Genomic DNA, 57,671 nt, shown 5'->3' on the forward strand with positions numbered 1-57,671 from the left:
CGGGGAAAGGTTCACATGGCTCAGTTCTCAGTGGAAATTATCCGCCGGCCCGGCTCACTTCTGGGTGGAAATCAACACCATCGGCGTTGCATAGCCGCATACTCCACTGCAAATCGCTCCTTCGCTTCCGCAGGTTCTCGAGTTCGAAGCGATTTGGATATCTCGGCACGACCGACGGTAGCCAGCAGATCGGCTGGAACGCGCACGCGAACGTAGTAGATTCCGCTCTTCTTGTCTTTGACGGGACGGGGCATGATTAGGGTCACTGTGTAGGACTCCTGTGTAGGAGTCCGCAAGCGGAATACGCTGATTTGACGTAAATATTTGTGAATGCTGGGAAAGTCATGGTGCTGCCGGAGAGATTTGAACTCTCGACCTCTCCCTTACCAAGGGAGTGCTCTACCCCTGAGCTACGGCAGCGGGGTGAGCGGGTGATTAGACTCAAACGAAACGGCGCGCAAGGGCATCTGGACGGTTTTTTTTGCCTCCTGTAGAGAAAGGCCATGGCAGAAGAAAAATCCCCCCCAAAGGCGAAACGCAGGGCCGAAAGCCGTGAGGACCGGCTGAAGGCGGCGCTCAAGGCGAATCTGGCGCGGCGCAAGGCGCAGGCGCGGGCCCGGTCATCGGGGGAGGAAGAAAAGGCAGCGGACACGGACTAGGCCGGGATCGCTGGGTGGCCTGGGACAGGGCGCGGGATGCTGCGAGGTGGGCCGAAACAGGTGGGACACAGGGCGGCAGGGTCTATCATCGGAACCGATGATATGAACATGTGTTGGACGGGCTCGAATCCTCGGGTGCGAGAATCGAACGGATCAGGGACGAATGGTGGACGCAAGTTTTGAAGATGGCAGGGAGGCCCCGCTGAACCTGGGGGCAGAGGATTCCGACGATCTCAAGATCATTTCGTCGCTGGTGCAGGATGCCGTGCTGCCAGTCACCGAGATGACCTGGCGGGCCGCGGACCGGCGGTTTGCCCTGTTGCTGAACCGGTTCCGGTGGGAGGATCGCGACAAGGCCGAGCGGCGCGGGCGCGGTTATGAGCGGGTGCAGTCGCTTTTGGTGTTCGACAATGTTCTGGGCGTGGCGAGCCAAGGTATCGACCGCACTGACAAGGACTTGATCCTGTCGCTGTTGTCGGTCTCCTTCGAGCCTGGTGACGATTGTACCGGCGAGGTCTTGTTGACCGTTGCCGGGGACGGGGCGATCCGGCTGTCGGTCGAGGCGCTGGACGTGACATTGAAGGACGTCACGCGGCCTTATCTGGCCCCGTCGCGCCACGCGCCGCAGCATTCGGAATGATCCAGAACAAGCGCGGGATATCCCAGGCGTTTTCCCCGGCGCGAACGGAGGACATCCTGCGGCGGGCGACACCGTTTGACGTGTTCGACATGTCGCAGGTGCTGGTCCGGTCAATCTCGGACCTGTGCGGCGCCGATCATGGCGGCGACAAGGAGGCCATCGCGCGGTGGTGCGCCAACAAGACACCCGGGGCGTTGCGCGACCAGATGACGGCGGAGGGATCGGAGTTCTGGATTTTGATCCGGGCCGGTCAGACGGCCGCTGTCGGCGCGCTGTCGGATCTCGACCCCGCAGGCGGGACCGGGCGCATCACCCTGAACTATGTCGATCCAGGCTTTCGCGGCACCGGGGCAAGTACGGCAATGCTTGCCGGACTGGAGGACAGGCTGCGCGCGCTGGGGGCCACCGATGGGGTGCTGACCAGCACGGCAACCGCGCGCGAGTTCTATGACAGGCGCGGCTGGCAACCGGCGGGACCGGCCCGACGCGGCAGGTGGATCCTGGGATACCCAATGCGCAAATCGCTGCACCCCTGACGGAAAGGGTTGAGAAGCACCGCCGCCATCGGTATCCCGCTGGCTCAACTGCCCGAGGAACCGCCAATGCCGCAAATTCTTGACACCACCGACCCGGATTTCGACGCGGCCTTTGCCGCGCTTTTGTCGGCAAAGCGCGAAGACAGCCCGGATGTGGACAATGTCGTGGCCGGGATCATCGCCGATGTGCGGACACGCGGCGATGCGGCGGTGATCGAGCTGACCGAGAAGTTCGACCGGATCGCCCTGACGCCCGAGACCCTGCGTTTTTCCCCCGTCGAGATTGCCGAAGCCATAGCGCGGGTCGCGCCGGAAGATCGCGCGGCGCTGGAGCTGGCTGCGGCGCGCATCCACGCCTATCACGCGCGCCAGTTGCCCCGGGACGAGGAATGGACCGATGAGGCGGGTGCGACACTTGGCTGGCGCTGGTCTGCGGTCTCGGCGGCCGGGCTTTATGTGCCGGGCGGACTGGCCTCTTATCCGTCCTCGGTTCTGATGAACGCGATTCCGGCGAAGGTGGCCGGGGTTGGGCGCCTCGCCATCGCGGTGCCCACGCCTGACGGGCAGGTCAATCCGCTGGTTCTGTTGGCGGCGCATCTGTCCGGGGTGGACGAGATCTATCGCGTGGGCGGCGCGCAGGCGATTGCGGCCTTTGCTTATGGCACCCGGACCATTGCGCCGGTGGACAAGATCACCGGGCCCGGCAATGCCTTTGTCGCGGCAGCGAAACGGCGGGTATTCGGCAAGGTCGGGATCGACATGATCGCGGGCCCGTCCGAGATTCTGGTGATTGCCGACAGGGAAAACGATCCCGACTGGATCGCGCTGGACCTGCTGAGCCAGGCCGAACACGATGAAAGCGCCCAGTCGATCCTGATAACCGATGACGCGGGCTTTGGCCGTGCGGTTGTGGCCGCCGTCGAAAACCGGCTGGAAACGCTGGAACGGCGCGCCATCGCCGGGGTAAGCTGGCGCGATTTTGGCGCGGTGATCACGGTGCGCGATCTGGACGAGGCGGCGGCGCTGTCGAACCGGATCGCACCGGAGCATCTGGAGCTCTGCGTTGCCGATCCCGAGGCTCTGTCGCTGAAAACTGTGCATGCGGGGGCGATTTTCCTGGGTCAGTATACGCCCGAGGCCATCGGCGATTATGTCGGCGGGCCGAACCACGTGCTGCCCACCGCGCGCTCGGCACGGTTCTCGTCTGGCCTGAATGTGATGGATTTCCTCAAGCGCACGACCCTGTCCAAGATGACGCCCGAGGCGCTGCGCGCCATCGGTCCGGCGGCGGCGCGGCTGGCCCGGTCCGAGAGCCTGGAGGCGCATTGCCTGTCGGTTCTGGCGCGGCTGGATCGCCTGAACGGCTAGGCCCCGAGTTCCCGCGCGAAGGGAAAGAACCAGTCTGACAGGCGGTCGAACATCTCGCGCACGGTCGCCGCACGCGGGTCGAATTCGGAGAGGAAGGCGCAGAGCGTTCCAAGCTCGCCGCATTGATCCGCCGCTTCGACCAGGTTCGAGGATTGGCGCCCGGTATAGCCATGCACCGCCTCGGGGCGCAATTCGCGCGGCCAGTGGCGGGCGCGCTCCGAGAGCGCCTGGGCAAGGCGGACGGTGATTTCGCCCTCCTGGTCGTCAAGAATGTGGCGCAAGGGTGGATAAAGATCCGGATTAAGCCCCCGAAACATGCGAAAGGCGGTATCCGAGTGCGGGAGCCGTTCGCTTTGCAGCAGGCGGACGATGTCCTCGTCTTCGCCGAACTGCCGGTAGAGGGCGGCGATTTCTGACAGACCCACTGCACCTTGCGCCCAGAACTTTTCGATCCGGCTGGCCAGGTCGGGCACGGATTCGAAGAGCGCGGCAAACTCCTCTTCCGCGCCGATCCGGCCCGCCGCCAGGGCCAGGGCGCGCGGTGATCGGGGGGCGGCAGCCGGTCCGCTGCCGTGTGACGGGGCTGGCGCCACGTCGCGGCCCAGCCAGCCGTCGAGATCGCTTTCGGACAAGCGGTAGGAATCGACATAGGATCTGAAGCCCGCAGTGCGCAGCGCGCTGAAATCAGCCCCGTAGCCTGACCCGCTGGTGAAGGACCAAATGGTATCAACCAGCGACATGTACCCGTGCTTGGACCCCCCGAGGCTCTGAACGGCGATCCCCAGATCGGCAGTGTCGCTACTTGTGCCCGCAACCAGCAGGCATTGCCACAGCGACTGCCGCCAGAACCCGCGTGTCAGCGCCTCGGTCGTGTCGGCCTCGGCTTCGTCCTGGGTCTGGTCGCCCAGGGCCTTGATATATTGCGCGCCCAGGTTGGCCACCTCATCGAACCGGGCTGCGGCAAAGGCGCGCTGGATGTCGCGCGACAGGCGCGAGGCCGAAAGCCATTCGGAGCCTTCGGGGCGGTAGCGGTCCTGTTGCGGTTCGATGTCTGGGGCGCGTTTCCTGCTGGCCGCGCTGACAGTGCTGAACTCTTCTTCCGCAGCACTCAGCCCATGTTGGACAGCGGCGGTGAATTCCTGCGATTCCGCCTTTTCCCTAAGGTCTTCTGGTACATGAGCGGCCTCTTCGCGTGTCAGCACGCGGTCGAGATGGATCTTGACCCGTGCTCGCCAGGCGGGCGGCAGCGTCTCCAGATCCTCGCCCAGGGACAGGTCCAGCGCGCGGGCGGTGGCCGCGTCGAAGGCGGGAGGGTCTTCGGACGCGACAAAAGCCGCGTAATGCAGCGCCTGCACCACGCGCAACTCTTCGTCCAGCGCCGCCCAACGCGCCATGGGTTCCGCCCCGGCCTCGCGCGGCGGTCCGTTCAGGAAATAGTCGCGCGCGGCAGTGCAGACCGCCAGCGCATCCCGCCGCAACGCGGTTTTGCGGTCGCGATCTTCGGGTGTGTCATTGGCGCGCGGCCCGGCAAAGAGACCGGCAACCATCATGCGCCGGACATCGGCCCGGTGGCGCAAGGTAAAGGGCGGCTCGTCTTCATCGACCAGCCAGTATTCATCTCTCAGCTTTTGGCCCAGCCTTGCGGCCTCTTCCTCGCTGGGCAGCGATCCGTCGGGTAAACCCAGGCAGGGCCCTGCCAGCACAAAGCGGATCAGATCATCGTTGATCTGCCTGAGGACAAGGCCCGGATGGGCCAGCTTTTGCATCTCGGGGTCGTTGATGCGTTCCAGGATCCGTTCGTACAGGAATCGGTGGGCAAACTCCGAGCGGAACCCCTCGTCCTGCTTGAGGCTGTCGACAAGCCCGTCGATATCGCCCTTATGGCCGCGCGCATATTGCACAAAGATCCGCAGGGCCAGCGGGTGACCATCGAGCAATTCGCTGACCTGAAGGCGCAGGATCGGGTTGGTCAATACCGCCGGCTGTTTCTTGGTGGCGAGCGAATTGTCTTCTTGTTCCAAGAGCTGTGCGCCAGCTTCGAGAGAGAGGCCGCGCAACTCGATGCGCCGGGACGCGGGGCCGAACCGATGGTCCAGCTCGTCACCCGACAGGGGTGCGGCACGGCCGGACAGGACGGTGCGCAAGCCGGTCAGATGGTTGCGCAGCCAAAGCTCGACATTCAGGATCTGGGTCACCACCTGACCGCCCTGACGGTCGACCGCCTCGAAACTGTCCAGCGCCAGGGCGATGGGGTACTCGCGCAACTTGGCCGCCCAGTCCCCCTGGAACCACTCGGGAAACATGGTTTCCAGCGCGGCAGCCTGGCTGATGTGATCGCGCAGCTCGCCAAATGTATCGGTGGTCAGCAGGCGGCCGCGCAGGTCGCGTAATGTCTTGGACATCGCCTCGGCCTCGTCAGCGGGTTCGATGGCCCGGCGTACGCCCGCGGCCAACTGGCTGAGGATTTCGCGCGCGATCTGAATCGGCGAGCCGGATTTCAGTTGCGGACGGTCGAAATCGAGAATGACGGTGATCGGCGCGTCCTGTCGCGTTTGCCAATCCTGCAACAACCGGGCCAACAGCGCCGATTTGCCGATGCCGCCTGTCCCTGTCAGCAGCACCGGCCGGGTATCCACGGTCTTGCCGCGCAGAAAGTTCGACAGGCGCCTACGGACATTGCGATAGCCGAAGTGGCGGGTGGGCTGGCCGCTGGCCAGATCCCGGCGTTTCTGAATGTCCTGGATCTGCCGTTTCACCTCGGTTTCGAGCCGGTCCATGACGGACTTGTCCAGCACCGGCACAACCCGCACGAACTGGACCGCGTCGAGCAGGGCGGCATTCTGGCGCAGGTGTTCCAGCAAGCTCTCGTCATCGTCGGTGGCACGCGGGCGGGGAATCGCGACATCGTGGCCGGACAGCAGGCGATGCAGCGCCTGACCAAAGAGGTCGTCATGCCAGGGTGTCGGTGCGTGGTCGAGAACCTGGCCGAGCTGGGTCTGGGTCAGGAACTGCCGCAGGGTCGAGCGGCGCTGGTCGGGGCTGAGGATCCAGCCATAGCGGCGCGGCGCCCCCGGGGCCGAGCTGGTCACTTCGGCAATGTCGCGCGAGAGGTGTCCCAGAAATTCGCGCCGCGTTTCCGACCACCGTTGCAGACCGATAGCCCGGCAGAGATCGTCGGGGTCGAAACAGCCGCTGACCGCTGCCACCTCTCTTGCCAGGTCAACAAGCGCTCTTTGCATCAGGTGTCCTCCGGCGCTTCGGTGCCAAGGCTGCCAAACAGGCTGTCGGCGGCACCGGCAACGTAATCCGTCACGAATTGCGACAAACGCTCAAGCGGCGCCTCGGTGCCCGCATATGCCCCGGCGATATCGGCCAGGAATTTCAACCCGTCCTCGTCCAGCGCGGCGTCGCGGGCGCCGCGCTCGTTCAGCCATTCGCGAAAGATGACGGAAGGGTTTTCCAGCGACTTCGCATTGATCGCGGAATGCGCCACCAGCGCCGGGTCGAGCCCGTTGATCTGGACATCCTCACGCAGCCCGACCAGCACCAGCCTGAGGTTCTGCTGTTGCCCGATCTGGTCATAGAGCGTTCCCAGAAACTCGCGCCCCGAAGCATCGGACAGATCGTGCTTGTCCAGATCGTCGAGAACGATCCACACGGTCTTGTCACTCAGCCGCGCGCTGACCTGCTGCATGAACTTGGACACCAGCCGCCGGACATAGGCCGGTGTGGTGGTATCGAGCGCCTTTGGCAGGATCTCTGCCGGATTGGGCGCGAAGGTTGCCAGCGTATCGCAGGCCAGCCGATAGGCATCGACCTGGATGTCACCGGCCCGGAACAGGATGTAGTGGTTTTCGGGCGCGGCGAAGAAATGTTGCAGGATGGAAAACGAGAAACTTTTGCCCGGGCGGGTGATCGGCGTGTCAAAAGGGTTCACGTGGATCCTAAGCACCCGCTTGCTGCCATCCCACAGGTCGCGCAGCACCCGGAAGTATTCCTGCCGGCCAAAGACCGGCTGACCGCGGCCGATGCAACCGGCAATCAGATTAAGATCGGTCGTGCTGGTCAGCTGTGTCAGGGCGTTCTTTTTCTTCAGGTCCTCAGAGACCGCTTTCAGCGTGACCGCGACGTTCATCGTGGGGTTCTGGTGGAAAGGTTCCGAAGGATCGGCGCCTGCCTCGGCACCCAGATAGTGCAGTCCGATCGGGGTGCCGCCCTGGTTCAGCACCAGACCGCCCGACGACCCCTTGGCGGTTGTCGCCAAGTGAAAGATGCGGCTTTTCATCGGGAAGGTGTGAACCGCCCTACCCCCGGTCAGGGTTTGCCCCTCGGACCCGGGGTGATGCATGATCCAGACGCCATCTGGTTCGGCCTCTTCCACCTTGTCCAGCGCGAACCATCCCCGTTGCAGGCCCGGCGCCCCGTCCAGACGGATGATCGCATAGTCCAGCGTATCCTCGACCTGGCCCAGCCAGGCCAGGCGTTTGCCGGGGTTGTCCCACCAATAGTCGTCCCCCCTGATCCAGTCTGCCAGGCCGCTCTGCGCCACCTTCCAACCGGTTTTCGCGGCGGAATAGCGGGGCTGGTCGGCATCGCGCAAACCGGTCGTCGCCGAGAAGTCGAACCGGACCGAGATCAGCTCTGGCTGATCGAACACCTCCCAGACGTCCTTGACCACGTGGAAGTTCGTCAGGACCGTCGACGGGCCGACCAGAAACCCGGTGCCGTTGACCTTCTTGCCCTTGGCGTTGACCGTGTCGATCCGGCAGAGGCGGCGGCGACCGAGGATGATCGCGGGCTGAAGATGCCCGGGATCGGTCCAAAACCCGTTTTCCGGCACAAAGGCTTGCAGTTCGTCGCTGGTCTCGCCGCGCTGCAACTCGGTGTTTTCATGATCGCGGCCCAGGGCGGTGGCCATGGCTTGCGCCAGCCTGCGGCGGTACTGTTCGCGGGTCTCTGTCGTCTCGGCCTCGAAGAGGCCGGCGGCAACCGCACCGGCGAAACAGTCGGCAACCGGTTGCGGCCCGCCAAGCGCCGCCAAAGCCAGGCACAAAGCCGCGCCGTCATCGGCCGGGTCAAGACCGCTGCCCTGCCCGGTCACGACCATGGCATGGGCAAAGTTCTGCGGCGCGCCGGGCAGGCGCCGCGCCCTGAGCCAGTTGTCGTACCATGCCCGCAACTGGGGCCTGGCAAATCGCAAACCTGAAACGACACCGTGGATGGAAGCGATCAGGCGCTCCTCGGTCCACTCTTCGTTCATCATTCGTCGGTCCCGCCTATCAAATCGGTCAAAAACGCACCGTCCCCCATATTGAGCACGGTCTGGATATCATGCGCCAGATTGGTTTCGAGCGATTGCCCGCCAAAATGCAGGCCGCAGAGCTGACCGGGGCTGTGCAGCGACACGATGGCAGACCCCGAATTGCCGGGCAGCGTGGTTGCATCATGGCTGAAGGCCCAGCCGCGCGGGTCGGTGGCCAGCGCTCCCGGACGCGCCTCGATCATGCCGGGGCTGATGTATTTGACCCCGTATTTGTCGCCATAGAGCTCGCCCAGCCGCGCCCAGAAGGCAAGATAGTTGTCCTTGTCCTGTCGCGGATCGGGCCCACGGACGCTGCGCGGTTCGGCCGGGTATCCGGCGACCAGAATCTTGGTCAGGTCGGTATCGGTGGTCGAGATCAGGCCCCGGTCAATCGGGTCTGGCGGCGGGGCGCGGCCATTGTCGGGGTCGATGCGCAAAAGAGCCATGTCGAGGCGGGACATGTTGACCGTGCGCCCGATGCGCGCGGCGCCTGCGGTCGCCACTTCCGTCAGGGTGAACCGGGTGTCGTCGTCCTGCGCCTCAGGGTCGAAGATGATCGAGACCGGGAACCGCAGATGGAACGGGCGCGAGCCGTCGGTGGAGGGGATCGGTTCGGCAAAGGCGTCGATGACGTGGCGGTTGGTCATCACCAGACCGTCGGACAGAAGGAAGCCGGTGCCGACATGCACCCATGTCCCTTGGGCGTTGCGCGCATCTATCCGGCCCACCGCGCGCACCAGCGGCTGCCAGCGGCTGACCGCCGTCAGCAGGTCGGCTTTCCAGGTGCCCAACATCGGGTCGAACAGTTCGGACCCGTCCGCCTGAACCCGGATCGCGGGACGGCCGGTGAGTTGCACCAGCGCCTCCAGCGCATATCCGACCTCGCCCGCCGACATATGAACTTCGCGGTCCGGGTCGAGATGCGACTGGACGGCCTGCCTGATCCGGTCGGCCGCCTCGGCCTGCATCGTGGTGTCGACCAGATCCGGCGCAGCCTCGGCCTTGAGCTGGAAAAGCTCGGTCACGGTTTCCATCACCGCATCCAGCCCCTCGCCGCGCAGCCGTTCGACCGAGGCCTCATAGCTGATGTCAGAGGCGCTTTCAGTTGTACCGGAGCGGCCAACGGCGAGCCGACGCACGGCCCGGTCCAGTGGTGCGGGTGGGGCGACGGGGGCCAGCACGAGGCCCGGCGCGCCAATGGGCGCGCGATCGCCGAGCAGGGCCGCCAGCGCGGGCGACGGTTGCTCGCGCATCGCGTTTTCCAGGGTTATCGACGCCTCGGGCTCTGCCCGCAGCCGCCAGTCGAAGGCGACGAAATCGGCCTCGGCCTGAAGCCCCCCGGCGTCCAGATCGGGCCCAAAGAGACTGAGTGCTGGGCCCGCGGCCTCGGGCACCGGGCCGGTCACGATATCCTGCGGGTCGAGTGCCAAGAGCGCCTCGGCATCGACGATGCCCGCCCCCATCAGGTCGGTGTCCCAGCCCACGGGGCACCGCGAGGTCTGGCGCAGCGCCGCGCGAAACAGCTCTTGCAGCGGCAGGCCCCTGCGATGCGCCTCTTGCCGCAACGGGGCCCAGCCGAACCGCTCCAGCCACAGCGCCGCAACGCCCGCCGTCAGGGCGACGGCAAAGGAGGTGCCCTGTCCGCCCGTGTTCACATCGGCCAGGTCCATCTCGCCCGGGCGGCGGCGCGCGACATGCAGGTTTTCGGCCGGGGCCGAGATGTCGACCTCGGGGCCCCGGCACGAGCCGCGCCAGCGGTTGCCCGCGTGGTCGACCCCAGCGACCGCGATCACGTTGCGATCGAACGCCGGGTAGGTGACGAAGCGCACGCAGTTCCCGGCGGCGGCCAGCACGATCAGGTCGGCAGAGACGGCGCGCGCCACGGCACGCCGCATCACGCGGGGGCCAAAGGCGCTACCGAGGCTCATGGTCACCACGCGGCAGCCTTGATCACGCGCCCGGTCGAGCGCCCGCGCGACTGGCACCCAAGCGCCGACGACCACCGCGTTATTGGTGCGGAACGGGATCAGTGTCGCCCCCGGCGCACTGCCTGTCACATGATGGCTCCGCCGGCTGGTCACCAGCGAGGCGGTCCCGGTGCCGTGACCGGGCGAGCCCATCTGCGGCGACAGCGGATCGGTCGGGTCGGGGGTGCCGTCGACAAAGTTGTATCCGCGCGCCTTGTCCACGCCCTGATCCAGCTCGCGATGGGCGGCCACGCCGGTATCCGGCTGGCCAATCCTCTGCCCCGCGCCGGAGACCCCGAACCGGGTCATCGCCCGGTCGGCCTTGATCAGTTTCAGCGCCCAATCCGGGTCGGGCAGCGGCGCGGTATGGGCGCGGCACAAGTCCCAGACCACGTCACCGACGTTCTCGATGGGGGGTGCGACGCTTTCGACATCCGTGAAGGGCGGCGAGATGTCAGGCGTAACCGACACCAGGCCAAGCGCGTCGCGGAGTTCACCCGCCTGGGCAAACAGATAGCCCGGCGACTGCTCGATCGGCACCCCGGGAAATTGCAGCACAAGCAGGTCGTCATCCGCCTCGGTCGCGCGGAAGAGATCGAAACCATCGCCGCCAAGCAACGCGGCAATCCCGGCGCGCGCATCCTCGGGCGATACCGGCCCCGGATACTCCAGAGTGAACGACAGGATGTCTGTTGGCAGATTGTCACGGCCAGTAGGTACCGCCACCCGGCTGGCGGCCTTGAGCAGGTCCAACATCACGAAACCCTCCAATCGAAGATCAGAAAATGTGCTTTGAAATATCGTCCGAGCCTATCACCAAATGCCTTGAAAATGAAGGTCTGTCTTCGCCTGTGGCGGGCAAATCCGGTCGCTCAGAATACCATGCCTTGCAAATTTCTTTCCCTTCCTGCGGGTTTCAGGCCCCGTTTTTCCACCCACGGGGACTTGGCAACTGACCAAGTTCATTATATTCCTCAAGGACTTGATCCCTTGTCGCTATCTTTTTGACACATCAACGGAATGGGATATCGAACCGTGCGACCATCAAACAGAAAGCCCGCAATCCCGGTCGAAACGGTTCTTGCCAAAGTGTCCCTGCTGGCCGGGCTCGACCCGCAGGACCTGCGGCGGTTCGCCAACGACCTCGATCCGATGACGGTGAATACCGGGCAGACCGTGGTCGAGCAGGGCGAAACCTCGACCGAGATGTATGTCGTGTATTCCGGCCGCCTGGTCGGCCTGCTGCTGTCCCCCAATGGCAAGGAAGTGGCCTTTACCGAGATTACCGCTGGCCGCTATTTCGGAGAACTGGCCGCGCTGGACAATCGCCCCAGGTCGCTGACGATTTCAGCGGCCGAACCCACGATGCTGGGTCGGATGTCGGCGGACAAGTTGCTGACCTGGATGGCCGAGGTGCCTCGGCTGGCACGCAACCTTGCCATCGATCTGGCCGAGCGGAACCGGGCCTTGACCGAGCGGGTGTTCGGGCTGGTGGTGCATGATGTCGACAAACGCGTCCGCGCCTTTCTGCTGCAACAGGCACAGCTGGAACATCAGCTTAAACCCGGCGGCGTGCTGGACCCATGCCCGACCCATGACGTGATCGCGAACTATATCGGCGCCACGCGCGAGGCGGTCAGCCGGGTCATGGCGCGGCTGGCGGCCACCGGCGTGATTGAAACCGGCCGCCGCCGGTTGGAGATTAGCGATATCGACCGTCTTTTCGAAGGGTTATGAGCCGCCCCATCTGTCCTGAAGACGCAGACAGATCGGCAACATCCAACGCTCGCCTGCGCGAATGTCCCGTTCCAGCCTGCTCAGATCCGCTGTCGGCGCGGACAGGCCGGCGGCCTCTTCCGCCATGGCGTGGATGGTGCGGAATGTGGGGTTGAGAAACAGGAAACCCTGGTTGGTCAGAACCGCCAGAGCCTGTTGGAAATCTTCCTGGCCTTGTTCGACATTGCCCTCGGATATCCGGCCGATCCCCGTCAGCATGCGGGCGTAGACGACCCAGAAGCCCAGATCCTTTTCCTGGGCCAGTCGCGCCAGCCAGGCCGAGAAGTCGCGGAATGCAAGCCAGTCGCCGGACACCGCCGAAGGGAATGCAGCTCCAAACGTCAGGGTATGGCACAGGGTGTGAGTCATTTCCGTCTGGAGAGCCGCCGCGATAGCCCGGTCGATGGCCTGGCGCGTCGTCTCGTTCGGCGCGGTGAACGCGTCGATGGCCGCGACGCAACACAGGACCGTTGCATGATTGTCCGTCGCCCCGAACAGCCGCATCGGTTCGGCATGCTGCACCGGGTCGTAGGCGTTGAGAAAACGTTCAAGATGAACTCGGGCGGATTCGAACTCGCCCCGGAACATCAGGCTGGACCCCAGCATCCGGTCGAGGACCAGCGCATGCAGGCCGCTGGGGTCGGCCTCGGCGATCTCGGCCAGGCCCGAGGCGAATTCGTAACTTGCGTCGATATCGCCCTGCACGCTGTAATCTATCCAGCGAAAGAACATGGCCGAAAACACCCGCTGGCTGCCGCCGGTGCGCTCGATCAGGGCGTTGATCCGGCCCAGAACATCCTCTCCCGCAGCGCGATAACCTTTGGCGCCGATCAGGGCGGGATACATGGCCAGCAGGGTGTCCGCCTCGAAATGGTCGATCCAGTCGCCTTCGGCCTGTTCCATGCGCGGCAACAGCGACAGCGCATGACGGAACAGCGCCACCGCTTCGGCATCCGCCGATTGTGCTGCGGCGTTGCGCCCGGCCTCGGCCCACAACTCGGCCGCGGCGCGCAACCGGCCAGCCCGTTCCAGCTGATCGGCGAGCAGCGTCGGCTCGACCGTCAGGCCACGGTCGCGCTGGCGGCCAAGGGCGTCGGCGATCGCGGCATGTATCCGCTCGCGGTCGCGAGTCAGGATAATGTCATAGGCACAGTCCTGAAGGATCTGGTGACGCAGGATCAGGCGCTTGTCAGGGCTGCTGTCGCGGGACAGGTGAAGCTCGGCCAGGCCGGAGGCCACCAGTTCGTCAAGCGCGTCTTCGAAACGCCCCGGACCGGGCCACAGGTCCCGCAAGAGCGCCACCGAGGCTTCGCGCCCGATGCTGGCGATCAGCCTCAGCAAGGGGCGCGCGGTGACAAGCCTGCGAATACGGGCGTGCAGGCTCTGTTGCAGGCTGGAAGGGACGGACAGGTCCGGCAGGTTATCGGTGGCAGAACTGTCGGCCGCCGTCAGGCGCGCGCGCATTTCCAGCGCCAGTTCCTCGGCAAACACCGGCACGCCCTCGGCGCGGGCGACCAGAGGTGCGACCAGCGCCTCGCCGCCATCGGCCCCGGCCAGTACGCTGCGGACGATGCTGTTGGTGTGTTCCGGCGACAGCAGTCCCAGCGAGATCGGAACCGCGCCATCAATCCTCATCAACCGCTGGTCCGGCAGGGCATTGCGGGCCGACGCAATCAGCAAGAGGCCCGGCGGCCGCAACGAGGCCAGCGCCAGCAGAACTTCGAGCGTCGAGGGATCGGCCCATTGCAGATCGTCAATCCACAGCACATGCGAACCGGAAACCGAGGTACCGAAATACTCGGCCATAGCGCCTATCACCCGGGTGCGGCGATGGCGGCGCTCGGCCCGGGTTGCGGTCGGGATCCCGTCCAGCTCGGCGCAGAGCGACGCGGCGGCGGGGTTGTTTTCCTGTGTCAGCAATAGCCGGAACGCCTCGAACGGCTTGTCGCGCCCATGCGCCGGGCAGGTCACATGGCGCACCTGATACCCTTCGTGCCGCAGGTTCGCCAGGAACTCGCTGACCAGGCGCGACTTCCCGATCCCGTGTTCGCCTGCCACCGTGACCAGGTTGAATGCGCCCATTCCAACGGCATTCCAACAGGCCGACAGCCTTGCCAGCTCGGCCCGACGGTTAACAAAGGGAACCCGCTCGGGCTGCGACAGCAGGGCGGCATTGACACCGGGAGACCGCTCCGGACCCACTTCATAAAGCGGCGCGGGCTCTTCGATCCCTTTTAGATGGCGCAGACCGAGAAAGCGCAGGTTGAAATGCTGCTTTACCAGCGCCGCCGTTGTATCGGCGATGACAACCTTGCCCGGTTGCGCCTCGGCCTGGAGACGGGCGGCGGTGTTCACCACGGCGCCGTAGGCGCGGCCGCCGCGCTCGTACTGGCTGAGTTGGCGGTCACCGACGACCACGGGGCCCGAGGCGACCCCGACACGGACCTGAAGCATATGGCCATTGGGCGCCGACAATTGACCGACACGGGCGACCGCATCGCGCGCGGCAAAGACGCCGCGCAGGGCGGCGTCCTCCATCGCCTCGGGATAGCCGAAATAGATCAGAACCCCATCGCCGTGGTATTGCGCCACATGCCCGCCGTACCGGTCAACGGCTGTGTCGACCGCGTTATAGAACCCGGCCAGCAAGTCGGTAAACCGCTCTTCTCCCAATTCGTGGGCCAGACCGGTCGAGCCGACGAGGTCGCAGAACACCACCGTCAGGTATATCCGCTCACCCTCGTCGCCCGCATGTGCGGCGCTGGTGGTCTGCCTGGCCTTCTGCTCGGCGATCCGGGCCAGGATCTTGCGCCGATGGCCAAGCGATTTCACGCCCAGGTCGGCCAGATCTTGGTCCGAGAGATGTTCCAGCACCTCGAAGTCTATGTCGGCGCTCTCGAACTGGTCGGCGTACGAGCCAAGCCCCATCTGATCCAGGAAGGAGGCAACAGAGCCGATATCCCGGTAACCGTCATTCATGCCTGGTTACCCGGCGGCCGCCTGAATCGGGTCCTCGAACCCCTTGAACCCGGGGGGAAACCCGGGGCCGGGCGGGTGCCATTCAAGCGGCGCAATGCTTTGCGGGAACCGCAGCAGGTCGATGGGATCGTATTTGCCCTTGATCAGCCGCAACAACCAATACTTGTCGCCCCAATATTGTTCGGCAAAACCCGGATTTTCCGGGCTTGGGTAATTCTGATAGCTTTGGCCGGTCCAATGCGGGGCAAAAACCTGCTCCCATCCCTTGATGAACTGCATCATCTGCTCTTCCTCCTGCTCGGTCAGCCAGAAGACATCGAAGAACAGATCACAATACACATCCCGGTGAAAGAACGCATTTCCCGAAATCGGCATGCGTGCAATGGCGCCGCCATAGATCTCCATGGCCGCGATGGTGTAGGGGCTGGGCGAGGATCGGAAGTAGTCCAGCAACTGTTTCCAGCCATCGGCAGAGACCGGTTTGGCGACATAACGGCTGATCTTCGCCTCGGGCGGCGGCATCGGCGTCATATCCGCGGGGAATTCGGGCACCTCGTAGGGTTCGCTCAGCAGGATGCGATTGAGATCGATATAGGGCTGCGGATCGTAGAGCGCTTGCAGGGTCGCGCCCGGCAGGGCCAGCACGGGGTTCAGTACCTCTTGCAGGTCTTCCCGGCTGCCGCGGTAGACGCCGCGCATCAACAGCACGGGTTCCTTGGCCTGACCGGTCGGGCCCTCGAACGCCCAGATCATCTGGTAGCCCAGCGTATCGGGCGCGCCGGTGCGCATGAAGTTCTCTTGCAACCAGGCCAGAGATTGCGCGGCCTTGGCGGTGCCCTCGTCGGTCTGCATGGACCAACGCACGGAAAACCCAGAGAATTTCGAACCGCGATAGAGGCGATACTTGACTGCCAGCAGAATACCGAAATTGCTGCCGGTGCCCCCCCGGACCGCCCAGAACAGATCCGGGTTCAGTTCGGCATTGGCATGCACGATGCGCCCGTCAGTCAGCATCACACGGATCTCTTCGACCTGGTCGCAGTTCATCCCAAAGATGCGCGCGGTAAACCCATAGCCACCGCCCTGCATATAGCCACCGACGCAGACATCCGGGCAGGCCCCTCCGGGGGTGTGAAGGTCATAGGTCTGAAGCTTGGCGTTGAACTTGCCGAAATTCGTACCGGGGCCGACCCAGGCGCGCAGCGCCTCGGGGGTGATACAGACATCGTTCATCCGGCTGACGTCGATCAGAAAGCCGTTTTGCGATGAAAAACCTGCCGTGCTGTGGCCGCCCGACCGGACCACAACCGCCATCGACAGGGCCCGCGCCACGCGCAGGCATTCGGCGACATCCGCTTCGACCTCGCAATACACGATGACCTCTGGAAAGGCCGAGAACCTGGGGTTCGACAGCATGCGGTCGGCGTTGTATTCGGGGTCTCCCGGCAGAACGACCGTTCCCAGAATGTTTTTTTGCAGCTCTTCCGCGTATTTCGGAGGGAGACCTTGTGCGGATCCTTCGGTTTCTCTTTTGGCTGCCCACAATTCCGATCTTTTGCGCAAACGTTGCGCGCGACTATCATACCAAAGCACGTTTTTTTCCTATCACTTGAATCTGTGGCTCATCCTATGAGTGCAGCAAAGTGATTGGCAATTTCCTTTTTGCGCGCCGGGCAAGATTTCTCGGTCTCGCCCTTGGGGCAGGTCAGATCTTGTCGCGCAGGCTGAACCACAGCATGGCCAGAACCAGCAGGGGTGTCCGCAAGGCAGGGCCGCCGGGGAACGCGGGCGTCGGCACGCTTGCCATGACGTCAAAGCGTTCGGCCTGACCGGCAATCGTTTCGGCCGCGATTTGACCCGACAAGGTCGCCATAGCGACCCCATGGCCAGAGAATCCCGACAGGCTGAGGATATTGCCCGCTAGCCGTTCATAATGTGGCATCCGGTTCATCGTGATGCCCAGCGTTCCGCCCCAGGCATGGTCGATCCGGATATCGGCCAGTTGCGGAAAGATCTCCAGCATCGGCTTGCGCACCTTGGAGGCTATATCCCTGGGGAAGCGATAGCTGTAGCTTTCAGTACCGCCGAACAGCAGGCGGTGGTCATCAGAGAACCGGAAATAGTTGACCACGAACTTGCTGTCGGCCACCGCGACATTGCCCCGGATCAGGCTTTCCTGTCGCTCCGGCGTCATCGGTTCGGTTGCGACAACATAGTTGTTGATCGGCATGACGCGCGCGGCGACCCGGTCGTCGAGACGCCCGAGATAGCCGTTGCAGCCCATGACAACGAAACGCGCCGTGATCTCGGCCTTGGCGGTCTTGACCTTGGCCGGGTCGGTTTCGGTGAGCGACAGAACCTTGGAGCCCTCATAGATCCGCACACCGGCGGCCACCGCCATCCGCGCCAGGCCAAGGGCAAATTCCAGCGGGTCGATGTGACCCGCATCCTCGTAGATGCAGCCGCCGAAATAGGCGTCCGAGGCCACCAGATCACGCATCTCTTCCCGATCCAGCGCGCGGATGTTGGTGTAGCCGTAGGTTTCCCGCAAATGGCGGACGTGGTCGTGGCTGTGGCGCACGAAGCGTTCCCGGTGATCGGCATGAATGATGCCGGGATGGAAATCGGCATGCACCAGATCCGAGCCCGACAGGTCCCGCACCAGATCGACCGACTGCCGCGCGATCTGCCACAGGGCGCGGGCGTGATCCGGGCCGACCATCTTTTCCAGCTCTTCCTGCTCGACCCGCTGCCCCTGCCCCACCTGACCGCCGTTGCGGCCCGATGCGCCAAAACCCACCCGCTGCGCCTCGAGCAGGATCACATCATAGCCCCGCTGCGCCAGATGCAAGGCCGCCGACAGCCCGGTGAACCCGCCGCCGATCACGCAGACATCGCAGTCAAGCGTTCCTTGCGCCTCGGCGAAGGGCTCCAGATGCTTGGCATGGGCGGCATAATACGAGGGCGGGTAGTGCCCCGAACGATCGTTTACGGTCAGCAGATCCATCGGCAGAGTCCTGTTCTTTTGCGGACAGACATAGCAGCCCGGAACAGGTCCTGCCAGATATGATCAAATTATTTTGTGGCAAGTGTCGCCACGTTTTGGCGACGATCATGGCCACACCCCCCCTTGGCAATGGGTCGCACAACGGCCATGATGTCGAAGATCGGGGGCCTGTTGGCCATACGCCACAGGGCCCGGGAAAAAATGATCAAAACGGCCGGTGTGATCCTGTCAGACTTCTTCCTGTCCTCGCGGCAGGGTTTCGATCAGCCGGGTTTCGAGCAACTGCCCATTGTGATACAGGATCGGATAGGCGACCGCCGAGATATGACTGTTGAATTCCCGCAACGCGCGCAGCGTTTCGAGGTGAATGTCACTGGTCTCGAAACTTTGCTTCTCACCGTTCTGCAAGCGTTTGAAATGGCGCTTGCGGCTGTCCCGTTCGGCGCGTTTCAACTCGGTCTTTTCCAGGCTGAGCAGGCGCGCGCTCTCCAGATCGTCGGAGATCAGCACGTTCGAGGCGAGCTTCAGGTTGGCCATGATCGTCTCGTGCATGTTCTGAAGCTCGGACCACCCCTCGCGGGAAAAGCTCTTGCCCGTCTTGCGCAGCTCGCCCGCCAGTACGGTCAGCCGCCGGGCGACCACGTCGCCGGCAGTTTCCAGGCGCACCGCATATTCCAGCATGTCGCGGGCAATCTTGGCCGTGTCCTCGCCCATGGTTTCGACCGGCAAGGCCGCCACGAACCGACGGATGCCGGACAGGCATTCGTTGACCTCTTCATCCAGCGCCTGCACGGCCTTGATCCGGGCCTTGTCGCCATCGCGGTAGAGGCCAAGCGTCGGCCGGAACATGGCATCGACCAGGTCGGTCATCACCAGCAGTTCGCGTTTCAGACTGGAAAGAGCCTGGGCGGGGCTGCCGATATGGGTGGGGTCCAGATTGCTGTGCCGCTTCAACAGCGACTCGGGGCTCATAGGGTCGACCGGATCGGGCAACAGCCGTGTCAGCGGCGCTTCCAGCGCCGAACAGAAAGGCAAGGCTAGGATCAGCAGCGAGGCGTTGAACGCCAGATGCGCGTTGACCAGCATCTGGCCGCCATACCCAGAGGCATCCAGTCCACTCGCAATGATCATGTTCACGGCAAACAGGCACAGAACGGCCCAGGTGCCGCGCAGCGCCAGATTGCCAAAGGGGATGCGCCGCCCCGTCATCGGCATACCCCTTGTCAGCCAGACGGGGATGAAGGCGCTGCCAAAGTTGGCCCCAAGCACCAGCGACAGACCCGCGACAAAGGGGATCGCTCCGATCTGGACCAGGGTCACGCACATCAGGATGGCGGCGACCGAGGAATGCATGACAAAGGCCAGTACAGCCCCGACGATAAAGGCGGTGACATAGTCCCGGGCCAAGTATTCGGCGACGGCAGGCAGGAACGCGCTGTCCCGGATCGGATCCATGGCCTCGCGCAGAAAGCGCAGTGAAATCAGGATAAAGGCGACACCCATCAGGATCCGGCCCAGTTGGCGCGCCTTGCGCGCCTCGGTCTTGACAAAAAGCCAGCCGCCAACCGCCAGCAGCAGGGGCACCAGCCAATCCAGCCGGTAGGACAGAACCTGAATGATCAGCGCGGAACCCAGATCACCGCCCAGCACAATTGCCAGACCCTGACCAAAGCCCAGCAAACCGGCACCCGCGAAGCCCGAGGTCAGCAAGGCGACGGCGGCCGAGCTTTGCAGGATCATTGCCATGCAGAGGCCGACGACACTGGACCGCAACGCCCCTTGCCGGCCGGTCATGACCCTTTGGAACGAGGCGCCGTAAGCGCGTTCGATCCCTGTCCGCACCATCCGCACCGCGAACAGCAACAGCATGGTGGCACCGGCCAACTGGATGAGAAATGCGAATATGGCCATGGTCTAGCCGTTCAAAAGGTCAAGCAGGTCGCGATGCAACTCGGGCGACGCGGCAGACACGACGCGCCCGTCCGAGGCCAAAGTCAACGGGTTTCCCTGCCAGTCGGTGATCTGTCCACCCGCCGCCCGCACGACCGCAGACAACGCCATATAGTCATAGGGTTGCAGGTCGTAATCGACCACGGCATCGACATGACCCATCGCCACCAGGGCATGCGGATAACAGTCATAACCCAGCCGCCGGGTCTGGCCACAGCCCATCAATCGGGCGAAGACAGCCGGATGATCGCGATAGATCTTCTCGCCCTCGTTCACGAACAGGCGCGCGTCATCAAGCCGTGTCTGCCCGGACACCCGGATCGCAGATCCGTTCAGTGTCGCGCCTATGCCCGGAATGCCGATCAGGGTTTCCCGCAAGGCAGGCGCCCCGATGATGCCCAGAATGGGATCCCCGTTGTCGAGCAGCGCCAGCAGGAACCCGAAAAGCGGATGCCCGGTCAGAAAGGAACGGGTGCCGTCGATCGGGTCGACGACCCAGAGATAACGGGAGTCGCCGTGTTTTGTCCCATGCTCCTCGCCCAAGATGCCGTGATCGCTGAAATGCTCGGTCAGGTAGTCTCGCACCATCTGCTCGACGGCCTTGTCGGCCTGGGTGACCGGGCTTTCATCGGCTTTGAGTTCGACCTGCAACTGGCCGCGAAAATACCCGCGCGCAATTTCGGCGGCCTTCTCGGCTATCACCTCGGCATGCGCGGCAAAATCATGACCCGTCACCATCTGGCTTTCTCCCGTTCAGGCGTGCCTGATATGGCTGGATGGTCCAGCAGGACAAAGCGGCATCTGCCCGAGTTCAGCCTATTGCAAATCCTGTTGTATCTCATAAGGATCGTGTTCCCACCGCTGCCGGCAACAAATCTGTCTCGTGCTCTCATTCACGTCCGGTTTTGTTGCTTTATTTGGGATTTTGCACGATTTCTGCCCGTTTGTACAGAGATCGTGACATTCAGCGCCCCAATCCGGTCAAAATCGGTCAGGCCATGGCGCGTCTACAAAGCCGCCGGGTAGATCAGGAACAGGCCAAGCACCAGACCAAAGAAACAGGCGATGATGATGCTCAGACCGGACAACCACGACCGGGCGGCCGACAGTTCAAGGTATCGGGCCAGGATCACGCGCGCCTTGATCAGGGCCAACACCAGGACGGCGGCTGCCACGATCTGTTGCGGCACCGGCAAGACGGTTGCCCCTGTCGATGCCAGGCTCAGCGCCAGCAAGGCCAGCCAGGCCGTGGTCAGGTTGAGCCTGCGGCCATGTTGCGGGGTCTTGGCAGTGGGGTCCGGGGTTTCCACGATCTTTATCCCAACAGGTAGACAACGGGAAACAGCAGGACCCAGACCAGGTCGACCATGTGCCAGAACTGTGCGCCTGCCTCTATGTTTCCGGTATCGTCGCGCCAGGCGACCAGAAGCAGAACCATCACGCCCGCCACCACATGCGCGGCGTGAAACCCCGTAAGCAGGTAATAGAACATGAAAAACGGGTGGGTCTCGTAGCTGATCCCCTGCGCCGCCTTGCCGACATATTCCGCGCCTTTCACGATCAGGAACACACATCCCAACGCCGCCGCCGCCACCAGCGAAAGCCGGGCCTGCACCCGGCGATCCTTGCGCCGGTACTCCAACCCCTTGGCCGCTAGAAAGCCGGAAGTGACAAGCACGGCGGTATTCATCGCCGCGCCGGTTCGGTAAAGGGCCGATTGCGCTTCGGCAAAGCCGCTTGGATCGGTCAGGCGGACAGCCATGAAGGCCAAGAGGCCCGCGCCGAACACCAAAAGCTCGCTGAAGATCAGCACCCACATCAGCAACTCGCCGGGGAGTTCGTCGATCCCTGATGTTTGCTTCATGCCCCGACCAATTGCCGATAGATCTGTGGCAAGGCCATTGTCAGGCGATGCGGATCGGGGATGACGGCAAAACCGCCCTGTCCAAACATGCGGGGAAACCAGCTTTTGCCGGATTTGTCGATGGTGACACCGAACACCGATTGCCCGGCCCGCCGGGCTTCGTGAACGGCCTGCCTGGTATCCTCGATCCCATGGCGGCCTTCGTAATGGTCGAGATCATTGGGCTTGCCATCGGTGATGACCAGCAGCAGGCGGCGCTTGCGTGCCTGGCTGGCCAGATCCGCCGAAGCATGGCGCACCGCCGCGCCCAGCCGTGTGTAATGGCCGGGCCGCAGCGAGGCGATGCGCCGTTCGACCTGGGGCCCCATCACCTCGTCAAACCGCTTGCAGCGCTGCACATAAACGCGGTGCCGTTTCAGCGAACTGAAGGCATGGATGGCAAAGTCGTCGCCACAGGCGTTCAACCCCCAGGCAAGCGCGGCCAGCGCCTCGCGCTCGATGTCGATCACGGCGCGACCGGTGACCACGCTTTCGGTCGAACGGCTGACGTCGAGCAGGATGGAGACCGCCAGATCCCGTGCCTGTGGCCGGGATTGCAGCCAGACCCGCTCGTTTCCTTCGCCATTGGCGCGGCGGTCGGTTTCGGCCCGAACGGCGGCTTCGATATCCAGTTGGTCGCCGTCCAGATGGCCACGGGTCATCACCCGCCCGGGGCGCAGCGCCTCGAACTGGCGCCGGACCGCGCGAATGCGGCGGGCGGTAGCCGGATCCTTGGCAAACTCCACCGCATCGTCGCGAATATCGGCGTCCGAGGTCAGGACGTTGACATGGTCCGGCAGGTACTGGCCCGACCGGACATCCCATTCGGGATACAGGATGCGCCCCGACAGCCTTTCGCGGTCGACATCCTCGGGCGCAAGATCGAGATGCAGTTTCAGCCGGGTTGGCGGCGCCTTGGACACCTGACCCAACCCGATCTCGTCCTGATCGTCGGCAGCCTTTTTGGCGTTGTCGGGATCGTCGTCATCGACCCGGCGGTTGAGGTTCAGGAACTCGGCCCAGCTCAGGATCGCCTCGAACTTGTGCAGGATGAAACTGTCGTTGCGTGCGGCCTGATCGGATTTGCGGCGACGGGCGCGGTGGGTCTTTTCATTCGACTCCTCGGGCGGCCCTTCGGTATCGCGGCTTTCCACCTCGTGGTGTTCCGAGAACGCAACCGCTCGCAGTTCAGGCCAGAGCGGCACCGGGCGGAACGGCTGATAGCCGCGCGGCGCGGTGACCTCACCCGCCTGTATCCGCACGGCCCGGGCCGAAAGTTGCGAAGGATCGCCCAGCATATGGCGGATCAACTCCTCGACCGCCGCCTCGTCGGGCGGCAGGGCGGGGGTTTCACGATGATGCAACAGGCCCCTGCACAGCTCGGCATAAAGCGGACGCAGGCCCGGCGCATTGTCCAGCGTGGCGTCGACCATGGCCTGCGCGGCCACCAAAGCGTTCAGATCGGCGCGCAGGGGGTCGGATTCGTCGATCCGCGTGTCCGCATGCGCGGCGGCAGCGGCCAGCCAGACATAGAGCGCCCCGTTCGCCTCGCGCACGGGATAGACTGCCAGCCGGTCCGGCAGGCGCAGAACCTCACCATCGAAAGAGGCACGCGGCAGGATCTCGGCCTCGGTGGCCAGCTTGCGGCGCCAGCTCAGGCGATGGCGGGACAGTTCAGGGGAAACGGGGCGCAGTTCGACACTCGGCTTGCCGCCCAGGCCCCGGAAAAGAACGGCCAACCGCCCCGCGACCTCTGACAGGTCGACCGCGGCTCCTTCGTGCACCGATGGTGCATCGAGGCGGCTGGCAAGGGTGTGCCACAGTTTCCCGATTGTCTCCTCGGGTTCCCATGGCTCGAAGTCGATCTTGACCATTGCTCGGCCTCACCCAAAGACGGCAACGGTCAGATCGAGGAGCCCGCGTTTGATATCCTCGTCATCAGTCAGAGGTTCGACCATGGCGGCTAGGATGGCGCGTTCGGTCGGCATGCCTTGTGCGATCAGCGTCGCGGCATAGACAACGAGGCGGGTGGATACACCTTCCTCCAGATCCTGTCCCTTGAGCCCGCGCAGCTTGCCCGCGAGCCGGATCAGCGGCTTGCACCGGTCCAGCGGCAGGCCGCTTTCCTCGGAGACGACGCGCGCCTCCAGCTCGGGCGAAGGGAAGTCGAACTCCAGCGACAGGAACCGTTGCCGGGTCGAGGGTTTCAGGGTCTTGAGAATGTTCTGGTAGCCCGGGTTGTAGGACGCCACCAGCATGAAGCCGGGCGCGGCTTCCAGTTCTTCGCCGGTCCGATCGATCGGCAGGATGCGGCGGTCGTCGGTCAGCGGATGCAGCACAACGGTCACGTCCTTGCGTGCCTCGACCACCTCGTCGAGGTAACAGATCGCGCCCTCGCGCACCGCCCGGGTCAGCGGCCCGTCAACCCAGACCGTCTCGCCGCCCTTGAGCAGATAGCGCCCGATCAGGTCGGCGGCGGCCAGGTCGTCATGGCAGGCCACGGTGTAAAGCGGCCGACCCAGTTTCGCGGCCATATGGGCCACAAAGCGGGTCTTGCCACAGCCGGTCGGACCTTTCAGCAGGACCGGCAGATTGTTCGAATACGCGGCGGTGAAGACATCGCATTCATCGCCCTGCGGGAGGTAGAAGGGGGCGGCTGCCGCCCCCGTTCCGATGTTCATTGATCCATCCATTTCCATTACTCGGCTGGTGTTTCAGTTGCACCGCGCTCGATGATTTCCTTGCGCGGCACCCACATGGCGTAGATGAAGAGCAGCGCACCGATCACAACCACCACGCCAGATCCGAAGCGCATCCAGTAGAAGATCGCGACCTGGTCCTGCACGTCCATGAAGTATTCGCCCAGGACGCGTTGCAGGTGGGTCTGGATCGTCCCTGCGAATGTCAGCACGAAGGTCATGAAGACCATGCCGCCGCTCATCAGCCAGAAGGAGGCCATGTTGAGCACCTGGTTATAGGGATCGCGGTTCAGCAGGATCGGCATTGCGTAGCTGAAGATGGCCAGGTTCAGCGACACATAGGCCCCGAAGAACGCCAGGTGCCCGTGGGCCGCAGTGATCTGGGTGCCGTGGGTGTAATAGTTCACCCCGTGCAGCGTGTGCAGGAAGCCCCAGACGCCGGCGCCAAAGAAGGCGAGCGTGGCACATCCCAGCGACCACAGCAGGGCGGCCTTGTTCGGATGGTCGCGGCGGCCCTTCCAGACCATGACAAAGGCAAATGCCATCATCGCGAAGAAGGGGATCACCTCGAGCGAGCTGAAGATCGACCCGATCCACTGCCAGTACCCGGGGGTACCGATCCAATAATAGTGGTGGCCAGTGCCCAGGATACCCGAGAACAGCGCGGCGGCGACGATGACATAAAGCCATTTCTCGACCACCTCGCGGTCAACGCCGGTGAGCTTGAGCATCAGATAGGCCAGGATCGAGGCCATGATCAGTTCCCACACGCCTTCGACCCACAGGTGGACGACGTACCACCAGTACTGCTTGTCCAGCGCCAGGTTCGACGGGTTGTAGAAGCTGAACAGGAACAGCAGCGCCAGACCCCACAGACCCAAGAGCAGGATGTTGGTGATCGCGGTCTTCTTGCCCTTCAGCACGGTCATCGACACGTTGTAAAGGAAGATGAGCGCCGCCACCACGATACCGGCCTTGACCCATTTGGGTTGTTCCAGGAATTCGCGCCCTTCCTTGCCAAGCAGGAAGTTGCCCTCGAACAGGTTGAACACATAGGTCACCACCACGCCCAGCGTGCCGACCACGAGGATCAGCAGTTGCAGATAGGCCAGCTTGGTGGAGTGGATTTCGCGTTCCGCCTCTTCCGGGATCAGGAAATAGGCAGCGCCAAAGAACCCGGTGATCAGCCAGACGATCAACGAGTTGGTGTGGAGCATCCGCACGATGTTGAACGGCAGCAGTTCACTCAGCGTGTTGGGCGCGACATAGATCCAGCCGGCGAGCAGACCGCCCAGCACCTGGATCGCAAACAGGCCCATCGCTACGGCAAAGTAGACGAGGGCGATTTTCTGGGATTCGTATTTCATGTCTCCGCTCCCTTCTCAGCCCGCCTCGTTGGGCGGCCAGCCCTGGGTGTCGATCGTGTTCGTCCAGAGCAGGAAATCGGCAAGCTGGCGGATTTCCTCGTCGCTGAGGTTGAACCTTGGCATCTGTCTCCGGCCCTCGATCCCGGTCGGTTGCGACTCCATCCAGCCCTTGAGCGTTTCAAAGGCAAGCTCGGGGTCGTCCTGAACACCCCAGCGTGTCATCACGTTCCCTACTTCGGGCGCAAAGTATGCGCCTTCGCCCAGGATCGAGTGACAGTTGATGCAGGCGTGTTTTTCCCAAACATGTTTCCCGGCCGCGACGCTGGCGGTCAGGGTTTCCGCGTTTGTCGAAGTGGTCGTGATGTAACGATGGGAATGGGCTGACAGAGCCAGAAAGATGATAATGAAGAACAACGACCCGCCATAGAATATGTTACGGGCCATGCTTTTTGTCATGACTTCGCGCATTGCGCTCTCCTTTGCGCCGCGTTTCTGGTGGGGTGATCATCGACTGCGACGGGTCGCACCGCCTTAACCAAAGTCAAGACAGGGCCAATGGAGTTTGGGCGGAGGCGTTTCAGGTGTTGTTGCAAATGCCTCGCAGAAGCATATGCATCTGTAATCATTGACATTTCTGGCGCAAGTTCTTATCTGAGCCGCATCGGGGAGTAGCAGCCGCAGCGATGCGGGATTGCGTCAACACACTCGCGCGGACGCGCGTGGCGCAGTCAGCCCAGGCCACCGGCCGACGCCTTGCAAGACCGTGGTGACAGGACTCGGTGGGCAGAGTCCGGCCGTCACCCGGCAAGGCCCCGGAGATATCGACCATGACAGGTTTCGCCATCGGCCTTCTGGCCGTCACCCTATCGCTCGATGCCTTTCTCGCCTCGCTTGGACGGGGTGCGAGAGGTCAGTCGGCTGGTATCGGTCTGGCACTGCGCACCGGCGCTGTTTTTGGCGCGGTCGAGGCGGTAACGCCCCTGATCGGCTGGGGTCTTGGCGTTGCCGCCCTGTCCCATGTTGCAAGTTTCGATCACTGGATCGCGTTCGGCCTATTGATGGCGGTCGGGCTGCGGATGGCCCTGCATGGATTGAAACCGCCTGCCCCGTCCCCTTCCGCTGGTCGCGGCACGGCGGTCCTGCTGGCCACGGCGATTGGCACCTCGGTCGATGCGCTGGCGGTTGGTGCCTCGCTGGCCCTGCTCGAGGTCAACATCGTTGCTGTCGCCCTGGCGGTTGGGATCAGCACCTTGATCCTGAGCACTGCGGGCGTTCTGACGGGAAAATACCTGGGGCAGCGGTTCGGCGGCTGGGCCGAACTGCTGGGAGGATTGGTGCTGATCGGGCTCGGCTTTGCGATTCTCGCCGAACACCTATCCGTCTGACTTTTCTCTGGACGTCGCCGCCACAGCGCCACACTCTTGAGGAAAACCGGACCGGGACAGCCATGGCCGACCAGACACTTGCACCGATCTGCGCCTTTGATTTCACTCAGTGCCGAGCGCGGCCAGTTGCCGACGATTGGCCCGCGCCGACCCCGGGCGACAGCGCGACCTTTCGCTGGCTGCATCTGGATCTGGGCAAGCCCGAGACCCGCCGCTGGATCGAACAGAATGTTCCACCCATTGCGGCCTCTGCCCTGTTGCAGGCCGAAACCCGCCCGCGCTGCGACCTGCTGGGCGAGGGATTGATCCTCAACCTGCGGGGCGTCAACCTGAACCCGGGCTCAAATATCGAGGACATGGTCTCGCTCCGGATGTGGATCCTGCCAAATGCGGTGATCTCGTCCCGGACACGTCGCATCTGGGCCACGGACGAGATCCAGCGCCGCGCCACCGAAGGCACCGGCCCCGCAACCGTTGGTGGTTTTCTGGCCGAGCTTCTGCACGGATTGTCCCACCGGATCGAACTGGTCTCGCTGGAACTGGACGACCAGACCGACGGGCTGGAGGAACGCGCCCTGGAGGGCGCATCCGCCCTGCATGACGACCTCGGCGCGCTGCGTCTGACCGTGATCAAGATGCGCAGGTTCCTGCACCCGCAGCGCGAGGCGCTCGATGCGCTGTTGCGCAACGAATCGCGCCTGCTGGATGCGTCGGAAATCACCGAGTTGCGCGAAGCGGTGAACCGGACGCGCCGCACCATCGAAGAGCTCGACGCGACACGCGACCGGTTGGTCGCCGTGCAGGATCAGATCGCCTCCGAACAGGTGCGCATTCTGGGGCGCAACAGCTTCATCCTGTCGATTGTCGCGGCCGTATTCCTGCCGCTGGGGTTTCTGACCGGGTTGTTCGGCGTCAATATCGCGGGCATGCCGGGAACCCAGTCGCCGCTGGCCTTCTGGTTCCTGTCCGGCGGCTCGCTGGCCATCGGGCTGGGCATCTTTCTGGTGTTCAGGGCGCTCAAATGGCTGTGACCGGGTGACTACCCGGGCCTGCCGACGCGTGGCTGGGTCAGGGCGGGCCACATGGACGTGAGGTACAGCGCAAAGGCCGCAACCCAGAGAACTCCGGTGGCCAGCATGGCCGGGCCATAGAAGTCAGCCACCCCTGTCCCGAACCAGCGCATAAGCGCGGCCATCGCGATCAGGCCATAGCCCCAGGCCATCGGTCTGGACGCCACCAAGGGCCGCCCGGAATGGCCAAGGGCGGCGCGGCTCATCACCGCCAGGGTCATGCCGCCCACCCCGCCAATACCCAGCAGATGAACGCCGACGAGCTCGGGCATCAGATCGAACCCCGACAGCCCCCAGGCCACCATCCCAAGGGCCAGCATCGCCAGCGCCACATGCAGCGACAGAAGGATGGGTTGGCTCAGACACCACAGCCCCGCCCACCCGGCAAGCCGCAGCGCCAGCACGACACCGAATGCGATGGCCACAACACTCGTCCCCGTCTGGGACAGGTCGCTCGGGACGAGAGCGGGCAGAACAATCGCCAGGATCAGACCCGCGCGCTCCAGCACAGGCCGCGATACCGGCCATTTCGCCTCCGGCTCACCGGCACGTTTCATGGCATTGCGGGTAAAGGCAGGCGTGATCCGGCCGCCAAGGACAGCGATCAGCGCGCATAATGTGATTAGCCCCGCGCGCAGCCCGGAGGAGGCGTCGCCGACCTCCAGACCGATCCAGTCGAGGTGAACCGACAGATTCGCGCTCCACAGATAGCCCAGAAAGATCAGGAACATAAGGTTCTGCGGCTTTGGCCGCTTGATCAGCTGCGACAGGATCTTGAGCGCCAGCACCGGCAGAAAGGCGAGGTCCACCACCGCGACCAGCACCGGTGGCAAGGCCATGGCGTACCAGACGGCAAGCCGCCCCAGAAACCACAATCCGGCGGCCAGCGCGATGAACCCGTGCCGGGCGCCCGGAGCGCCGGTCCAATTCGGAACCGCCGTCAGGAAAAAGCCGCCGATGGCCGCCGTGGCATATCCGAATATCATTTCATGCGCGTGCCACAGGCTGGGGGCATCCCCCAATCCCGGATCGTCCCCCGCGATGTAGAACGTCCAGACCAGGCCGGTGAACAGGCCATAAAGCCCGGCGGCCAGGAAAAACACCCGGAAACCTTCGGAAAACAATCGGGAAAACGCGGGCATACCTATCTCCTGTACCGCTTGAACCTGTGCGGCGATCTGTTCGCTGGTCTTGAGACCCAGAATTGTCGGCGGGACCGCGCGGCGCCTTAACGAAAGTCAAGGATCGCCGAAGCCGGCGATGTCAGTCTCGAACCTGCCTCACCAGCCTTCGACGGAGATACCGTTATGAGACCAACCAAAGCCATTCGCAGATCCCTGCTCCTGACAAGCGCCGCGATGGCGCTCGGTCTGGCCGCACCCATGGTTGTCGCACAAGACACCCACGGGTCCGATGCAGGTGCTGCATATCAGCCAAGCATGACCACCCTTGGCCAGTTGAACCTGGAAATTCCCGGCCGCCGCGAAGGCGACCCGGTGATGACCCAGGAAGAGTACAACATCGGCAACAAGATCTATTTCGAGCGCTGCGCCGGTTGCCACGGCGTGCTGCGCAAGGGGGCCACCGGCAAGCCGCTGACCACCGACATCACCCGCGCAAACGGATATGAGTATCTGCGCGATTTCATCACCTACGGCTCACCCGCCGGGATGCCCAATTGGGGTACTTCGGGCGAGATGAGCGAGGAAGAAATCGACATCATGGCGCGTTACATCCTGCTCGATCCGGCCTCGCCGCCCGAGTTCGGCATGGCCGAGATGCGCGAGACCTGGAAAGTTCTGGTCGCGCCCGAGGATCGCCCGACCGAGAAGATGAACGATATCGACATCGACAACCTGTTCTCGGTCACCCTGCGCGACTCGGGTCAGGTCGCCCTGATCGACGGCGCCGACTACAAGATCCACGCCGTGATCGACACCGGTTACGCGGTGCACATCAGCCGGATCTCGGCCTCGGGCCGCTATCTGTTCGTGATCGGGCGCGACGCGCTTGTGAACATGATCGACCTGTGGATGGAAACCCCCGCCACCGTGGCCCAGATCAAGGTCGGCTCCGAAGCCCGCTCGATCGAGACCTCCAAGTTCAAGGGGTTCGAGGACAAATACGCCATCGCCGGCAGCTACTGGCCGCCGCAATACGTGATCATGGACGGCGACACGCTTGAGCCGCTCAAGATCAAGTCGACCCGTGGCATGGTCTATGACGAGCAGAGCTATCACCCCGAACCGCGCGTGGCCTCCATCGTGGCCAGCCACTACAACCCGGAGTTCATCGTCAACGTCAAGGAAACCGGCAAGATCCTGATGATCGACTATTCGGACATCAAGAACCTCAAGGTGACCGAGATCGAGGCCGAACGCTTCCTGCATGATGGCGGCTTCGACAGTTCCAAGCGGTACTTCCTGGTCGCGGCCAACGCCCGTGGCAAGGTCGCCGTGGTCGATACCAAGGACAGCACCCTGACCGCGCTGGTCGAAACCGGTGGTCAGACACCGCACCCGGGCCGCGGCGCCAACCTGATGCACCCGACCTATGGCCCGGTCTGGGCAACCTCGCACCTGGGGGATGAGACCGTGGCGCTGATCGGCACCGATCCCGAAGGTCATCCCGACAACGCCTGGAAGGTCGTGCAGACCCTCTATGCCCAGGGCGGTGGCTCGCTCTTCGTGAAATCGCACCCGACCTCGGAGCATCTCTATGTCGATGCGCCGCTGAACCCGGATGCGGAAATCTCGGGCTCGGTCGCGGTGTTCAAACTGGGTGATCTTGCCCAGGAAGAGCCGGAATACACCGTGCTTCCGATCGTGGAATGGGCCGAAATCGGCGAGGGCCAGCCCCGCGTCGTGCAAGGCGAATTCAACCAGGAAGGCAACGAGATCTGGTTCTCGGTCTGGAACGCCAAGGACCTGGAAAGCGCCATCGTCGTGGTTGACGACAAGACGCTGGAACTCAAGGCCGTGATCAAGGACCCGCGCCTGATCACCCCGACCGGAAAGTTCAACGTCTATAACACTCGGGCCGACGTCTACTGACGTCAGTCCACGGGCGGGCCCGGTTGCGTCCCTGGTCCGCCCTTTCTGTCCCTTCTCCAGCCAGTCGCCCCAACCTGACGGAGCCAGCCATGCATATCGCCGGAAAAGTTCACCTGATCGGAGCGGGTCCGGGAGACCCAGAGCTGATGACCCTGCGCGCCCTGCGGATGCTGCAAGAGGCCGACGTGGTGGTCTATGACCGGCTGGTCAGCCCCGAGATCGTGGCGATGGCCCCCGCGGATGCCCGCATGATCCCGGTGGGAAAATCCCCAAAATGCCATCCGGTACCACAGGACCGGATCAACCAGATCCTGCTGGAAGAGGCGATGGCCGGCCATGTGGTCGCCCGTCTCAAGGGCGGCGATCCGATGATTTTTGGCCGCGGCTCCGAAGAGGCCGCGCATCTTCTGGCCCATGGCGTGCCGGTCGATTACGCCCCCGGCATCACCGCCGCGCAGGGCGCCAGCAGTTCCACCGGCGTGCCGCTGACCCATCGCGGGCTTGCGACCTCGGTCCAGTATGTCACCGGCCACAGACAGGCGGACCGGGTGCTGGACCTCGACTGGAAACGTCTCGCCGATCCCGACAGCACCCTTGTCGTCTATATGGGCGTGGCCAATATCGGCCAGATCGCAATGGGCCTGATGACCGAGGGCCTGTCCGCCGCAACACCGGTTCTGGCCATCAGCCAGGCGACAACGGCGCAGGAGCGTCGGCTTGTATCGCGGCTGGACAAGATCGCCACCGATGCGCGTGCGGCCGATCTGGCCGCGCCCACCCTTTTCATCATCGGCCAGGTCGTTTCGCTTTATGCCGAACATTCCTTTCACGACCTGATGGATCAGGTGGCGGCCCATGGATGACGTCCCGTTGATCCGCACCCAAAAGCCGGACAGATCAGCGCCCGCGCTGGCCCTGACGATGCTGTTCCTCGCCACCACCGCCTTTGCCGCCGATGCCATTGATCCCGCCGCCCTGAAACGCCTGGTGCAACAGGACTGCGGCTCGTGCCATGGGCTGACCCTCAAGGGCGGGCTTGGCCCCGACCTGCGCGCCGAGGCGCTGCAACATTACGATCAGGATGTCCTGACCTCGGTCATCCTCGACGGCATACCTGACACGGCGATGCCGCCCTGGCGGCCGCTGATGACCGAGGAAGAAGCCGAATGGATCGCCCGCTATCTGCAAAACCCGGAGGGCAAATGAAACCTCTCGCACTTGCGCTTGTCGCGGCTCTCCTGACTGGAACCGCCACGGCCGAAACCATCGCCACCGGGGATCTGGGGCTGGTGATCGAGCGCGCGACCGGATCGGTCCTGCTGGTCGATCAGTCCGACCGCGCCGCGCTCGCCCGGATCGAGGGCCTGGGCGATCTGTCCCATGCCTCGCTGGTCTATTCCCCGGACGAACGCTTTGCCTATGTCTTTGGACGCGACGGCGGGTTGACCAAGGTCGATATCACCACCCGCCAGATCGTCGGTCGTGTCGTGCAATCGGGCAACGCCATCGGCGGCGCCATATCCGACGACGGCAGGCTGGTTGCCGTGTCCAACTATGAACCGGGCGGCGTGCGCGTCTTCGACGCCGACACGCTGGACATGGTTGCCGACATCCCCACCGGCGGCAAGACCATCGGTCTGGTCGATGCGCCGGGCCGCCGGTTCGTCTTTACCGTCTGGGATACCGGGGAAAGCTGGATCGCCGACTTTACCCAAACGCCGCCGCAGATCACCACAATCCCCGGCATGGGCAAGAACCCCTATGACGCGCTGATCACCGGCAATGGCCGCACCTATATCACCGGCCTTTTTGGCGAGGACGGGCTGACCGCGCTGGACCTCTGGTCCGAAAACCCGGAACCGATCCGCGTTCTGCCCGGCTATGGCCGGGGCGAGCAGGAAATGCCGGTCTACAAGATGCCACATCTCGAAGGCTGGGCGCTGACCGGGCGCGAGTTCGTGCTGCCCGCCGTCGGTCACAGCCAGGTTCTGTGGATCGACGCCGACAAATTGACCGAAACCGGGCGCACGCAGACCCATGGCCAGCCGGTCTTTGCTATGGCGCGCCCCGACGGGCGGCAGGTCTGGGTCAACTTCGCCCATCCGCTGAACGACACGATCCAGGTGATCGACACCGTGACCAAAGAGGTGATCCACGAGTTCAAGCCCGGTCCGGCGGTCCTGCATATGGAGTTCACGCCGCGCGGGCACGAAATCTGGATCAGCGTCCGCGATGCCAACCGCATCATGATCTACGACACGCGGACGTTCGAAAAACTGCGCGAAATAGAGGCGGAGAGCCCCTCGGGCATCTTCTTTACCGCCCGGGCGCACAAAACAGGGTTGTGACCGCCATGTGCCATATCACCGATCCCATCGACCGCGCCTTGCTGGACGACTGGCAGCGCAACTTTCCTATCACCGACCGCCCCTTTCTGAACATCGCCGAGGAACTTGGGCAGAGCGAAAGCAACGTCATCGCCCGCCTGAAGCGGATGCGCACCTCGGGGCGGATCACCCGGGTCGGCGCCACGGTCGCGCCGGGAACCGCTTCGGCCAGCACTCTGGCCGCCGTCGCCGCACCCGAGGATCAGGTCGAGGAGATGGCCGCGCTGATCGGTGCGGAACCGGGCGTGAACCACAATTACCTGCGCGAGGATGACTGGAACCTCTGGTTCGTGGCCACCGGCCCGGACCGGGCGCATGTGGATGCCACGCTTGCGCGCATCGGCGCACGCACCGGCCTGCGTGTGCTCGACCTGCCGCTGGTCCGGCCGTTCAACGTGGATCTCGGGTTCCGCATGGGCGCGGCGACGCCGCGCGTTCCCGCCCGCCGCGAGGCCGACGTTTCCGCCCTGCGGCCCGGCGACACGGATCTGCTTCAGGCGCTGACATCGGGGTTGCAGCTGGTCTCGAACCCCTATGCGACGCTGGCCGAAGAGCTAAACCGCGACACCGGCGATGTCATGGCCCGCATCCGGGCGATGCAGGCGGCCGGGATCATCGCGCGGCTGGGCGTGATCGTGCGCCACCGCGCGCTGGGATGGTCCTCCAACGCGATGGTGGTCTGGGATTTGCCGTCCGATGCCATCGCCGCCGCCGGTCCCGCGCTGGCCGCCTGCCCGGGTATTACCCTGTGCTACGAACGACGCCCTGTGCCCGGTATCTGGCCCTATCGCCTCTACTCGATGATCCATGCCCGGTCGCGCAGCGAGGCCGAGGAAGTTCTGGGCCGGGCCGCCGCCTTGCCTGAACTGGCGTCCGCCCCGCACAAGGTGCTGTTCTCGACCCGCTGTTTCAAACAGACCGGGGCCCTGATCAAACCCAAGGAGAAGGCCGCATGACGCTGGACGACACCGACCGCAGGATCCTGAACCGGATGCAGGACGATCTGCCGCTCTGCCCCGATCCCTATGCCGCGGTCGCCGCCGAACTGGGGCTGGCGGAAACCGATCTTCTGACGCGCCTGGCGCGGATGAAGGAGAGCCGGGTGATCACCCGCTTCGGCCCCTTCTTTGACGCGGCCGCCATGGGCGGCGCCTTCTGCCTCTGCGCTATGGAGGTACCGGAGGCGGTTTTTGAAACCGTCCTGACCAAAGTCAATGCCCATCCGGAGGTGGCGCATAATTATGAACGCACGCACCGGCTCAACATGTGGTTCGTCCTGGCGACAGAAACGCCCGAAGGAATACAGGTGACGGCCGATGCGATCGAACGGGAAACCGGGATCGCGGTCCTGCGCTTTCCCAAACTGCAAGAGTTCTTCATCGGCTTCCGGGTGGCGGCATGAGCATTTCGGATACGGACAGACAGATCATCGCGGCGATGCAGGAAGGCCTGCCGCTGGTACCGCGCCCATTTGCGGCCATCGCCAGCCAGACCGGCCTGACCGAGGAGACTCTGCTGCATCGTATTGCCGAGCTGAAGGCGCGTGGCGTGATCCGTCGCATCGCCGCCGCACCCAACCATTACAAGCTGGGCATGACCGCCAATGGCATGACCGTCTGGGATGTCGACGATGCCCGGATCGCCGGGCTGGGCGCGCAGATCGGTGCCTTGCCCTATGTCACCCATTGCTATGAACGCCCCCGCGCCCTGCCTGGCTGGCCCTATAACCTGTTTGCCATGGTCCACGGCGCCACCCGCGACGAGGTCGAGGCCAAGCGCGGCGAAATCGCCGCGATCCTTGGGGCGGCCTGCCGGGGGCATGACATCCTCTATTCCACGCGCATCCTGAAAAAGACCGGGCTGCGCCTGAAACAGAAAGGCTGAGACCCCATGTTCCGCCTGACCGAATACATGCATCAACTGGTCGAACCGACCCCGGTGCGCCAGCGCCGCCCCGGCCCGGTGAAACCGGTGGTGATCTGGAACCTGACCCGGCGCTGCAACCTGAAATGCCGCCACTGTTATACCGTCTCGGCGGATGTGGATTTTCCCGGCGAGCTGACCCACGAACAGGCGATGGACACGTTGGAGGATCTGGGCCGGTTCAAGGTGCCCGCGATCATCCTGTCGGGGGGCGAACCGCTGGACCGGTTCGACTTCTTCGACATCGCCATGCGCGCGCGCCAATTGGTGCCGATGCTGGCGCTGTCGACCAACGGCACCAAGATACACGGCGAGACCGCCGACCGCATCGCCGATGTGGGCTTCAGCTATGTGGGCATCTCTCTGGACGGGATCGGCGCCACCAATGACTGGTTCCGCGGCGTCGAGGGCGCCTTTGCCGATGCCCTGCGCGGGGTGCGCGAATGCAAGAAGCGCGGCATCAAGGTTGGCCTGCGCTTCTGCCTGACCGAGGGCACCCAGCATCATCTGCCCGACCTGCTTCAGCTCTGCGATGACGAGGGCGTGGACAAGTTCTATCTCAGCCACCTGGTCTATGCCGGGCGCGGCGACAAGAACCGGGGCGAGGATGCCGCGCATCTGCGCACCCGCCACGCGATGGACCTGCTGCTGGACCGCGCATGGGTGGCTGCGGCCGAGGACATGCCGCTCGATATCGTGACCGGCAACAACGACGCCGACGCGGGTTATTTCCTGGAATGGGTGCGGCGCAATTTCGACGCCGAGCGGGTGGCGCATATCCGCGCCCATCTGGCCGCCTGGGGCGGCAATTCCAGCGGGCTGGGCGTGGCCAATATCGACAATCTGGGCCGCGTGCATCCCGATACATATTGGTCCGACTACACCGTCGGCAATGTGAAGACGGCGCCGTTTTCCCAGCTCTGGACCGGCGACGACCCGATGCTGGCGCTGCTGCGCACCCGCCCCCGCCCGCTCAAGGGCCGCTGTGGCGCCTGCACCCTCAAGGATGTCTGCGGCGGCAATACCCGCATCCGCGCCCTGCAACTGACCGGCGATCCCTGGGCCGAGGACCCGGCCTGCTACCTGTCGGATGCCGAGATCGGCGTGACGGGTTCGGACCGCCTGACCGTCACCCCGTTCCGAGGAAAGAGACATGACCCGGCGCATCAGTTCTTTTGACACCCGCCCGCTCGGGGCCACATCCGCTGTGCCTGCTTCAGGTGGCGGAGCCTCCGGCAGGAGTATTTGGAGCAAAGTGAAATATGGGGTCTGCGCCCTGATGCTGGCGGGGCCCGTGACGGCGGGACCGGCCGAGGACTATGCCGAGTATTGCGCCAGCTGCCATGGCGCGGCGCGGCTGGGCGGGTTGGGTCCGGCGCTGATCCCCGAGACGCTGGGCCGGATGCGCGGGCCGAAAGTGGCCGCCGTGATCCGCGAGGGCCGCACAGCGACCCAGATGCCGGGGTTCTTGGACACGCTGGACGAAGCGGCCATCGCCGCGCTGGCGGAGTATGTGAAAGAGCCGCTGGCCGAGATCCCCGCCTGGGGCGAGGCCGAGATCACGGCAAGCCGGGTGCTGGACGACGAATACAGCGTCGCCGCCGCGCCGGTCTGGGATGCCGATCCGATGAACATCACCCTGGTGGTGGAAACCGGCGATCACCATGTCAGCGTGCTGGATGGCGACACGTTCGAGGTGCTCGACCGGTTCGAGACCCCGTTCGCCGTACATGGCGGACCCAAGTTCAGCCCGGACGGGCGCTATGTCTTCATCATGTCGCGCGACGGCTGGGTGCAGAAATACGACCTCTGGTCGCTGCAACAGGTGGGCCGGGTGCGCGCGGGGCTCAACAGCCGCAACATCGCGATGAGCCATGACGGCAAATGGCTGGCGGTGGCCAATTACCTGCCGATGTCGCTGACCCTGCTGAGCACCGAGGACCTGTCGGTGGCAAAGGTCATGAAGGTGACCGCCAAGGATGGCACGCCCAGCCGGGTCTCGGCCGTCTATCAGGCACCGCAAAGGCAGAGCTTCATCCTCGCGCTCAAGGACGCGCCCGAGATCTGGGAGGTGGCGACCGACCCAAATGCCGACCCGGTTTACGAAGGCTTCATCCACTCCCGCGAAAAAGGCATGGTCGAGGCGATCGCCTCGTCCGAGGGACTGTTCGCGCGGCGCCGGATCGAAATATCCGAGCCGCTCGACGATTTCTTCTTTTCCGACGATTACCGCAACCTGATCGGCGCAGCGCGCGACGGGGTGCGCGGGGTGGTGGTGAACCTGAACGTCGGGCGCGAGATCGCCGAACTGCCACTGGAGGGCATGCCGCATCTGGGCTCGGGCATCAGCTGGGCGCGCGACGGGCGCCGGGTGATGGCCACGCCGCATCTGAAAGAGGGCAAGCTGAGCGTCATCGACACCGAAAGCTGGACCCGCATCGCCACCATCGCCACCGAAGGGCCGGGATTTTTCCTGCGCAGTCACGAGAACACCCCCTATTTCTGGGCCGACGTGTTCTTTGGCCCCAACAAGGACGCGATGCATGTGATCGACAAGCAGAGCCTGGAAATCGTGCGCACCCTGCGCCCGGCGCCGGGCCAAACGGTGGCGCATGTGGAATTCACCCGCGATGGCCGCTACGCGCTGGTCTCGGTCTGGGAAGAGGACGGCGCGGTCATCGTCTATGACGCCTCGACGCTGGAAGAGGTCCGCCGCCTGCCGATGAAGAAACCCTCGGGGAAATACAATGTCTGGAACAAGATCACCTTCTCCGAAGGCACCAGCCACTGAGCCGGACATCGAAGGCCGCTGGCCGGTGTGGAAACTGGCGCTGCTTCTCTATCCGGCGGCGGCGACCACGGTGGCGATCAACCTTTACATGGGCGCGCTGATGCTGCGCGCCGTGGGTTGGATGCCGCTGTCGCCGGTCGCGGCCTTGCTTTGGTCGGTGCCCCTGGGCATTCCCGCCACCTGGCTGGCCGGGCGCTGGCTGCGCCACCTGCTGGACGAGGCAGCAACCTGACCCATGGCAAAGAGAAACCCGCCGTCAGGCGAGTTCCTGTTTGCCGTGTGAGTGGTGGTTTCTTATCTCAGCCGTGCTTGACCATCACGTGGCGGACAACGGTGTAATCCTCCAACGCGTAAGAGCTCATGTCCTTGCCATAGCCGGACTGTTTAAGCCCGCCATGCGGCATCTCGTTGGTCAGCATGAAATGGGTGTTGATCCAGGTGCAGCCATAGCGCAGGCGCGCGGCCGTTTCCATCGCGCGGCCCACATCCTTGGTCCAAACCGACGAGGCCAGGCCATAGTCGCTGTCATTCGCCCAGGCGACGGCGGTATCCACATCCGAGAACGGCGTGACCGACACGACCGGGCCAAACACCTCGCGCCGGACAATCTCGTCCTCCTGCTGGGCGCCGGCAATGACGGTGGGCTGGAAATAGAACCCCTGCCCCATGGGATCGCCCCCGGTGGTGACCTCGATATGGTTCAGTTCGCGGGCGCGATTGACAAAGCTCGCAACCCGGTCGCGCTGGCGCAGCGAGATCAGCGGGCCGATCTCGTTCTGGCTATCGTCGTCGAGACCCAGCGCGATAGTGGAAACCGCCGAGGTCAGGTCGGCCACCAGCTTGTCATAGACCTTCTTGCCCGCATATATGCGGCAGGCGGCGGTACAATCCTGACCGGCATTGTAATAACCAAAGGCGCGCAGCCCTTCGACCACCTCGGACACATCGGCATCGTCGAACACGATGACCGGCGCCTTGCCGCCCAGTTCCAGATGCGTCCGCTTGACCGACTTGGCGGCCGCATCCAGGATCTTCTTGCCCGTGGCGATGTCACCGGTGAGCGAGATCATGTCCACATCCGGGTGGTTGATCATCTGGTTGCCGACCGAATGACCCCGACCCGTGACCACGCTCACCACACCTTCGGGCAGTTCCTCGGCCAGGATGCGCGCCATTTTCAGCGCGGTCAGGGGCGTCTGCTCGGACGGTTTGAACACAACGGTGTTGCCGCCCCCAATGGCCGGGGCAAGTTTCCACGCCATCATCATCAGCGGATAGTTCCACGGCGCGATCGAGGCGACGACACCGATCGGGTCGCGCCGCACCATCGAGGTGAAGCCTTCGAGGTATTCCCCCGCAACGGCACCGTGCTGGCAGCGGACGGCGCCCGCGAAGAACCGATAGCAATCGACGATGGCCGGGATCTCGTCCCCCCGCGCGGCATTGATCGGCTTGCCGCAGTTCAGCGCCTCGAGCGCGGCGAATGCATCCGCCTCGGCCTCGATCCGGTCGGCGATGCGCAACAGCGCCGCCGACCGTTCCGCCGGTGTGGTGCGCGACCAGGTGCGAAACGCCTTGCGGGCGGCTGCAACCGCGCGATCCACCTGCGCGGCCGAGGCTTCGGGCACCTCGATGATCAGCTCGCCGGTGCGCGGGTTCAGGACCTGTTCGGCCACTTCGGTGCCGGTTTCGAAATCGGTCCCGATCAAAAAACTGGTGTCGATCTTCATGTGTCGGACTCCTTTGGTCACTTGCCGCCACCCGCGGTCTCGGAACCGCCACGGGTGAGGTAATAGGCGAGAAGAATGGGAACGAAGGTCGTGGCAAAGACCACGATGGCCACCACATTCGTCACCGGGCGCTGACGCGGGCGAACCAGCTCGTTCAGCATCCAGATGGGCAGGGTCGATTGCTGACCGGCGGTAAAGGTGGTCACGATCACCTCGTCAAAGGACAGCGCGAAGGCCAGCATGCCACCGGCCAGCAGAGCCGAGCCGAGGTTCGGGAGCAGCACATAACGCAGCGTCTGGAACCCGTTGGCGCCCAGGTCGGCCGAGGCTTCGAACACCGCGCCCGACAGACGGCGGAACCGGGCCACCGCATTGTTGTAGACGATGACGATACAGAACGTCGCGTGCCCCAGCACGATGGTAAAGGTCGAGAACGGGATATCCATCACCGCAAAGGCCGAGCGCAGCGACATGCCTGTGATCACTCCCGGCAAAGCAATGGGCAGGATGATCAACAACGCGATCTGCTCGCGGCCAAAAAACCGGCTGCGCGCCATGGCCGCCGCAATGAGCGTGCCCAGGATCATCGCCAGCGCGGTCGAGACCGCCGCCACCTTCAGCGACAGGTAAAGCGGCGGCCAGATATCCTCGCGGTGCCAGGCAACGGCGAACCATTCAGTGGTCAGCCCCGGCGGCGGGAATTGATAGGTCCGCTCCTCGGTGGTGAAGGCATAGAGAAAGATCAGCAGGATCGGCAGGTGCAGGAACAACAGCCCGGCAATTGCCCCGATTTTCAGCCCGGTCGAGGCGCGCGCTTCAGAGTGCATCGAACGCCCCTCCCCGTTTGGCCAGTGCCAGATAGACCAGCATGATCAGGATCGGCACCATGGCGAATGCCGCCGCCAGCGGGATATTCCCGGCGGTACCCTGAAACTGGTACACGGCCTGCCCGATGAACCGGGCCGAGGTGCCGACGATCTGCGGAATGATGTAATCGCCCATGGTCAGCGAAAAGGTGAAGATCGACCCCGCGATCACCCCTGGCATCGCCAGCGGCAATACCACGGTGCGAAAGGTCTGCTTGCGGCTGGCGCCCAGATCGGCCGAGGCCTCCAGCATCGACAGCGGCACCCGCTCCAGCGATGCCTGCATCGGCAGGATCATGAAGGGCATCCAGACATAGACAAACACCAGCCATGTCCCGATGAAAGAGGTCGACAGCGAGTTGCCGCCAACCCAGGGCAGCGACAGCACGGTGTCCAGCAGGAACCCCGCACCGATGCCTTCGGCGGCCCAGGTGATGATGCCCTCCTTGGCCAGGATCAGCTTCCAGGCATAGACCTTGACCAGGTAGGACGACCACAGGGGCAGCATGATGCCGAGGTAGAACACCGCCTTCCACCGGCCGCGCGCATAGCGGGCGGCGTAATAGGCGATGGGAAAGGCGACAAAGGCGCTGGTGATCGTCACTGCCGCCGACATCAGAAGCGTGCGGATGATGATGTCCATATTGGCGGCGCGGAACAGCTCGCCATAGGTCTTGAGGGTGAACTCCTCCTTCACCACGCCCGAGAATTCGTCGATCGAATAGAAGCTTTGCAGCAAGAGCGCGGCAAGCGAGCCCAGGTACACGACGCCCAACCAGATCAGGGGTGGCGAAATCAGCAGCAAGAGCAGCAGCTTTGGCCGCCGCCAGAACAGCGTACTCAGGCGGTCGGCAAGCCCGCGTTCGGGCAGGATGGCAGAGACGCGGGTCATGCCTCCTCCATCAGGTGCAGGGCGCTTGCGTCAAATGCCAGGCCAACCGCCGCGCCGACGCCCGGGATATCGGCGCCCGACGGGGCAAGGGCGGCAATCTCGGTTCCACCCACATCGACAGCCACGCGCGTCCCGGCGCCAAGGTACCGCAAACCGGTCACGGTCCCGGCCAGACGCGCGCCCTCGGGCGCGACCAGGCGCAGGGCCTCGGGCCTCAGGCTGGACCAGCGCTTTCCGCCCCCCAGACGTTCGCTCACCTCGGGCGGCAACACGTTCGACGAGCCCACGAAATCGGCGACGAACCGGGTTCGGGGTTTGTCATAGATCTCGGCAGGCGTACCGATCTGGGCGATCTTGCCCTCGTTGAACACCGCCAGGTGATCGGCCATCGACAGCGCCTCGCCCTGATCATGGGTGACAAAGACAAAGGTGATGCCCAACCGCTGTTGCAGCGCCTTCAACTCGTCCTGCATCGCTTCGCGCAGCTTCAGGTCCAGCGCGCCCAGGGGTTCGTCCAGCAGCAGAACGCGCGGCTCGTTCACCAGCGCGCGCGCCAGCGCCACGCGCTGCCGCTGCCCGCCCGACAACTGCCCCGGCTTGCGGTCGCCGAACCCGTCGAGCTTGACCAGCGCCAGCATCTCCTCGGCCTTGGCATGGCGTTGCGCCTTGCCCACGCCGGCCACCATCGGCCCATAGGCGACGTTGTCACGCACGTTCATATGCGGAAACAGGGCATAATCCTGGAACACCGTGTTCACGCTGCGCCGGTTGGGCGGTACGTGGCTGACGTCCTGTCCAAAAATCTTGATCTCGCCCGAGGTCGGCGATTCAAAGCCCGAGATCAGGCGCAAACAGGTCGTCTTGCCGGACCCCGAGGGCCCAAGCATGGCAAAGAACGACCCTTCCTCAATGGTCAGGTTCACCTGATCCACGGCCCGGACGGAGCCGAAATGGCGGGATACACAGTGAAAGGATACGGCAGCGGTCATGTCATCTCTATTCGGCCCTGAGCGGGGCCGTTTTTCGTGTTTCTGTCATGGTGCGGGGAACGGCCCCCGGGATTGAACCGGGGGCCAAGGGTGAGATCAGCGGCCGCCGATCACACCGATATAGTCGGACACCCAGCGATAATAGGGCACGCATTCGCCCTGGCTTTCGCACCGGCTGACCGGGGTGGTCCAGAACCGGATCCGCTCGAAATCGGCCAGACCGTTGGCATCACAGCCTTCCTGGGTCTGCATGCCGCGCCCGTCGGAACAGGCCGCTGGCACCGAAGGCACCGCGCCGAACCAGACCGACAGGTCCGATTGCAGGTTCGAGCTCAGCGTATGTTCCATCCACAGATAGGCGCAGGTCGGATGCTCGGCATCCACATGCATCATCGTGGTGTCCGCCCAGCCGGTCGCGCCTTCCTCGGGGATCACCGAGGACACCGGGAAACCTTCGGATTTCAGCAGGTTCACCTGGAACGGCCAGGAACCCGAGGCAACCACGCCCTCGTTCTTGAAATCGTCCATCTGGATGAACGCGTCGTGCCAGTAACGGCCCACCAACTCGCGCTGCCCGCGCAGCAGGTCCAGCGCGGCCTTGTACTGGTCCTCGGTCAGCTCATAGGGCGAGGTGATGCCAAGGTCCGGCTTGTGCGTCATCAGGTATTGCGCCGCATCCGCCACGTGGATCGGGCCATCATAAGCCTGCACCCGGCCCTTGTTCGACTTGCCGTCTGGCAGGGTCATTTCCTCGAACACCACGTTCCACGAGGTGGGCGGCTGATCGCCAAAGGCCTCGGTGTTGTACATCAGCACGTTCGGCCCCCACATGTAGGGCGTGCCATAATGCACGCCATCCACCGTGTGCCAGGGCGCGCTTTGCAGGCGCTCGTCCACCGTACTCCACGACGGGATCAGATCGGTGTTGATCGGCTGCACCCGCTTGCCCGCAACCAGGCGCAGCGAGGCGTCGCCCGATGCCGTCACTAGGTCGAACCCGCCCTCGTTCATCAGGGCCACCATCTCGTCAGAGGTATTGGCGGTCTTGACCACCACCTTGCAGCTGGTCGCCTCTTCGAACTTGGTCACCCAGTCGAATTCCTTCATCGTCTCGCCGCGCTCGATATATCCGGGCCAGGCGACGATGTTGACTTGCCCTTCCGGCGTCCCCAAGGCGGCAAGCTGCGCGGCAGCCGGGCCAACCGCAATGGCCGTGGCAAGCGCCGTGGTTCCGAGAAGTCCGAGGATCTTCATGCTGTCACTCCCTGTGTTCCGACACGCATTCCACGCGCGCCCCTTTTGATGCGCACAGGATATGAACAGCACGAAGCTTCGCAAATTCAAAAGAATGAACACATGTATCGGTTTTACCGATAGCTCGGTCCCGCCACGGCCCGAAACGGGCGAAAGGCTTGAATCACCGGTCTGAAATGGCGCTTTGGGCAGACCTCAGGAAATTGCGGGCCGCATCCGAAAGAGGCGCGCCGCGGCGCCAGGCAAGCCCGACCTGCACCGATGGCAGGTCGCCCGAGACATCGCGAATCTCGATCCGGTCCCCTTCCAGCGACCAGGGGCGATAAACCATGCCCGGCAGAATGGCGATGCCCGCGCCGGTGGCAACAAGGCTGCGCACCGCCTCGACCGACCGCGTCCTGAACGCGATCTCCGGCCGCACCGACAAGGATTGCATCAGCTGTTTCATGCTCTCCTCGATCTCTTCGACCATCAGCTGGATCATCGGCAGACCGACAAGCTGCTCCAGCTCGATCGCCTCCTGCTGCGCCAGCTCATGGCCCAGCGGCAACCACAGCCGGTACTGCGACACCAGCAATGTCTCGACATGCAGCGCCAGACGGTCCTTGACCGACGAGGTCAGCAGCACCGCAACATCCAATTCGCCGCCGATCAGCAGGTGTTGCAGGTATTCGCCTGAATCCTCGATCACGTTCAGCTCGACCTGCGGGAACGCCCGGCGGAACCGAGCCAGCAGATCGGACAGAACATATCCCGCGACCAGCGAGGTCACGCCAAGCGACAGCCGCCCGACCACCTGCGAGGCTTCCTCGCGAAACGCCTGTCTGGCGCTTGCAACATCGCCCAGGATCTGCCGCGCATGACGCAGAAAGGCCGACCCCCGGTGCGTGATCTGCAACCCCCGCGCCTGCCGTTCGAACAATGGAACGCCCAGATCCTCTTCCAGCGAGCGGATCGCCTCGGTCACAGACGACTGAGAGATCGACAGGACACGCGCCGCGCCCGTGACCGATCCCTGCTCGGCTGCGGCGACAAAGAACTGTAGCTGGCGCAGGGTGAAGGCCACGTCACTCTCCGATGCGGTGGTATGGAAAACGTCCGTCCACTATCACCCGAACCGGCGCCCCGGGAAAGCCGGAAAGGCGATCACTCGGCCGCGCTTCTGAGGCTGGCCATCAGGTTGTGGAACTTCTCGCCCTGTACCGCCACATGGGTCCTCAGCGCGGTGGCGGCGGCATCGGCATCGGCATCGGCCAGCGCCGCCACGATCGCCTCATGCTCGGCCATCGACTGCCCCATCCGCCCCCGGAATCGCAGTTGCACCCGGCGGAACGGCTTCAGCCGCTTGTGCAGTTTCGTCGCCTCCTGTTCCAGGAACGCGTTGCCGGAACTGCGGTAGATGATCTTGTGAAACCGCTCGTTCTCGGCGTAGTAGCTATCGGTGTCGCCTGCCTCGACCGCCCGCTGGCAGCGCGTATTGGCCTCCCGCAACGCTTCCAGCGCTGTATCGGCGATCCGCATCGCGGCCAGCCGCCCGCACGCGGCCTCCAACTCGGCCATGACCTCGAACATCTCGATCAGCTCCACCGGGCCAGGCTGACGCACAAACGCCCCCCGGCGGGGAATCAGCTCGACCAGGCCAGACTGAGCAAGCCTTTGAATCGCCTCGCGAAGCGGCGTTCTGGATACCCCGAATAGCTCCGACAGGCGCACCTCGTCCAACCGGTCCCCATCCGAGAAGGTTCCGTCGAAAACCAGCTCTTCCAACTGTTCTGCAATGCGATCTGCGTGGCGCTGTTCCATGAAGATTTACTAGCTTTGACCAATCTAAAATTCAATCCTGTAATTCTTGTATACAAAACTATTGACCTGAAAAACACTACCGGCATAGGTTGTCCCCGTCCCCGGTCCGTCCGGGTCGATGAAAGGGAGGAACTCATGAAATCCATGCTCAAGACCGCAGTCGCGGCGCTGGCAATCGCTTCGGCGGCCTCTGTTGCCTATGCCACCGAACTGCGCCTGTCGCACCAATGGTCGAACAATGACATCCGGCACAAGGTCGCCCAGATCGTCGCCGACGAGGTCGCGGCGGCTAATGTCGATCTGGACATCAAGATCTTCGGCTCGCAATCGCTGTTCAAGGCGCGCGAACAGTATAAGCCCCTCAGCCGCGGCCAGCTCGACATGACCGTGCTGCCGCTCAGCTATGCCGGAGGACAGCAGCCCGCCTATAACCTGACCCTGATGCCCGGCCTGGTAAAAAACCACGACCACGCCGCCCGTCTAAGCGCCTCGCCCTTCATGGCAGCGCTCGAAGAGAAGATGGCGCAGGACGACGTGATGGTGCTGGTACACGGCTATCTGGCCGGTGGTTTCGCCGGCAAGGACAAGTGCATCACCAAGCCCGAAGACGTGCAGGGCCTGCAAACCCGCGCGGCGGGCAAGGCATTCGAACAGATGCTGGCGGGCGCCGGTGCCTCCATCGCCTCCATGGCCTCGTCCGAGATCTACAACGCCATGCAGACCGGCGTCTTGCAGGCGGTGAACACCTCGTCCTCGTCATTCGTGTCCTACCGGATCTACGAACAGGTCAAGTGCTATACCCCGGCGGGCGATGTGGCGCTGTGGTTCATGTACCAACCGCTGTTGATGAACAAATCCACCTTTGACGGGCTGACCGAGGCACAGCAACAGGCACTGCGTGACGGCGCGGCCAAGGCACAAGCGTATTACCTGGACGAAGCCAAGAAAGAGGACGCGGCCTCGGTCAAGGCGTTTGCCGATGCCGGTGTCGAGATCGCACAGATGACGGCCGAGGATTTCGCCGCCTGGCGCGAACTGGCCAAGGAAACCTCCTACAAGGCCTTTATCGCCGACGTGGCCGACGGCCAGGCGCTGCTTGACATGGCGCTTGCGGTCGAGTGACCCAGCCCTCGGGCGGCCCCTTCCGGGCCGCCCGATCCGACAGACAAGTCCCCGACCGTTGGAGGAGCCGATGTCCGGCCACAGTTCCGCTGCCGCCGCCCAGACCGGCAGCAACCCGTTTCTGCGCGCTGTTGCCGCCATTTCGACCCTGGCTGGTTGGTGCTCGGCCGCGATGATCGTCTCGGCCGTGCTCATCACCTGCCAGATGATCGTGATCCGCTATGTGCTCAACGGCTCGACCGTCTGGCAGACCGAGGCGGTCATCTATCTCATGATCGCCGCCACCCTGCTGGGCCTGTCCTATGTCCAGCGGTTGCGGGGTCACGTGAATGTCGATCTCATCCCGCTGTCCCTGCCCCCCCGGATCCGCTTCGTTCTGGCCTTGACGACCTCGGTCCTCACCATCGCAATCGTCGCTGTGATCCTCTGGTACGGCTACGAATACTGGCATTTCGCGTGGGAGCGCGGCTGGCGCTCCGACACCGTCTGGGGGGTAAAGCTCTGGATACCCTACCTTGCCATTCCGGTGGGGTTCGGCCTGCTGCTTTTGCAACTGGTCGCCGATTTCATCGCCCTTCTCCTGGGCATCGAGAAACCCTTCGGATTGGAGTGAGCGCATGGACCCGTTGCTGCTCGGCGCCATCGTCGCCATCGCCACCATCATCGTTCTGTTCTCGGGCGTCTCGGTCGCCATCGGCCTGCTGATCGTGTCCGCCGGTTTCCTGCTGATCTTCGACGGCGCAAGATCGCTGGAGCTGATCCCCGAGATCCTGTTCGGCAAGCTCGACAATTTCGCCCTGCTGTCGATCCCGATGTTCATCATCATGGGGGCCTCCATCGCCTCGACCCGGGCGGGCGCCGACCTTTACGAAGCGCTCGAGCGCTGGCTCACCCGCGTGCCCGGCGGGCTGGTGATCTCGAACCTCGGCGCCTGCGCGCTCTTTGCCGCCATGTCAGGGTCCAGCCCTGCCACCTGCGCCGCCATCGGCAAGATGGGCATCCCCGAAATGCGCAAGCGCGGCTATCCCGACGGCGTCGCCGCAGGCTCCATCGCGGCGGGCGGCACACTGGGCATCCTGATCCCGCCCTCGGTCACCATGATCGTCTACGGCATCGCCACCGAAACCTCGATCGGGCGCCTGTTTCTGGCGGGCGTGATGCCGGGGCTGATGCTGGTCGGTCTGTTCATGGCCTGGTCGATCTATTCGACCTGGCGGTCAGGTGACACTGCGGTTCTCAGCGCCGGCAGCTACAGCTGGGCGCAAAAGTTCGAGATCCTGCCGCGCGTCCTGCCCTTTCTGCTGATCATCCTCGGCGTGCTCTACGCCATGTATGGCGGCATCGCCACGCCGTCGGAAACGGCGGCGGTCGGCGCCCTGCTCTGCATGCTGATCGCGATGATCATCTACAGGCTCTGGAACCCGCGCGATCTGTGGGTGGTGCTGCGCGACTCGACCCGGGAAAGCGTGATGATCCTTTTCATCATCGCCGCCGCCGGCGTGTTCTCCTACATGCTCAGCTCGCTCTTCATCACCCAGGCCATTGCCGAGTGGATCGGGACGCTTGAAGTGAACCGCTGGGTCCTGATGGGGGCGGTGAACGTGTTTCTCCTGATTGCCGGTTTCTTCCTGCCGCCGGTCGCGGTGATCCTGATGACCGCGCCGATCCTTCTGCCGATCATCACCACCGCCGGTTTCGACCCGATCTGGTTCGCCGTGGTGCTTACCATCAACATGGAGATCGGCCTGATCTCGCCCCCGGTCGGTCTGAACCTCTATGTCATCAACGGCATCGCCCCCGACATCTCGCTGAAAACCATCCTGACCGGCTCGCTGCCCTATGTCGCCTGCATGGTTCTAGGTATCGTATTGCTGTGCCTTTTTCCGGGTATCGCCACCTGGCTGCCCGATCTTGTTATGGGATCATCGTTGTGACCTTGCTTGCCGATCTGCTGTCCTCTGTCTTTGAACGGCGCTATCGCCGCGATCCCTCGCACCCCACCGACAGCCGCCCGGTGCAGGAACTGGTCGAGGCGCTCATGGGCACCGCGGGCGAGACCTCGGGCCATGCCCTGGCCCAGGATATTCTCACCGGGTTTGGCGCGCTCGACGATACCGCCAAGCTCGACTTCTTCCGCCATGTGGCACGGGCAATGAACATCGACCCGGAAACCGTGCGCTCCACCCTCGACGCCTATGAACGCGACCCGTCCAAGGCGACCTATCGCGCCTTTGCCACCGCCGCAGAACCCCGGCGACAGGAGTTGATCCGCCGCCTCAACAGCCTGCCGGGCGCGACCGGCGCGCTGGTCCGGATGCGGGCAGACCTGTTGCGCCTTGGCCGGGGCGACCCCGAGCTTGAAGCCTTCGATCTCGACTTCCGCCACCTCTTTGCCAGCTGGTTCAACCGGGGCTTTCTGGTCTTGCGCCCGATCAGTTGGGAAAGCCCGGCGCATATCCTGGAAAAGATCATTGCCTACGAGGCGGTGCATGCCATCGACAGCTGGGACGACCTACGCCGCAGGCTGGAACCCAAAGACAGGCGCTGTTTCGCCTTCTTTCACCCATCCATGCCCGACGAGCCGCTGATCTTTGTCGAGGTTGCCCTGACCCGGGGCATTCCCGGCTCGGTCCAGGGGCTGCTCGCCGAAGACCGCAAGGCCATCGCCAGTCACGAGGCCGACACCGCCGTCTTCTACTCGATCTCCAACTGTCAGGCGGGGCTGGCCAGCGTCTCCTTCGGCAATTCGCTGATCAAGCAGGTGGCCGCCGACCTGTCGGCCAACCTGCCTTCGCTCAAGACCTTCGTCACGCTGTCGCCCATCCCCAGGCTCAACACATGGCTGACCGATCAAGGGCTAGAGCCCAAGGCCGACCAGATGCCGGCGCTGGCCGCGCATTACCTGCTCAACGCCAAGGCATCCGATGGTGCGCCCTTCGATCCCGTGGCCCGGTTCCATCTGGGCAACGGCGCCATCGTGCACGCGCTCCACGCCAACGCCGATATCTCCGACAAGGGGCGCAAACAATCGGGCGGCGTGATGGTGAACTATCTTTACGATCTCAAGAAGATCGGCCAGAACCACGAAAAATTCGCAACTGCAAAAACCGTTGCCGCCACAGCCGCCGTGAAATCGCTGGCCGCAGGCGCGGATCTAAGCAAACCGCAGGAAAGGTAGCTGAATGGCAAACCCCCTCTATGACCGCCTGTTCGGAGCCTATGCCGGCAAACAAACGCCGTTTCTTCGCCTGGCTGACGGTCGCACCGTCACCCATGCCCAGTTTCTGGAACAGGCCGCGCAGATTGCCCATGTCACCGCAAAACTGGGCCTGAAGCCAGGCGACCGCGTCGCCGCCCAGATCGAAAAATCACCCGAAGCGCTGGCGCTCTATGCCGCCTGCGCCCAGGCGGGCCTGATCTTTCTACCGCTCAACACCGCCTATACCGCCGATGAACTCAGCTACTTCATCGAAAACAGCGGCGCCGCGCTGATCGTCTGCGACGGGCGCAGCCGCGAGACATTGCAGCCGATCGCCAGCGACCTCGGCGCCCGGATCGAAACCCTGAATGCCGACGGGTCTGGCAGCCTGACCGACAGCGCCGCGACCATGCCGACCACCTTCGCAACCGTCGACCGCACGGGCGATGATCTGGCGGCCTTCCTCTATACCTCGGGCACCACCGGCCGCTCCAAGGGTGCCATGCTGACCCAGGACAACCTGCTGTCGAACGCCGAAACCCTGGCACAGGAATGGCGCTTCACCGCCGATGACGTGCTGCTGCACGCACTGCCGATCTTTCACACCCACGGCCTGTTCGTGGCCACCAATATCGTGCTGATCACCGGCGGCAGCATGATCTTCCTGCCGAAATTCGACCTCGACCAGATCATCGCCCAAATGCCCCGCGCGACCAGCATGATGGGCGTCCCGACCTTCTACACCCGCCTCCTGGGCGATGCCCGGTTCACCCGCGACCTGGCGCAGCACATGCGCCTCTTCGTCTCCGGCTCGGCCCCCCTGCTGGCCGAAACCCATGTCGCGTTCGAAGAGCGCACCGGCCACCGCATCCTGGAACGCTACGGGATGACCGAGACCAACATGAACACCTCAAACCCCTATGACGGCGACCGCCGCGCGGGCACCGTGGGCTTGCCCCTGCCCGGGGTCGAACTGAAGGTGACCAACCCCGAAACCGGCGAGATCCTGCCCCGGGGCGAGATCGGCCAGATCGAGGTGCGCGGACCAAACGTGTTCAAGGGCTATTGGCAGATGCCCGAGAAAACCGCCGCCGAACTGCGCGCCGACGGGTTCTTCATCACCGGAGACCTCGGCCTTGTCGATGCCGATGGCTATGTCACCATCGTCGGCCGCAACAAGGACCTGATCATCTCGGGCGGTTACAACATCTACCCCAAAGAGATCGAGCTCCTGCTCGATGAGCAGCCCGGCGTGCTGGAAAGCGCGGTGATCGGTGTGCCGCATCCCGATTTCGGCGAAACCGTGCTGGGCATCCTGGTCCCCCGCCCCGGCCAGACCCCGGATACCCAGGCGATCATGCAGACGGTGGGCGCCGCACTGGCCCGGTTCAAACATCCCCGCACGCTGATCGTGCTGGACGAGTTGCCCCGCAACACCATGGGCAAGGTGCAAAAGAACATCCTGCGCGACCAGTACAAGGACATGTTCCAACCGGGGTAAGGCCTGCGCCCCGCAACAGGTACTTGACGCAGGTGAGACGACCCCGGTCGAGCCAGAACAGGGGCGACATGGACAATCCTCCTGCCGCCCGTGAGCCACGATGGTGTTACTGATGGAGTCTGGCCAGTCGTGTTTGCAGATCGGAAAGCAGCGGTCATCCGACAATCGCCGTCGGGTGATAGGGGAGAGCCCATGCTGTGAGTTGGCAAAGTACGCAGAAACCGTCGTCAAGGTCGGAGAGCGGACTTTCGCTGTGGCCGGCTCCAAGGTCAGCAGTGCGGGCTATGTTTACATTTGATTAACGTCAGCTTTCACGCACGAAACCTGAGCGCGCAGTTTCAAAAACTGGCGATCACAACGAAAAAAATTATTGTAGGATTTCCCGCATCACAACACTCGCCGCGCCGGCAAAGGCAATCAATGCGTAGATGGTCAGGAAAACGTGCATCAACCGTCGCTTACGTAGTAGCCTGTCATTTGCACGAGAACACCGAAGCAAAATCGGGGCCAAAGCTAGTTCCATCTGGGATCTGTCTTCAGCGGATACAGCCTCTGAGATGTCATAAATATTTGCATTGAATGATTTCTCAATCGACTGCAGGTCACTGCGACTACAGTATCCAACCCAAGCAAACCGGAATGAAGCTTTTCGTTCGTCTTCCAAGGGTTTTGGGTTGTTTACTGGCCAGCTTGACACCCTGTGAATATGCCTCTTCGGTCCGAACATTAGAGAGGACAAAATCGAACCCGCGACTTCATCGTCAGTATCGTCTTTGTCCATTGCGTAGCCAATCAGGTCCATACCTGCAGCTTCGCTGCGAGCAAGGACTTGATCGCGCTTTCCGACTGGCCCAATTAACACAAACTCATCGTGGAGAGAGTTGAATTCCAGGCTTTCAGGATTTTGACTCATCGCCGCCTTCCTTAGCAAAATCAACAATCGCGCTCATTACGAAAGAAACATCCGAAGCGTCTTCATTGGAATGCGTTCGTTGCATCACCGTTTCAGAAAAATTGGATTCACTCCACTTCTTGAAGACAGACGCAGTAAACTCCTCAAATCTTTTTAAATTCTGAGCGTCGGAGCGTTGCCAAAGGTCCCTTTTGTTCCACAGGAACAAAATCTTGCGAAGTCGTTCAGAGCGATACTTTGAGATCGAATTACTTACCTGTTCCAAAAACTCGCTATGTTTGGCACACCGACCTTCATCAAAGGAGTTTTCCTCGTCCGAAGAATTGTGGTCGAGGATGATTATCAGGAAATCACAAGCCTCTGCCATGGCTAGTTGCTGGCGGTATTTGGTTCCATCGCCATCCAGAATTGCAACAAACTGTACTGGTGCCGTGGGCAGGGCAATAACGGTGGCCTCTAATTCCTCGGTTCGAACCGTTTTCTCGACATTGAATTTAAGGCGGTTCTTAAGTGTCGTTTTGCCAGCTTGGCTCCGACCGATGATCGATACCTTTCCAATCTTTTGGACCCTATTCTCAAGCTCGTCGAGATCAAGCTCCGATCCCACTAGAGCACTAGGGTCAACAAGCTTGGGTGGTATTGCTCGGTAGCCCGCATAGCCTAGGGCCGCTAACGTAATTACGCCGCCGACACCAACCACAATAAACGTGAAAGGCGGAGCAAGTATACCCCAACCTGCAGCACCCAGTCCGAAGCCGCCAACACCAACAATTGCCGACGTTCCTTCGAGCTCTTTCTTGAGCCGAACTGGAAACTCCTTCCATCGCCGCCGTGCGCCCATCAGAATTCCCTAATGCATTCAGGACCAAGTGTTACGCCCCCCACGATTCAAACACAACTAGGGACTGACTGTCTTCGAACTTGAGAGAAGACGTTCGCTGCGACGGAAACAACGAGCAGTTGGACTCCTTCCTGACCTTCGCTGCGCTTGTCATCAAGGTCGGCTCAGGGCCGCAATCGGCGAACGCCCATCTTCAACCAAAGCCCGCTTCGTCCCGCAGCTCGGACGTCAACCCAATCTTGTCGACGGCTCGCCGCCATTTGAAGCTGCCGTCAAGTTGGCGCCCATTCATGACCCCGACCCAACAGCCATACACCCCCCTGACCGCCTGTACAAAACGGTCAATCGGGGTGTTTCGGCCGGTACAAAACGGTCAATTCGGGGCCTCAGCGCCCCTTCCAGACCGGGTCGCGTTTCTCGGCAAAGGCGCGGGCGCCTTCCAGCTGGTCCTCGGACGAATAGAGAACATCCACCGTGCGCAGCTGCCGTTTGGTGATCTTGTTCATCGTGTCCTGGAATTTGGCGTCCTCTGCCTCGCGCACGATTTCCTTGATCGCGGCATAGACCAGCGGCGGGCCACTGGCGAGCAGCCGCGCCAATTCCCAAGCGCGATCAAGGAGTTGTGCGGATGGTACAATCTCGTTCACCAGCCCCCAGCGATGCGCCTCCTCGGCATCGAACCAGCGCCCGGTCAGCAAAAGCTCCATCGCGATATGGTAAGGGATACGCTTGGGCAGCTTGACGCTCGCCGCATCCGCCACCGTGCCCGAGCGGATTTCCGGCAAGGCAAAACTGGCATGATCCGCCGCCAAAATCATATCCGCCGACAACGCCAACTCCAACCCGCCACCACATGCGATGCCGTTCACCGCAGCGATCACCGGCTTGTTCATATCGCGCATTTCCTGCAAGCCGCCAAAGCCGCCGACACCATAGTCACCATCGACCGCGTCGCCATCAGCGGCGGCCTTTAAGTCCCAGCCAGGGCAGAAGAATTTCTCTCCACCGCCGGTGATGATCGCCACCCGAAGTTCAGGGTCGTCGCGGAACTCGCGGAACACCTCGCCCATGATCCGGCTGGTGGCCAGGTCAATCGCATTGGCCTTGGGCCGGTCCAGCGTGACTTCGAAGATGGCACCATCACGGCGGGTTTTCACGGGGTTGTCGCTCATCACATCTTGTCCATTCTTGCAAAAGGGTCGTTCTCGGCGTCGCGGTTGGCGACATACTCGGCCCAATGAGCCGCCTTATCCGCCGCCTCGGGCCCCAAGAGGCGCGCAAGCACATCAAGGCTCATGTCTATCCCCGCCGACACGCCTGACGATGTCAGAAACCGGCCATCGGCCACCCAGCGCGCCGAAGTACGCCATTCGACCTTGTCCGACTGGGACGCAACCCAGTCAAAAGCCAGCTTGTTGGTGGTGGCCGCCCGCCCGTCCAGCAGCCCGGCCCGCGCCAGCAGGGCCGATCCGGTGCAGACACTGGTGACCAGTTCGGCCCGCGCCGAGGCCGCGCAAAGCCAGTTCAACAGCGCCGGATTGTCCACCTCGCGCCGGGTGCCGCGCCCGCCCGGCACCAACAGAAGGTCGTAATCCGCGCCATCAGCGAACACCCGATCCGGCATCACCGCCGGCCCGCCCGAGGCGCGCACCGGCGCGGCATGCTGGGCCACGGCCAGGATCTCGATCTGGTCGGGGAACATGGCGAACATTTCCAGCGGCCCGAAATAGTCGAGCATCTCGAAGCCTTCAAACAGAACCGCTGCCAGTTTGCGCATCTCTCACCCCTGCCGGATCAGTGCATCCACCGCCACCGCCCGATCCGGTGTGGCGAGCAGTGGGTTGATCTCAACCTCGCCCAGCGTATCGGCATGAGCAAGCACATAGTCCTGCACCGCTCCGACCGCATCCAGAATGGCATCCATGTCAGCCCCCGGCTTGCCGCGATAACCCGCCAAGAGCGGCGCGATGCGCAACCGACCCAGTGCTGCGCGGATATCTTCGGGCGATGCGGGCACGAGAAGAGATATCGTATCGCGCATCAACTCGGTCAGCACCCCACCGGCGCCCAGCGTCAGCACGAACCCATGTGCCGGGTCGCGGATAACCCCGATCAGCAGCTCGGCCACCGCGTAGGTCACCATCTCCTCGACCAACACCTCAGGCGTGCCGATCTCGGCGGCGACCCGGGCCACATCTGCCGCCGCCACGCCCAATCGCACCGCCCCATGTTCTGACTTGTGCGCAAGACCGGTACCCTTGACGGCAAAGGGGCCTTGCAAGCCCGCAAGCATCTGGTCGATTTCCCGCGACCCACTGGCGCTGAAGCTGCGGGGCACCACCAGCCCATGCGCCGACAATGCCGACTTGGCTTCGGCTTCACCAAGTGTACGCGCGGCTTCGCCGTGTCCGGGCATGCAAAGCGGCACGGGATGCGGTGCCCGGATCGCGGCTGCCGCCTCGGCCGCCGCCAGGGCCTCGCGCAGGCCCATGAAGGGGACAACGCCGCCTGCCATCAACTCAGCCGCGATGTCAGCGGGCATCAGTTCCGGCAGGGTCGCCACCACCGCAAAGGGTGCGCCTGTATCGGCGCGCACCTTGAGCGCCGCCTGTGTGGCACAGGTCCAGTCGGTCGGGTCTGTCACCGGATAGTCGACGATCGAAAAAGTCAGCGCCACACCGTCCCCGGTCATGCCAGCCCAGGCGGCGGCCATCGCATCGGTGTCGCGCCAGATATAGGTGTGGTAATCCAGCGGGTTATTGAGCGCCACCATCGGCCCAAGCGCCGAGCGCAACGCTTGCCTCTGTCGCGCTGTCAGCTTGGGAAAGCGCAAATTCATGCCGACTGACATGTCGGCAATCAGGCTCGCCTCGCCACCCGAACAGCTGATCGATGCGATGTCGGACCCGGCCAACGGACCGTAGCAGTGCAAGAGCTTCAACGTCTCCAGCAGATCGGGCAACGCACCCAGGCGCGGTATGCCAAGCCGGTCCAGCAGCGCCTGCGCACCTGCATCGCTGCCAGCCAGCGAGGCGGTGTGCGAGATCGTCGCCTGTTGCGCCTGTTCCGAGGCGCCGACCTTGAGTGCGACCAACGGCACGCCCTTGCGGTGCGCCTTGGCGGCCAGCGCCTCCCAATCGCGCAGGTTGCCGAACCCCTCGATATGCAGGCCAATGGCGGTGACGCGCGGATCATCCAGCAAACCGGCGGCAATCTGGGCCTGGCTGGTTTGCGCCATGTTCCCGCAGGTCACCACATAAGCGATGGGCAGGCCGCGTTGTTGCATGGTCAGGTTGATCGCGATGTTCGAACTTTGCGTCAGGATCGCCACACCGCGTTCAACCCGCCCGCAGCCATGCTGATCCGGCCACAAGAGCGCGCCATCGAGCGCATTGACGAACCCATAGCAATTGGGCCCCAGGATCGGCATGTCGCCCGCCGCCGCCACCAACGCGGTTTGCAGATCGCCGCCGGTCTCGTCCTCGGCCAAAGCCTCGGAAAACCCACTGGCGAAACAGACGGCACCACCCGCCCCCATCTCCGAGAGCAGCGATACCGCCTCGACCGTGGCATGGCGGTTGATGCCGATGAACGCCGCATCGGGCGCGGCCGGCAGATCCTCCAGCCGGGCAAAGGCCGGATACCCCTCGACCTCCGCCGCCTTGGGGTGCACAGGCCAGATCGCACCGTCATAGCCCATGCGCCGACATTGCACGATCACCTGACGGCACCATGCGCCGCCGCCGATTACCGCGATCGACCGCGGCTGGAACAACCGCGCCAAACCTTTGGTCATGAC

At 63.5% G+C, this 57,671-nt stretch carries 50 protein-coding genes, 1 tRNA gene and 1 riboswitch; of the genes, 22 read left to right on the forward strand and 29 right to left on the reverse strand.

Features of this window, described 5'->3' with window-relative positions; translation table 11 throughout:
- Window positions 1-71: 71 nt before the first annotated feature.
- Window positions 72-254 (reverse strand): DUF6538 domain-containing protein, encoded by a 183-nt coding sequence (locus tag G0P99_RS25100; protein ID WP_370462857.1) that lies wholly within the window; start codon window positions 252-254, stop codon window positions 72-74.
- A 91-nt stretch (window positions 255-345) separates the two neighbouring features.
- Window positions 346-420: transfer RNA gene (locus tag G0P99_RS18830), tRNA-Thr, on the reverse strand.
- A gap of 83 nt (window positions 421-503) precedes the next feature.
- Here G0P99_RS18830 and G0P99_RS24590 point away from each other — a divergent pair.
- From G0P99_RS24590 to hisD, 4 genes are all read left to right on the forward strand, one after another.
- On the forward strand, window positions 504-659 hold the full coding sequence (locus G0P99_RS24590; RefSeq protein WP_203583168.1) for a hypothetical protein: 156 nt from the start codon (window positions 504-506) through the stop codon (window positions 657-659).
- 163 nt (window positions 660-822) lie between these two features.
- Entirely contained in the window at window positions 823-1,299 is a 477-nt protein-coding gene (locus G0P99_RS18835) for a DUF2948 family protein (protein WP_164132028.1), read from the forward strand.
- Window positions 1,296-1,835: a GNAT family N-acetyltransferase gene (locus G0P99_RS18840; protein ID WP_239059874.1), complete on the forward strand. Its 540-nt coding sequence runs from the start codon at window positions 1,296-1,298 to the stop codon at window positions 1,833-1,835. The genes G0P99_RS18835 and G0P99_RS18840 overlap by 4 nt, the downstream gene beginning before the upstream one ends.
- A gap of 66 nt (window positions 1,836-1,901) precedes the next feature.
- Window positions 1,902-3,203, forward strand: a complete 1,302-nt coding sequence (hisD, locus tag G0P99_RS18845) for a histidinol dehydrogenase (RefSeq protein WP_164132029.1) — start codon at window positions 1,902-1,904, stop codon at window positions 3,201-3,203.
- Here hisD and G0P99_RS18850 read toward each other — a convergent pair.
- Genes G0P99_RS18850 through G0P99_RS18860 form a run of 3 tightly spaced genes read right to left on the reverse strand, consistent with a single transcriptional unit; the run spans window position 3,200 to window position 11,228 of the window.
- Window positions 3,200-6,442, reverse strand: a complete 3,243-nt coding sequence (locus tag G0P99_RS18850) for an NACHT domain-containing protein (RefSeq protein ID WP_164132030.1) — start codon at window positions 6,440-6,442, stop codon at window positions 3,200-3,202. The two genes, hisD and G0P99_RS18850, sit on opposite strands and share 4 nt — an antisense overlap.
- Window positions 6,442-8,466 carry a serine protease gene (locus G0P99_RS18855; protein ID WP_164132031.1) on the reverse strand — a complete coding sequence of 675 codons (2,025 nt, stop codon included), beginning with the start codon at window positions 8,464-8,466 and terminating at the stop codon, window positions 6,442-6,444. The genes G0P99_RS18850 and G0P99_RS18855 overlap by 1 nt, the downstream gene beginning before the upstream one ends.
- Entirely contained in the window at window positions 8,463-11,228 is a 2,766-nt protein-coding gene (locus G0P99_RS18860) for a S8 family serine peptidase (RefSeq protein ID WP_164132032.1), read from the reverse strand. The genes G0P99_RS18855 and G0P99_RS18860 overlap by 4 nt, the downstream gene beginning before the upstream one ends.
- A gap of 279 nt (window positions 11,229-11,507) precedes the next feature.
- On the opposite strand from G0P99_RS18860, the gene G0P99_RS18865 reads away from it, so the two are divergent.
- Window positions 11,508-12,209 (forward strand): Crp/Fnr family transcriptional regulator, encoded by a 702-nt coding sequence (locus G0P99_RS18865; protein ID WP_164132033.1) that lies wholly within the window; start codon window positions 11,508-11,510, stop codon window positions 12,207-12,209.
- On the opposite strand, the gene G0P99_RS18870 is transcribed toward G0P99_RS18865, so the two are convergent.
- From G0P99_RS18870 to G0P99_RS18920, 11 genes are all read right to left on the reverse strand, one after another.
- A complete protein-coding gene (locus G0P99_RS18870) occupies window positions 12,204-15,227 on the reverse strand; it encodes an adenylate/guanylate cyclase domain-containing protein (RefSeq protein ID WP_164132034.1) in 3,024 nt (1,007 codons plus the stop codon). The two genes, G0P99_RS18865 and G0P99_RS18870, sit on opposite strands and share 6 nt — an antisense overlap.
- Window positions 15,228-15,233: 6 nt before the next feature.
- Window positions 15,234-16,643, reverse strand: a complete 1,410-nt coding sequence (locus G0P99_RS18875; RefSeq protein WP_239059875.1) for an FAD-dependent oxidoreductase — start codon at window positions 16,641-16,643, stop codon at window positions 15,234-15,236.
- 289 nt (window positions 16,644-16,932) lie between these two features.
- A complete protein-coding gene (locus tag G0P99_RS18880) occupies window positions 16,933-18,234 on the reverse strand; it encodes an FAD-binding oxidoreductase (protein ID WP_164132036.1) in 1,302 nt (433 codons plus the stop codon).
- A gap of 228 nt (window positions 18,235-18,462) precedes the next feature.
- Window positions 18,463-20,145 carry a Na/Pi cotransporter family protein gene (locus tag G0P99_RS18885; RefSeq protein WP_164132037.1) on the reverse strand — a complete coding sequence of 561 codons (1,683 nt, stop codon included), beginning with the start codon at window positions 20,143-20,145 and terminating at the stop codon, window positions 18,463-18,465.
- Between the two features lie 3 nt (window positions 20,146-20,148).
- Complete coding sequence (locus G0P99_RS18890) at window positions 20,149-20,922, reverse strand: inositol monophosphatase family protein (protein ID WP_164132038.1); 774 nt, start codon at window positions 20,920-20,922, stop codon at window positions 20,149-20,151.
- 269 nt (window positions 20,923-21,191) lie between these two features.
- Complete coding sequence (locus G0P99_RS18895) at window positions 21,192-21,494, reverse strand: cytochrome C oxidase subunit IV family protein (protein WP_370462845.1); 303 nt, start codon at window positions 21,492-21,494, stop codon at window positions 21,192-21,194.
- Between the two features lie 5 nt (window positions 21,495-21,499).
- On the reverse strand, window positions 21,500-22,048 hold the full coding sequence (locus tag G0P99_RS18900; protein WP_164132039.1) for a cytochrome c oxidase subunit 3: 549 nt from the start codon (window positions 22,046-22,048) through the stop codon (window positions 21,500-21,502).
- Window positions 22,045-23,961, reverse strand: a complete 1,917-nt coding sequence (locus G0P99_RS18905) for a nitric oxide reductase activation protein NorD (RefSeq protein WP_164132040.1) — start codon at window positions 23,959-23,961, stop codon at window positions 22,045-22,047. Before G0P99_RS18905 ends, G0P99_RS18900 begins: the two co-directional genes overlap by 4 nt.
- Before the next feature lie 9 nt (window positions 23,962-23,970).
- Window positions 23,971-24,780, reverse strand: a complete 810-nt coding sequence (locus G0P99_RS18910; RefSeq protein WP_370462846.1) for a CbbQ/NirQ/NorQ/GpvN family protein — start codon at window positions 24,778-24,780, stop codon at window positions 23,971-23,973.
- Between the two features lie 5 nt (window positions 24,781-24,785).
- On the reverse strand, window positions 24,786-26,153 hold the full coding sequence (locus tag G0P99_RS18915) for a cbb3-type cytochrome c oxidase subunit I (RefSeq protein WP_164132042.1): 1,368 nt from the start codon (window positions 26,151-26,153) through the stop codon (window positions 24,786-24,788).
- A gap of 15 nt (window positions 26,154-26,168) precedes the next feature.
- The gene (locus G0P99_RS18920; protein WP_164132043.1) at window positions 26,169-26,621 is read right to left on the reverse strand and encodes a cytochrome c; all 453 of its coding nucleotides are present in this window, start codon (window positions 26,619-26,621) and stop codon (window positions 26,169-26,171) included.
- Window positions 26,622-26,804: 183 nt separating this feature from the next.
- Window positions 26,805-26,930, forward strand: a riboswitch (yybP-ykoY riboswitch).
- 50 nt (window positions 26,931-26,980) lie between these two features.
- Between G0P99_RS18920 and G0P99_RS18925 the strand changes: the two genes are divergently transcribed.
- Window positions 26,981-27,538: a manganese efflux pump MntP family protein gene (locus G0P99_RS18925; protein ID WP_164132044.1), complete on the forward strand. Its 558-nt coding sequence runs from the start codon at window positions 26,981-26,983 to the stop codon at window positions 27,536-27,538.
- Between the two features lie 62 nt (window positions 27,539-27,600).
- Window positions 27,601-28,569 carry a zinc transporter ZntB gene (locus G0P99_RS18930; protein ID WP_164132045.1) on the forward strand — a complete coding sequence of 323 codons (969 nt, stop codon included), beginning with the start codon at window positions 27,601-27,603 and terminating at the stop codon, window positions 28,567-28,569.
- 8 nt (window positions 28,570-28,577) lie between these two features.
- Here G0P99_RS18930 and G0P99_RS18935 read toward each other — a convergent pair whose 3' ends face one another.
- Complete coding sequence (locus G0P99_RS18935; protein ID WP_164132046.1) at window positions 28,578-29,750, reverse strand: NnrS family protein; 1,173 nt, start codon at window positions 29,748-29,750, stop codon at window positions 28,578-28,580.
- 240 nt (window positions 29,751-29,990) lie between these two features.
- On the opposite strand from G0P99_RS18935, the gene G0P99_RS18940 reads away from it, so the two are divergent.
- The 10 genes from G0P99_RS18940 to G0P99_RS18985 all read left to right on the forward strand — a co-directional run bounded on the left by G0P99_RS18940 (window position 29,991) and on the right by G0P99_RS18985 (window position 38,994).
- Window positions 29,991-31,661 (forward strand): nitrite reductase, encoded by a 1,671-nt coding sequence (locus G0P99_RS18940; protein WP_239059881.1) that lies wholly within the window; start codon window positions 29,991-29,993, stop codon window positions 31,659-31,661.
- Between the two features lie 89 nt (window positions 31,662-31,750).
- Window positions 31,751-32,524, forward strand: a complete 774-nt coding sequence (gene cobA, locus G0P99_RS18945; RefSeq protein ID WP_164132047.1) for a uroporphyrinogen-III C-methyltransferase — start codon at window positions 31,751-31,753, stop codon at window positions 32,522-32,524.
- A gap of 58 nt (window positions 32,525-32,582) precedes the next feature.
- Window positions 32,583-32,867 carry a cytochrome c gene (locus tag G0P99_RS18950; protein ID WP_164132260.1) on the forward strand — a complete coding sequence of 95 codons (285 nt, stop codon included), beginning with the start codon at window positions 32,583-32,585 and terminating at the stop codon, window positions 32,865-32,867.
- Complete coding sequence (locus G0P99_RS18955; RefSeq protein ID WP_164132048.1) at window positions 32,864-34,009, forward strand: cytochrome D1 domain-containing protein; 1,146 nt, start codon at window positions 32,864-32,866, stop codon at window positions 34,007-34,009. Before G0P99_RS18950 ends, G0P99_RS18955 begins: the two co-directional genes overlap by 4 nt.
- A 5-nt stretch (window positions 34,010-34,014) precedes the next feature.
- Entirely contained in the window at window positions 34,015-35,004 is a 990-nt protein-coding gene (locus tag G0P99_RS18960) for an AsnC family transcriptional regulator (protein WP_164132049.1), read from the forward strand.
- On the forward strand, window positions 35,001-35,450 hold the full coding sequence (locus G0P99_RS18965; RefSeq protein WP_164132050.1) for an Lrp/AsnC family transcriptional regulator: 450 nt from the start codon (window positions 35,001-35,003) through the stop codon (window positions 35,448-35,450). Before G0P99_RS18960 ends, G0P99_RS18965 begins: the two co-directional genes overlap by 4 nt.
- Window positions 35,447-35,932: an AsnC family transcriptional regulator gene (locus G0P99_RS18970; protein ID WP_164132051.1), complete on the forward strand. Its 486-nt coding sequence runs from the start codon at window positions 35,447-35,449 to the stop codon at window positions 35,930-35,932. The genes G0P99_RS18965 and G0P99_RS18970 overlap by 4 nt, the downstream gene beginning before the upstream one ends.
- A 6-nt stretch (window positions 35,933-35,938) precedes the next feature.
- Window positions 35,939-37,150 carry a heme d1 biosynthesis radical SAM protein NirJ gene (gene nirJ / locus G0P99_RS18975; RefSeq protein WP_164132052.1) on the forward strand — a complete coding sequence of 404 codons (1,212 nt, stop codon included), beginning with the start codon at window positions 35,939-35,941 and terminating at the stop codon, window positions 37,148-37,150.
- 100 nt (window positions 37,151-37,250) lie between these two features.
- The gene (locus G0P99_RS18980) at window positions 37,251-38,762 is read left to right on the forward strand and encodes a nitrite reductase (protein ID WP_164132261.1); all 1,512 of its coding nucleotides are present in this window, start codon (window positions 37,251-37,253) and stop codon (window positions 38,760-38,762) included.
- Between the two features lie 25 nt (window positions 38,763-38,787).
- Complete coding sequence (locus G0P99_RS18985; protein ID WP_370462847.1) at window positions 38,788-38,994, forward strand: hypothetical protein; 207 nt, start codon at window positions 38,788-38,790, stop codon at window positions 38,992-38,994.
- A gap of 67 nt (window positions 38,995-39,061) precedes the next feature.
- On the opposite strand, the gene G0P99_RS18990 is transcribed toward G0P99_RS18985, so the two are convergent.
- From G0P99_RS18990 to G0P99_RS19020, 7 genes are all read right to left on the reverse strand, one after another.
- Window positions 39,062-40,486 carry a gamma-aminobutyraldehyde dehydrogenase gene (locus G0P99_RS18990; RefSeq protein ID WP_164132262.1) on the reverse strand — a complete coding sequence of 475 codons (1,425 nt, stop codon included), beginning with the start codon at window positions 40,484-40,486 and terminating at the stop codon, window positions 39,062-39,064.
- 23 nt (window positions 40,487-40,509) lie between these two features.
- Window positions 40,510-41,319 (reverse strand): ABC transporter permease, encoded by an 810-nt coding sequence (locus G0P99_RS18995; protein WP_164132054.1) that lies wholly within the window; start codon window positions 41,317-41,319, stop codon window positions 40,510-40,512.
- Window positions 41,309-42,250: an ABC transporter permease gene (locus G0P99_RS19000; protein WP_164132055.1), complete on the reverse strand. Its 942-nt coding sequence runs from the start codon at window positions 42,248-42,250 to the stop codon at window positions 41,309-41,311. Before G0P99_RS19000 ends, G0P99_RS18995 begins: the two co-directional genes overlap by 11 nt.
- Window positions 42,247-43,239, reverse strand: a complete 993-nt coding sequence (locus G0P99_RS19005) for an ABC transporter ATP-binding protein (protein ID WP_164132056.1) — start codon at window positions 43,237-43,239, stop codon at window positions 42,247-42,249. Before G0P99_RS19005 ends, G0P99_RS19000 begins: the two co-directional genes overlap by 4 nt.
- A gap of 96 nt (window positions 43,240-43,335) precedes the next feature.
- The gene (locus G0P99_RS19010; RefSeq protein WP_164132057.1) at window positions 43,336-44,493 is read right to left on the reverse strand and encodes an ABC transporter substrate-binding protein; all 1,158 of its coding nucleotides are present in this window, start codon (window positions 44,491-44,493) and stop codon (window positions 43,336-43,338) included.
- A 163-nt stretch (window positions 44,494-44,656) separates the two neighbouring features.
- Window positions 44,657-45,559 carry a LysR substrate-binding domain-containing protein gene (locus tag G0P99_RS19015; protein WP_164132058.1) on the reverse strand — a complete coding sequence of 301 codons (903 nt, stop codon included), beginning with the start codon at window positions 45,557-45,559 and terminating at the stop codon, window positions 44,657-44,659.
- 80 nt (window positions 45,560-45,639) lie between these two features.
- A complete protein-coding gene (locus G0P99_RS19020) occupies window positions 45,640-46,296 on the reverse strand; it encodes a GntR family transcriptional regulator (RefSeq protein WP_164132059.1) in 657 nt (218 codons plus the stop codon).
- A gap of 135 nt (window positions 46,297-46,431) precedes the next feature.
- On the opposite strand from G0P99_RS19020, the gene dctP reads away from it, so the two are divergent.
- The 5 genes from dctP (at window position 46,432) to G0P99_RS19045 (ending at window position 52,118) form a co-directional block, all read left to right on the forward strand.
- Window positions 46,432-47,418: a TRAP transporter substrate-binding protein DctP gene (gene dctP, locus G0P99_RS19025; protein ID WP_164132060.1), complete on the forward strand. Its 987-nt coding sequence runs from the start codon at window positions 46,432-46,434 to the stop codon at window positions 47,416-47,418.
- A gap of 70 nt (window positions 47,419-47,488) precedes the next feature.
- Window positions 47,489-48,031 (forward strand): TRAP transporter small permease subunit, encoded by a 543-nt coding sequence (locus G0P99_RS19030; protein WP_164132061.1) that lies wholly within the window; start codon window positions 47,489-47,491, stop codon window positions 48,029-48,031.
- Between the two features lie 4 nt (window positions 48,032-48,035).
- Window positions 48,036-49,352, forward strand: a complete 1,317-nt coding sequence (locus tag G0P99_RS19035) for a TRAP transporter large permease (RefSeq protein ID WP_164132062.1) — start codon at window positions 48,036-48,038, stop codon at window positions 49,350-49,352.
- Window positions 49,349-50,596, forward strand: a complete 1,248-nt coding sequence (locus G0P99_RS19040; protein WP_164132063.1) for a malonyl-CoA decarboxylase — start codon at window positions 49,349-49,351, stop codon at window positions 50,594-50,596. Before G0P99_RS19035 ends, G0P99_RS19040 begins: the two co-directional genes overlap by 4 nt.
- Window positions 50,597-50,600: 4 nt before the next feature.
- Complete coding sequence (locus tag G0P99_RS19045; protein ID WP_164132064.1) at window positions 50,601-52,118, forward strand: malonyl-CoA synthase; 1,518 nt, start codon at window positions 50,601-50,603, stop codon at window positions 52,116-52,118.
- Between the two features lie 367 nt (window positions 52,119-52,485).
- Here G0P99_RS19045 and G0P99_RS19050 read toward each other — a convergent pair whose 3' ends face one another.
- The 5 genes from G0P99_RS19050 to G0P99_RS19070 form a co-directional block, all read right to left on the reverse strand.
- Window positions 52,486-53,031 carry a hypothetical protein gene (locus G0P99_RS19050; protein WP_164132065.1) on the reverse strand — a complete coding sequence of 182 codons (546 nt, stop codon included), beginning with the start codon at window positions 53,029-53,031 and terminating at the stop codon, window positions 52,486-52,488.
- On the reverse strand, window positions 53,015-53,872 hold the full coding sequence (locus G0P99_RS19055) for a GTPase domain-containing protein (protein WP_164132066.1): 858 nt from the start codon (window positions 53,870-53,872) through the stop codon (window positions 53,015-53,017). Before G0P99_RS19055 ends, G0P99_RS19050 begins: the two co-directional genes overlap by 17 nt.
- A 386-nt stretch (window positions 53,873-54,258) precedes the next feature.
- Window positions 54,259-55,044 (reverse strand): carnitinyl-CoA dehydratase, encoded by a 786-nt coding sequence (locus G0P99_RS19060; RefSeq protein ID WP_164132067.1) that lies wholly within the window; start codon window positions 55,042-55,044, stop codon window positions 54,259-54,261.
- Window positions 55,044-55,649 (reverse strand): DJ-1/PfpI family protein, encoded by a 606-nt coding sequence (locus G0P99_RS19065; RefSeq protein WP_164132068.1) that lies wholly within the window; start codon window positions 55,647-55,649, stop codon window positions 55,044-55,046. Before G0P99_RS19065 ends, G0P99_RS19060 begins: the two co-directional genes overlap by 1 nt.
- Before the next feature lie 3 nt (window positions 55,650-55,652).
- Window positions 55,653-57,668, reverse strand: a complete 2,016-nt coding sequence (locus G0P99_RS19070; protein ID WP_164132069.1) for an acetate--CoA ligase family protein — start codon at window positions 57,666-57,668, stop codon at window positions 55,653-55,655.
- Window positions 57,669-57,671: the final 3 nt, after the last annotated feature.

This window comes from Ruegeria sp. PrR005, assembly GCF_010500245.1.
GTDB classification, from domain to species: domain Bacteria; phylum Pseudomonadota; class Alphaproteobacteria; order Rhodobacterales; family Rhodobacteraceae; genus Ruegeria_B; species Ruegeria_B marisflavi.

Excerpts from the sequence above, each read along its gene's own strand:
- G0P99_RS18995 (WP_164132054.1), bottom strand. The coding sequence starts at position 41,319 with ATGCACTCTGAAGCGCGCGCCTCGACCGGGCTGAAAATCGGGGCAATT.
- G0P99_RS19065 (WP_164132068.1), bottom strand. The coding sequence starts at position 55,649 with ATGCGCAAACTGGCAGCGGTTCTGTTTGAAGGCTTCGAGATGCTCGAC.
- G0P99_RS18890 (WP_164132038.1), bottom strand. The coding sequence starts at position 20,922 with ATGGTGACGGGTCATGATTTTGCCGCGCATGCCGAGGTGATAGCCGAG.
- G0P99_RS19045 (WP_164132064.1), top strand. The coding sequence starts at position 50,601 with ATGGCAAACCCCCTCTATGACCGCCTGTTCGGAGCCTATGCCGGCAAA.
- G0P99_RS18960 (WP_164132049.1), top strand. The coding sequence starts at position 34,015 with ATGTGCCATATCACCGATCCCATCGACCGCGCCTTGCTGGACGACTGG.
- G0P99_RS19055 (WP_164132066.1), bottom strand. The coding sequence starts at position 53,872 with ATGGGCGCACGGCGGCGATGGAAGGAGTTTCCAGTTCGGCTCAAGAAA.
- G0P99_RS18970 (WP_164132051.1), top strand. The coding sequence starts at position 35,447 with ATGAGCATTTCGGATACGGACAGACAGATCATCGCGGCGATGCAGGAA.
- G0P99_RS19070 (WP_164132069.1), bottom strand. The coding sequence starts at position 57,668 with ATGACCAAAGGTTTGGCGCGGTTGTTCCAGCCGCGGTCGATCGCGGTA.
- G0P99_RS18940 (WP_239059881.1), top strand. The coding sequence starts at position 29,991 with ATGGTTGTCGCACAAGACACCCACGGGTCCGATGCAGGTGCTGCATAT.
- G0P99_RS18885 (WP_164132037.1), bottom strand. The coding sequence starts at position 20,145 with ATGGCCATATTCGCATTTCTCATCCAGTTGGCCGGTGCCACCATGCTG.
- nirJ (WP_164132052.1), top strand. The coding sequence starts at position 35,939 with ATGTTCCGCCTGACCGAATACATGCATCAACTGGTCGAACCGACCCCG.
- G0P99_RS18880 (WP_164132036.1), bottom strand. The coding sequence starts at position 18,234 with ATGGATCTGCTGACCGTAAACGATCGTTCGGGGCACTACCCGCCCTCG.
- G0P99_RS19030 (WP_164132061.1), top strand. The coding sequence starts at position 47,489 with ATGTCCGGCCACAGTTCCGCTGCCGCCGCCCAGACCGGCAGCAACCCG.
- G0P99_RS18965 (WP_164132050.1), top strand. The coding sequence starts at position 35,001 with ATGACGCTGGACGACACCGACCGCAGGATCCTGAACCGGATGCAGGAC.
- G0P99_RS18950 (WP_164132260.1), top strand. The coding sequence starts at position 32,583 with ATGCTGTTCCTCGCCACCACCGCCTTTGCCGCCGATGCCATTGATCCC.
- cobA (WP_164132047.1), top strand. The coding sequence starts at position 31,751 with ATGCATATCGCCGGAAAAGTTCACCTGATCGGAGCGGGTCCGGGAGAC.
- G0P99_RS18855 (WP_164132031.1), bottom strand. The coding sequence starts at position 8,466 with ATGATGAACGAAGAGTGGACCGAGGAGCGCCTGATCGCTTCCATCCAC.
- G0P99_RS18905 (WP_164132040.1), bottom strand. The coding sequence starts at position 23,961 with ATGGTCAAGATCGACTTCGAGCCATGGGAACCCGAGGAGACAATCGGG.
- G0P99_RS18875 (WP_239059875.1), bottom strand. The coding sequence starts at position 16,643 with ATGCTGTCGAACCCCAGGTTCTCGGCCTTTCCAGAGGTCATCGTGTAT.
- G0P99_RS18850 (WP_164132030.1), bottom strand. The coding sequence starts at position 6,442 with ATGCAAAGAGCGCTTGTTGACCTGGCAAGAGAGGTGGCAGCGGTCAGC.
- G0P99_RS18955 (WP_164132048.1), top strand. The coding sequence starts at position 32,864 with ATGAAACCTCTCGCACTTGCGCTTGTCGCGGCTCTCCTGACTGGAACC.
- G0P99_RS18980 (WP_164132261.1), top strand. The coding sequence starts at position 37,251 with ATGCTGGCGGGGCCCGTGACGGCGGGACCGGCCGAGGACTATGCCGAG.
- G0P99_RS18840 (WP_239059874.1), top strand. The coding sequence starts at position 1,296 with ATGATCCAGAACAAGCGCGGGATATCCCAGGCGTTTTCCCCGGCGCGA.
- G0P99_RS19010 (WP_164132057.1), bottom strand. The coding sequence starts at position 44,493 with ATGAAGATCCTCGGACTTCTCGGAACCACGGCGCTTGCCACGGCCATT.
- G0P99_RS18930 (WP_164132045.1), top strand. The coding sequence starts at position 27,601 with ATGGCCGACCAGACACTTGCACCGATCTGCGCCTTTGATTTCACTCAG.
- G0P99_RS18920 (WP_164132043.1), bottom strand. The coding sequence starts at position 26,621 with ATGCGCGAAGTCATGACAAAAAGCATGGCCCGTAACATATTCTATGGC.
- G0P99_RS18915 (WP_164132042.1), bottom strand. The coding sequence starts at position 26,153 with ATGAAATACGAATCCCAGAAAATCGCCCTCGTCTACTTTGCCGTAGCG.
- G0P99_RS18900 (WP_164132039.1), bottom strand. The coding sequence starts at position 22,048 with ATGAAGCAAACATCAGGGATCGACGAACTCCCCGGCGAGTTGCTGATG.
- G0P99_RS18870 (WP_164132034.1), bottom strand. The coding sequence starts at position 15,227 with ATGAATGACGGTTACCGGGATATCGGCTCTGTTGCCTCCTTCCTGGAT.
- G0P99_RS19050 (WP_164132065.1), bottom strand. The coding sequence starts at position 53,031 with ATGAGTCAAAATCCTGAAAGCCTGGAATTCAACTCTCTCCACGATGAG.
- G0P99_RS19035 (WP_164132062.1), top strand. The coding sequence starts at position 48,036 with ATGGACCCGTTGCTGCTCGGCGCCATCGTCGCCATCGCCACCATCATC.
- G0P99_RS19005 (WP_164132056.1), bottom strand. The coding sequence starts at position 43,239 with ATGACCGCTGCCGTATCCTTTCACTGTGTATCCCGCCATTTCGGCTCC.
- G0P99_RS18935 (WP_164132046.1), bottom strand. The coding sequence starts at position 29,750 with ATGCCCGCGTTTTCCCGATTGTTTTCCGAAGGTTTCCGGGTGTTTTTC.
- hisD (WP_164132029.1), top strand. The coding sequence starts at position 1,902 with ATGCCGCAAATTCTTGACACCACCGACCCGGATTTCGACGCGGCCTTT.
- G0P99_RS18910 (WP_370462846.1), bottom strand. The coding sequence starts at position 24,780 with ATGGATGGATCAATGAACATCGGAACGGGGGCGGCAGCCGCCCCCTTC.
- G0P99_RS19000 (WP_164132055.1), bottom strand. The coding sequence starts at position 42,250 with ATGACCCGCGTCTCTGCCATCCTGCCCGAACGCGGGCTTGCCGACCGC.
- G0P99_RS25100 (WP_370462857.1), bottom strand. The coding sequence starts at position 254 with ATGCCCCGTCCCGTCAAAGACAAGAAGAGCGGAATCTACTACGTTCGC.
- G0P99_RS18860 (WP_164132032.1), bottom strand. The coding sequence starts at position 11,228 with ATGTTGGACCTGCTCAAGGCCGCCAGCCGGGTGGCGGTACCTACTGGC.
- G0P99_RS19020 (WP_164132059.1), bottom strand. The coding sequence starts at position 46,296 with ATGGAACAGCGCCACGCAGATCGCATTGCAGAACAGTTGGAAGAGCTG.
- G0P99_RS18925 (WP_164132044.1), top strand. The coding sequence starts at position 26,981 with ATGACAGGTTTCGCCATCGGCCTTCTGGCCGTCACCCTATCGCTCGAT.
- G0P99_RS24590 (WP_203583168.1), top strand. The coding sequence starts at position 504 with ATGGCAGAAGAAAAATCCCCCCCAAAGGCGAAACGCAGGGCCGAAAGC.
- G0P99_RS19060 (WP_164132067.1), bottom strand. The coding sequence starts at position 55,044 with ATGAGCGACAACCCCGTGAAAACCCGCCGTGATGGTGCCATCTTCGAA.
- G0P99_RS18835 (WP_164132028.1), top strand. The coding sequence starts at position 823 with ATGGTGGACGCAAGTTTTGAAGATGGCAGGGAGGCCCCGCTGAACCTG.
- dctP (WP_164132060.1), top strand. The coding sequence starts at position 46,432 with ATGAAATCCATGCTCAAGACCGCAGTCGCGGCGCTGGCAATCGCTTCG.